This is a genomic window from Paraflavisolibacter caeni, from assembly GCF_025628885.1.
GTDB classification, from domain to species: Bacteria; Bacteroidota; Bacteroidia; order Chitinophagales; family Chitinophagaceae; genus Flavisolibacter; species Flavisolibacter caeni.
In genome coordinates this window covers 1-57,671 of the sequence record NZ_JAOTIF010000014.1, presented here as the reverse complement: position 1 = coordinate 57,671, position 57,671 = coordinate 1, and the positions used below count along the sequence as shown (strand labels likewise).

Sequence of the window (57,671 nt, the reverse complement as noted above, 5' to 3'; positions counted from 1 at the left end):
AATATAATGAATGTGTGACTGAGTGCGATAAGATCGTTAATTCTAATAATTTCGGATTGATTGGTGGCGGACAGGACATTTTTAAAGAGCTGTACTACGACGGCAATTCTAACGAAAGCATTTTTGAGTTGCAGTTTGACGCCCAGAAGTTGAATCCGTTTTACAACATGTTTCTATCCTCTACACGCCGTTGGGGAGCTTCTTCCCAGCTAATGGAGCAAGTTTTTGGTGTGGATGTTGTCAATACTGTGCCTTTGGAAGACTTGAGAGGAAATGGAACATCCCTGCGTGCTACCGACCTGACCATTTGGAAATATATGGGTGCCAATAGTTCGGCTACAACTTTGAGATCATCAGACCAGTCATTTGCACACTGGATATTCTACCGTTATGCTGACATATTGTTGAATAAAGCTGAAGCGATCAACCAGTTGGATCAACCATTGGAAGCATCCCGCCTGGTAAAAATGATTAGGGATCGGGCTCACGCTTTTGACTTCAATGGTACGATGGATTCTACCAGTAAATCAGGAATGGAAGATTTTATATTACAGGAGCGTCAACGCGAATTTGCATTTGAAGGCAAACGCTGGTATGATGTGCTCCGCAATGCAAAGCGTAATAACTATCAGAACCTGGGATACTTGCTGAATATGGTTGCTACCAGCATTCCTGCAGACCGTCAGCAGGCAGCATTTAATAAGGTGAGGGATTATAACAGCCATTACCTGCCAATCTATTTGTACGAAATGCAAACCAATAAACTATTGGTTCAAAATCCATTTTATAAATAATTAATTGCAAGCCATGAATAATAAAGTATTATTTATCCTCTTGGTTTCCATATTTTTTTCAACAAGTATGATGATCACAGGTTGTAAAAAGAGTGAGATCAATCCATATACAACCGGGGATGTGAACATCGTAGGATACCTGGAGAAGAACATTGATTCCTTTTCCCTGTTCAAACAGATTTTAGATCGTACCGGTAATTCAGCCTTTCTGAATGCTTATGGGGCTTATACAATTTTTGCTCCTACCAATTCCGGAGTAAAAACCTGGCTTACGAAAATCAATGCTGCTACAGTGGATGCCGCCGACATGACCAAGCTGCAGGATATGGTGAAGTTCCACCTGCTGGTAGATACCATCACCACTTCTGCTTTTAAAGATGGTAAGTTGCCTGTTCCGACGATGCTAGGACAATTCCTGGTAACCGGAGTGGGCGCCAAAGGAGGTGTCTCTTCTTATTTGGTGAACCGTCAGGCCATGATCTCCAAATCAAACATTAAAGTAGGGAATGGGATCATACATGTGATTGATAACGTGCTGGAACCTTCAACACTTACTATAGCAAAACAACTGGAGGCAAAAGCTGAATACTCCATTTTTGTTCAGGCTATGAAAGAAACTGGATATTATGATTTGTTGAATACAGTGGATGCTGATACTACCAAACGCTGGATGACTGTAATTGCCGAAAGCAACAAAGCATTTGCAGATAGCGGTATCACTTCTTATTCAATGCTTAAAGCTAAATATTCCAAAACCAGCAACCCTTCCAATACAAATGATAGCCTACACATGTATATGGCTTACCACATTTTGTCGGGTATTAAGTTTTTGGGTGATATAATTACCTCACCGTCTCATCAAACCCTGCAACCGCAGGAAGTAGTGAGTGTACAACTAAAGGACCAGGAAGTAGTGCTGAATGAAGTTGAATTCAATGGAGTATTTGAAAAAGGCATTACTGTCAACCGTACCAGCAGCGATAATGCGGCTACGAACGGTGTATGGCACGATGCACAGGCACATTTTACACTCAAATTCCGCAAGCCTACAGCCCTGTTTTGGGAGGTGACTACTTTCTCGGAGATTCTGAAACTGCCTGCCTATTATAAAAAGCAGAACTATACCTGGACCAGGCAGTCTGAGTCTGACCAGCCACTCAAGGATATTGTTTGGGGATGGGGTCCGTTGGCCGGTACCAACACCATTACTTATTACTACAATAGTTCTTCCAGCAATAGTATTACTGGTTATGGTGCTGTCAACTTCGATGCCATTCAAATGCCTATGGGTTTACCAAACAGGCCTATCTGGTGGGAACTAACCACACCTCCTATCATAAAAGGTAAGTATAAAGTATGGATATGCTATATTCAACGTAAGCAATCTTCGGGTTCCAACGAGCTTTGCCAGGTATCAATTAATGGGGACGTGATGCCGAATACAATGAATTTTACTCAAACCCGCCCTTCAGGTACAGATCCCGAACTAGAGGCGATAGGATGGAAACGTTATACAGAGTCAACGAATGCGATTTATGCGGGAAGGTTAGTTGGCGTATATGATTTCAAAACTACTAAACGACAAACCATTCGCTTTACGCCACTTAATGGTACACAGAATGACAACTATCTGGATATGATCCAATTCATTCCAATTGATGATCAATCCCAATACCTGCCTCGTTTTAAAACTGATGGAACTAAAATTTACCAGTAGGGGAAACAGGTATATAAACTTTATAATTGAAAAAACTGAACAAATGCGCATCAAAATAAACCAACTGCTTTTTTTAGTTTGTCTATTCGGCAGCATCATTCTTACTGGTTGCCAGAAATGGGAAGACCACAATGATGTTACCGACCAGGAATTGAAGCAGGACCTGTTTGTACAAATAAAGGGAAATACCAATCTGAGCAAGTTTGCCGAACTGATCACAAAGTCAGGCTACGATAAGGTACTTGCTTCTTCCAGAACATTCACTGTATTTGCGCCTACAAATGCAGCACTTGCGAGCCTGGATGCGGCTATTATTGCTGATTCTGCTAAATTGAGCGCCTTTGTTGGCAATCATATTACGACACAGACCTATTTCACAACGGGGGCTACTACTCAGTTGCGCTTGAAGATGCTTAATGGTAAATACCAGAACATGCTGAACAAGTCAATTGATGTAGCAACAATTGTGGAAGCAGACAAGTATGCAAAGAATGGTGTGGTACAGGTAATAGATAAAATGCTTCCTGTATTGAACAATGGATGGGAAGTAATTCAGACGGATGCATCTATTCCTGCACTGCAGAAGAATTATATGCTGTCCCTGTTTCAAAAAATGTTTGATCCTACCAATGCTGTGCAAATAGGGATCAACCAAACTACAGGAGAGCCAATCTACCAGCCAGGTACAGACTCTGTTACAATAAACAAGTTTTGGCGTAGTGTTTATGACCTGAAGGATGAAAGCAAACAATTTACTTTGTTTGTATTGACAGATGCTGCATGGACAAGTGAATTAAATAAATTCAAGCCTTTTTGCACTACTCTAACCAACAATGCCGATTCCACAACAAACTTTGCAAGCTGGGCCGTTGTGAAAGATCTTGCAATTGAAGGTTTATACAATGCTACCGCTACGACAGATACTGTTTTGTCTAAATTCAACGTAAAAGTGCCTGTAGACAAAGCCGCCATCGTACAAACAATCAAAACCAGCAATGGTGTAATCTACATAATGAATAAAGTGGATGTACAGCCCAGGCATAAGATCCAGCCCATCACCATCGAGGCAGAGAACTACCGAACTACTAGTGTAGACAAACGTGGTAATACTTATTTCCGCGACCGTTTAAACCCTGTTACTGGTAAAATCTTCCGTGATGTGAATGTATACAATCATGGAACTGTATTGTTCAACATCAACTACCGTGTTAATGAAGTGTACAGCGGCGTGAAGTACAAAGCTTACTGGGTAGCATTGAACGACTTCAATGGCGGAACGGCTTTCAACCAAAAGCTTGCTTTTGAAACACCTACTGCCAACACCTTTACCCTGCAAAAGGCAGATGGTTATACAGCGGTAAACGCTAACGTGTACACAGAAGTACTGCTTGGTGAAACTACGCTGCCAGTTTACAAACCTGTGCTGGATGTTTATCTTACTGCTGCCAATAGCGGCGCAGCGGCGGTGAACCCAATTGTTTGTGACTATATCAGGCTGGAACCACAATTCTAAATCTAATTCTTGTTAGCCATTTTATATCAGACTAATGCTTATAACGAGAAAGAATACTGATTTCAATTACATAAATAAATCTTTTCGGATGAAATTGATAATTGCTACAGCGTTTGTATTGGTAACGGGAACGCTGGCTGCCCAAAAGCTACCTGCTGCGGATACGATTGCTGTAAAGCATTCATCCGGTAATGAGTTGCATGTATCAGGTAAGATCATTGATGAAGCCAGTAAGAAACCAGTTGCTGGTGTCAGGGTACAAGTTGAAAATTTTTCGGCTGCTATTACAGACGAGAATGGTAAATACACCCTTAAAGTGCCTTCATACAAATCTACGATCATGGTCAGCGGAGAAGGAATGGATACCAAATACGTGCCACTGAAAGGAAGAAAGAAAGTAGATGTTTCTTTATTGGATGAAACCCATGAATCTATATATGAAACTGTGACGATGCCCGGTGGATTGCAGTCTAAAAAAGACGTAACTGCTGCAATTGGTCAATATAGTGTATCTGGCTGGCAGCAGATCACAGAGGTTCCTGATGCTATGTTGCAGGGCAGAATAGCTGGATTGAATGCCATTCGCCGTACAGGAACTCCAGGTGCGGGAGCGAATCTTTTCCTGCGTGGATTCAATTCATTATATGCAACTAATAAGCCATTGATCATCATCGATAACATGTTATACGATGCAAATGATTATGGTCAAAGTATTATTGCCGGTAATTACACCAATCCATTATCCATGATTGATGTAAAAGACATTGATAATGTAACTGTATTAAAAGATGCTTCCTCTATTTATGGTACTAAAGGAGCTAATGGTGCTATTATCATTACTACACTCAGGGCAAAAGAGCAGGCAACAAAAATTGACTTTGGAGCTTATACTGGTTTTAATGCTGCACCTGACCAATTACCGGTTATGAATGCATCTGATTACCGCACTTATTTAAGTGAAGTGCTGCAAAGTAAAGGTATGAGCAGTAGTGATATCGCGGCCCAACCTTACATGAACGATGATCCGAATAATCCATCTTACTCCACTTATCATTTTAATACAAATTGGCAAAATAAAGTGCTCGCGAATAGCATGACCAACAACATGTTTTTAAAAGTAACAGGTGGCGATAATATTGCTACTTATGGTTTAAGTGTTGGTTATATGAAAAACGAAGGTGTGGTAAAATCTACAGATCTTACACGCTATAATATGCGCTTTAATGCCGACTTCAATTTCTCTAAACGCTTTACAGGTAGCGCCAACATTTCGATGGCTAAAAATGAACAGAGCCTGAAAGACCAGGGAATAGCCGATAAAACTTCTCCAGTTTTCCTGGCACTTACCAAGGCTCCTTTCCTGTACGATCATGTAGTTAATAGCAAAGGTGTAGAAAGTCCCAACCTTTCTGATGTGGATACTCTTGGAGTAAGCAACCCTTCTGCTATAATTGCCAACATGCAGGCGTATAATAAGTATTACAGCTTTTTCGGTTCTTTTATTTTCAAATACGACATCAGCAAGTACCTGAGCGCAAAGACAATGATCGGCATCAACTTCAATAAGATCCGTGAAAATATATTTGTGCCCAGCAAAGGTGTCGCAAAAGATACATTGAGAAATGCGGTAGCAAACAATAGAATGGGTACTCAGGTAAAGAGGTTGTTCTCTTTATATAATGATACCCGTTTGGAATATAACCGCACATTTAGCCTGGAACACACATTGTCTGCACGTTTAGGCGTCCGTTACCAAAACAATGATGCGCAACAACATTATGCTTTAGGTTATAATTCGGCAACTGATGAACTGGTAACGGTTCAAAATGGGTTGGCTGCTCTGCGGCAGGTAGGAGGCGGACTAGGTGAGTGGAACTGGGTAAACTCTTATTTAGGTGCTGATTATGGATTCAGAAGTAAATACTTCTTTTCAGTAAGTGCAGCTATGGACGGTTCTTCGCGTTTTGGCAAACTGGCAAAAGAAGGCATTGAGATCAATGGATATAAATTTGCCGTACTGCCTTCTGTTGGTGCTGCCTGGCTGATCTCCTCAGAAAACTTTATGGCCAATTCCAAGATTAACCTGCTGAAGTTGCGTGCTACTTATAGCATGACTGGTAATGATGATATTGGAAATTACTCAAGCCGTCAGACTTACAGTCAGCAAAACCTGTTGGGTATGCAAGGACTTGTGCGTAATGGCATTGCCAACCCTGCCCTGCAATGGGAAACTGGCAATAAACTCAATGGCGGATTGGATATTGCGTTACTGAATGAGCGGGTTAGCCTGAACCTTGACGGTTATATCTCTAAGACGGAAAACATGCTGGTATATGAAAGCCTGGCTGCTTCGACAGGTTTTGCCACGGTATTAACCAACAACGGCAGTATGAAGAATGCAGGCTTAGAAGCTACTCTGAATGCTCGTGTGATCAATAAACAAAAATTGAAATGGGATATAGGCGTTAATGCCGGCATGTACAAGAATGAAATAGTGGCTGTACCAAATGGACAATTTACAACTGAATATGCAGGAGCTACCATCTTAACTGCTAACGAGCAGCCGGCCAACCAGTTTTATGGGTATACTACTCAGGGTGTGTTTGCTACCAGCGCAGAAGCGGCTACTGCCAATTTACGAAAGAAGAATGCAGATGGTTCTTATAGCGCATTTGGTGCAGGTGATATCAGGTTTGCAGATTTGAACGGGGATCATATAATAGATGAAAATGACCGTTCAGTTATAGGTGATCCAAATCCGGATTTTACTGGTGGCCTTACCAATCGCGTGATCTGGAAAAACTTTGAGTTGAACGCGTTGATCACTTTCAGCCAGGGTAATGATATATACAACTATGTGCGCTATAGACTGGAATCTATGAGCGGAGTGCAAAACCAACTGGAATATGCAAAGAACAGGTGGCGCAGTGAAGGACAGGTGACCAATACACCTAAAGCAACCTGGGGCGATCCACTAGGAAACAGCCGCTTCAGCGACCGCTGGATAGAAGATGGTTCCTATGCACGCTTACGCACCGTTTCCCTGCAATACTATATTTCCGTGAAAAGCAATATTGTAAACAGTGCAACTATTTATGCTACAGGCAATAACCTGCTGACCCTGACAAAATATAAAGGATATGATCCTGAGTTCAATGCCAGCAGCAGTGTATTTGCACAGGGTGTTGACGTAGGAATGGATCCTCAGTTCAAAAGCGTGACATTAGGTGTTCGCATTGGTTTATAATTCAGGTTCATCAACGGATAGAAGGAAAGCCTTGTAGCTTTATGAACCACAAACAAAAAATACATAAAACAATAAACCGGGCTCGGTTATGAGAAAGTTTCTGATAAAAAATGTTTTAGTTGCAGCTATGGCTGTAACAGGTTTGGTCTCCTGTAAAAAGTTGTTGGATGTTGAGCCAAAGGACCAATTGGACGTTTCACAGATGTACCGTAACGTGTATGATGCTGATGCAGCTATCATTGGGATATATGGTAAATTCCAGACTTTAGCAGAACGTTATATCCTGCTCAATGAACTGCGTGCCGATATGCTGGATTATACGGCTAATGCCGACGAGTACCTTCGTCAGTTGAGTACACACACAGTTACTAAAGACAACCCGTATGCTTCTCCTAAGCCCTTTTATGAATTGATCATCAACTGTAATGATGTGCTGAAGCATTTCAACATCATGCGCCAGGAGAACAAACTAAAGGAAGCTGAGTACAATCAGCGTTATTCTGATGTAGCCAGTATGCGTTCATTCCTTTATTTACAATTGGGCATTCACTATGGTAAGGTTCCATACGTTACAGATGCTCTTGAAACAGTGGATGATGTAAAGAATGAATCCAAGTTTCCTAAATTGGAATTCGATGTCCTTTTGGATAGTCTGATCAAAACAATGGAAGCAATACCTTTTAAAGATCAGTACCCAAGCGGAACAACATTGAATATATCCGTTGATGGATACCAGACAAACAAATTTTATATCAATAAAAAAATAGTGTTGGGTGATTTGTATTTGTGGAAAGGAAATTACAGAAAAGCTGCAGAGTATTTTAGGCAGGTGATGGAGACCGCCACAACAGGAACCCCAGGTTCACAATATTACATGCAGTATAAACTAGGCTGGAGCGGTTCCAGAACCAGTCCGGGTTCAGACGACCATTTTGTAAGATATACCAGGATGGGCGATGCTTCAACACTGGCATGGACCAATTCATGGGTAACCATGTTTGAAAGGGCACAGGATAATGGCTTTAATTATGAATGGATATGGGTAATACCTTTCGATAATAAATTTAAGCCAGAGAATCCTTTTGTAAAGCTATTCAGTCCCGTTGGAGGCAGTTATTTGGTGAAGCCTTCACAAGAGGCAATGGACCTCTTTAATAGCCAGACACAGTTAGCAGTTCAGGGTAATGGCTTACCTTATGACGCCAGGGGGAATTACACATGGCGTCATATTGGTAATCAACCGGTGGTAATGAAGTATCTGTATAACTACCTGGACAAGAATACCAGTGCGCCAGTGAATATTTTACAGAAGAATAGCAAATGGTTTTTATTCCGTCAGACACAACTTCTCCTTCATTTTGCAGAAGCTGCAAACAGGGAGGGCCGCTACCTGCTGGCAAGCGCATTTGTGAATAACGGCCTTTCTGGCGCTTATCCAGCCCCGGGAAGCGATGTGACGAATTATCATAATACGCTTTGGGATTCATACCCTTATAATTTCGATGCTAGAAACAGTGGAAGTTCTGGTGTTCCTTATTACCGGTCTGATTGGTACAGGCACCAGGGTATAAGAGCACGTGCCAATGTGGTTAATAATACTTACTCAGCCAGTGATAGTCTGGTTCAAATTGAAAACAGTATAGTTACCGAGTTGGGTCTGGAAAATGGCTATGAAGGCACTCGCTGGCCCGACCTGCTGCGCATTGCTTTAAGAAGAAATGAGCCTTCATTCATTGCTAATAAGGTTTATAATAAGCTGATTAAATCAGGAGCTTCTGCCGGGCTTGCTGAAGCTGCGAAGCAAAAACTACTCAGCAAAGATTACTACCTGCCTTTCAATTGGTAGGCTTCTCCAAAATCTCTTGTGAGAGCAGAGGCTTTGCATTACAAAAAGGCTGTACCTGGTACAGCCTTTTTTATTGAATATGATTGCCAGAGATAGTCAATTTTATTCTGATGTAAACAGCCTTATTTATACCTGTAATGATTATTGATTGTTGTGAATTCTGTTGTTTTTCATAAGCGTCAAACTTACAATTTCGGGATAGTACGGGATAGTTCATCACGTTCGGAAAAGTACTTTTACAATTCCTATCAATAAATTGCTATATGAAGAAATATCTTACTCTTCAATCCTATTTAATTTTTATCTCAGCACAAGCATTCGCATTGCCTGTAAGTAAACGTAATAAGCCATCTACTAGTCGGGGAAGGATAAATTTTTACACTTAAGTGTGTACGTTAACAAGTTCGTAAAATGGTATATCTATAATGTGTAAAGAAAAATGAAATCAATCTTCAGCATTTGTTTATTATTCGCCTCATTGCTTACCATGGCGCAGAAAGAAAGAATTGACAGCAACTTCCATTTGTACCTGCTGATCGGGCAATCCAATATGGCAGGAAGAGGACCTTTAGATTCAGAAAGCAAAAAAGTACACCCTCAAATACTGATGCTTGATTCTCAAAATCACTGGGTGCCTGCCACAGACCCCGTTCATTTTGACAAACCAAAATCGGTGGGAGTTGGTCCTGCAATCAGTTTTGCAAAAGAAATGCTTGGTAAAAGAAAAAACATAAGAATAGGCCTGATACCTTGTGCACTTGGTGGTTCACCAATCAAGGTATGGGAGCCCAATGCTGTTTATTTAAATGTTTTTCACCCCTATGAAGACGTAATAAAACGGGCACGGATAGCCATGAAACAGGGCGTATTAAGGCATACTCTGGCACCAGGGTGAATCGGATAATGACTCATTGCATGCAAAACTTTACCTGGATAAATTAGAAACGTTGATCAACCGGCTTCGCACCGATCTGCAGCAACCGAACCTGCCATTTGTGGCTGGCGAGATCGGTTACTTCAATAGAACCAATTATATCAATGGTGTCATTAACCAGTTGCCCAAACAGGTGCCTAATACAGCAGTGGTTTCCGCAAAAGATTTAACTGACAAAGGCGATAAGCTTCATTTTAGTACGCCATCAGCAAGAGAATTGGGTAAAAGGTATGCTGAAGCCATAAAAAAATTGCATTCAAATGGCAATACCCAGTGCGCAGAAAACAAAAATGAACCATTTAAAGATCCTATAGTTGTATTATGTTTCGACGATGCTGAGATAAGTCATTACACAATTGTCTCCCCTCTTTTAAAGAAATATGATTTTGACGCAACTTTTTTTGTCTGTAAAATGCCCTGGAAATCCCCGGTTGATTCCGTCTATTACATGAAATGGCCACAGATCTTTGAACTCTATAAAATGGGCTTTGAAATCGGTAATCACACTGGGCACCACAAGAACATGACTAAATTGAATCGTGATCAGATGATGCAGGAAATCAGTTATATCGAAACGAAGTGTAGGGAGAATGGCATTCCTAAACCTATTTCATTTGCCTACCCCGGTAATAGAGCAGATTCGTTGTCACAAGTTGTATTAAAAGACATGGGGTTTCGTTATGCCCGTGCTGGAGGGAGTAAATTTTATGAACCAAAACAAGACGGACACTTGGTGATACCCAGTTACACAATGGGCTCTACTGAAAAACTCAGAGAGCGGACAATGTATGCACTGAAAAGTTTACAGCCTGGCCAGATTTTAGTTTTCACCATACATGGCGTTCCCGACATCGCACACCCTGATTATACCACATCTGCGGAAGTTTTTACGGAATATCTGCAATACATAAAAGAACATCATTTTAAGGTGATCGCCATGCGTGATTTGGATAAGTATACAGTTTCTTATTAAAAAGAGTTTTAAATGGCAGTATCGTAATCATCATAGCAAACATTGCCTCCTGTTTCTACAGGAGGCTTTTATAATTTTATCAATTGTTTTGTATTCAATTTTAATGAATACTGATCATGAAATATATACTCTGTTTATATTAGTTTTTGGTTTTTGCTCATTCAGACATCTGTTTTATTGCTCGCAAAAAAGGTATTGTATGAATTTTGCCTGGGTTAAAGCTCAATCCTGATGTGCTTTATGAAAATTGAAAGAGTGAGCATAAAATATATAACCAAATTTTGTTTTAAACTATAGAAACTGGATCTGTAAAATGAAGACACTTAGACGCTTTTTGATCTGTTTTGCATTATTGTCAGCAATGAGCTCATTATATGCTCAAAGACACAAAGCTCCAATCATGGGCTGGAGCAGCTGGAATCACTTCCGCGTACATATTGATGAAAAAATGATCAGGGAACAAGCAGATGCCCTGGTTTCTTCCGGGATGTATGAAGCTGGTTACCGATTCATCAACATCGATGATGGCTACTTCGGTGGCAGGGATTCCTCCGGTAAGCTGTTTGCTGATGTAAAGAAATTCCCCTCCGGCATGAAATCCTTAGCTGATTACATACACAGTAAAGGTCTGAAAGCGGGTATTTATACCGATGCTGGCAGTAATACCTGTGGTTCAATTTATGACAAGGATAAAAATGGTATAGGAGTAGGAATTTATGGACATATCGGGAAAGACTGTAACCAATTCTTTAAACAATGGGGCTATAACTTTTTAAAAGTTGACTGGTGTGGTGGCCAACAAATGAAATTGGATGAACAAACAGAATACTTGAAGATCATTGATACAGTAAAAGCCATTGACCCAAATATATTATTCAATGTCTGCCGCTGGCAATTTCCTGGTACTTGGGCCATTCAAAAGGCTGACTCCTGGAGGATATCTGGAGATATAGAACCCAGGTTTTCTTCCATAATGAAGATCATTGACCTGAATGCCGATCTGTATCAATATGCTTCTGCCGGCCACTACAATGACATGGATATGCTGCAGGTAGGCAGAGGGATGAGCTATGAAGAAGACAAGACTCATTTTTCCATGTGGTGCATGATGAATTCACCACTGCTTGCCGGCAATGACTTACGCAACATGACCCGACAAACGGTAGAGATCCTCACCAATAAAGAAGTCATCGCACTCAATCAGGACAGTGGCTATATGCAGGCAAGAAGAATTCTAAAAGACAATGACATTGAAGTATGGATGAAACAACTTGAAAACAGCAGCAAGAAGAACGCAATTGCAATCCTGAACAGGGGAGAAGAAGAAAAGGTATTTACAATAAGTGCACAAAAATTAGGCATAAGTAACAAAAGCAAGCTTAGAGATTTGTGGTTGCACAAGGACTTGGGTACAATAGGAAAGGTGCAAAAAATCACCATACCCAAACATGGAATAGTTGTATTAAAAATCAATTAAACGATTCTTTATGTTGGAGAAAAAATTAAATCCCTCTATAAAATTTATTGCCTTTTTTGTTTTGTTATTAGGCAACCTGGGACAGTTGTGCGCTCAAAAAGTCAAAACCTCTCCTGTTGTAAATATGAGTTCCAAAAATTCGGATGGTAAAATTTTAAAGATGGTAACTGATCACAAAGGTCCTGTTATCAGTGCTGATCATCCGGATGTTTTGGCAAGTGCCAATCGTTCAGGATTTGAAACTGGGCAGGTGGTGAAGATCAATGATGTGTACCACATGTTTGTAAATGAAATGTTTGAACATCCGCACAGGGATATGCGCATTGCCTATTGGACCAGCAATGATGCCATCAACTGGAAACGACAATCCACCATAGTAAATAGTATCCCGGGCAGGACACCCTCTAATCCACGCTCCGAAGTGTGGGTGACAGGCGTAGTGTTTAATGAAGAAGAAGATGCCTGGAATATTTTTTATGTGGCTTACCGGGCAGGAGACAGCACTAAAGGAGAAATTGCCGGCAATGATTATGAGGGAAGGATATGGCGGGCTAAGTCTGTTGTAAAAGGCCGTGATGGCATTGCAGGCCCCTATGCCGATATGGGCATTATGATGGAACCAGATGAACACTCCCAGCCTTGGGAAGGCCAACAGGCAGTTGCCTGTTTTAATCCTTATAAAGTAGGCAATACATGGTTTTCGATGTATGATGGTCATTACCACACACCTAAAGGCCCATGGCCAACAGGCATTGCTTTCGCTCCCAAGTTAACCGGACCATGGACAAGAATGCCCGAAGGTTTTAACCCAATACCCGTAGCGGATGTATTTATGGAAAATGAGATCGTGTACAAATTAAAAGATGGGCGTTATGTGATGATTTTTGATTCCTTTGGCGATCATGAAATTGGATACAGCATCTCAAATGATGGCCTGAATTGGAGCAGGGAAACCCGGGTGAAAGTACAATCTCCTAAAAACTTGTGGGCCGAGGCAGGCGACCATTACACACGAACACCACTTTGTGCTATTGAAGAAGAAGATGGAACATTTACGGTAATTTATACTGCCATGACTAAAGTCAACAATAAGAACTTTTATGCCATTGGTAAATGCTCTTTAGCCTGGCAATAGCTGAACTCATTGCATTGCCACCTGTGAAGTTTATCATAGAAAATCAACTGTGTCATTAACGCTCCAAAAGGAGTTGTGAATTAAAATTGAGGCTATCAGATCTGAAATCATTTTAAACATGAAAATGAATCGATTCATTGTGCTTTACGCACTTAGTTATTTTACTCTGTCAAATGCTGTTGCAAATAGCAATAGGCTACAAGAACCAATTAGAATAGGAACCCGCTATATCAATGAAAAGCGTTATAATATTGCCGAGCGAGGAGCCATCGGTGACAATAAAACCCTTAACACGAAAGCTATTCAGGCAGTTATCGATGAATGCGCACAAAATGGCGGGGGAATACTCGTCATACCCAAAGGCATATTTGTGAGCGGTTCACTTTTTTTGAAACCTGGAGTAAATATCGAATTGCAGGAAGGAGCAGTGCTCAAGGGGTCGACTAATATTGACGATTATCCGAAACTCAGCACCCGCATTGAAGGTCACTTTGAGCCATGGCGGGCGGCATTAATTAACGGAGATAGGGTTGATCATCTTCGAATAACCGGTTTTGGTACGCTTGACGGTAGCGGCGAGCTCTTTTGGAAAGAGTTCTATAACAGGCGGAATGCTGATAATAAAACCACTAATTTAAACGTAGAACGCCCAAGACTGACCTTTATCCAAAATTCAAAGGATGTCAGGATCAGCGGCATTACCTATTTGAATTCAGGCTTCTGGAATCTGCATCTTTATCGCTGTCAGAATGTGACGGTAGAATACTGCCGTTTCCAGGCACCATCGGGACCTAAACCTTACCACCATGCCCCAAGCTCAGACGGCATCGACGTAGACAGTTCTCTGGACATTGTTATTAGCAATTGTTTCTTTTCTGTAGGCGACGATTGCATTGCACTGAAAGGATCAAAGGGACCTTTTGCCATGCAGGATCAAGACAGTCCTCCGGTAGAAAGGGTGCAGATCAGTGATTGCATATTCGAAGCCGGAGGAGGCATCGTCACCTTCGGAAGTGAAGCAACCATAGTCCGCAACGTAGACGTTAAACGTTGCATCACCCTTGGCCCAACAGTCTTGAGATTGAAACTTCGCCCGGATACTCCTCAACAGTACGAAAATGTAAGTATGAGCGATATTACCATGAAAAATGGAGCGGTGATTTTCAAGGTTTCACCTTGGACTCAGTATTTTGATTTAAAAGGACAGGAGGCGCCAAAGGCTTTGGTTCGTAATATTAAGATCTCCAATGTGCGTGGTACAGGCGGTTCTTTCGGCCAAATTACTGGCCATGATCAAACTGTGATCCGTGATATTTTGGTAGAAAATGTAGATGTACAATTGAAGAGTACAGACTTCCAGGTAGGAAATGTGCAGGAGCTGCGTTTCAGGAAAGTTAAAGTGAACGGTAAAACCATGCCTGTCCCAACTTCAGGAAAGACAGTGGAAAACAGTAAAGAATAAAAAATGATATAAGTGTCAAAGCTACAGTTTCGGGATGGTACGGGACAGTTGAGCATCAGCAGGAAAGTACTTTTATTATTGTATGTAAAGAACCCAAAGTCCAATCACTCGCATTATTAATTCAATTCATTAACTATTACATTAAAAAATGAGACAAACATTAACTACCCTTTGTTGGATAATAGCACTCATCACCAGTGTTGCTGTGCAATCCGTGAATGCACAAAGGGTAAAGTACAACTTTAACCCCGGCTGGAAGCTGTTTGTTGGAGATCCTGCAGACGCCTACAAGCCAGACTTCAATGACGCCTCCTGGAAGGCTATCACCCTGCCTCGGGCTTGGAACGAAGACGATGCCTTTAAAAAAGATATTGTCGATCTTTCTACCGGTATAGCCTGGTATCGTAAGCATTTCAAATTGCCTGCCGCTAGCAAAGGGCAAAAAGTGTTCATTGAGTTCGAAGGCATACGGCAGGCCGGAGAGTTTTACGTAAACGGAAAGCGTATCGGCATGCATGAAAACGGCGTAACAGCTTTTGGTTTCGATATTACAGATTTGGTAAACTTTGGGAATGTAGGCAACGTAATTGCTGCCAGAATAGACAACGACTGGAACTATAAGGAAAAGGCAACCAACACCAAGTATCAATGGGAGGATAAGAACTTCAATGCCAACTACGGTGGCATCTGCAAAAATGTTTTCCTGCACATCACACCAAAAATTTATCAAACACTTCCTCTTTTCACAAATTTGGGTACTACTGGTGTGTACGTTTACGCAGATAATTTCAATATAAAAGGCAAGTTTGCAACCATTCATGCGGAATCCGAAGTAAAGAATGAAAGCAATAAAGTCCAACAGCTTGTTTATGAAGTGTCTGTAAAGGATATGAATGGAACAGTATTAAAAACCTTTACAGCTGACCAGGCAACCATTGCTCCCGGGGAAACCAAAATTGTAAAGGCTGCTGCAGTCGTAAATGGATTGAACTTTTGGAGCTGGGGCTACGGGTATTTGTATGATGTCCAAACAACGCTCAAAGTGGCAGGCAGTGCGGTAGATGTGGTAACTACCAAAACAGGTTTCCGCAGTACCGCTTTCAAAGACGGTATGATCTATCTCAACGACAGGGTGATCATGGTGCATGGCTATGCGCAACGTACTTCCAACGAGTGGCCCGCCATTGGTATGTCCGTTCCCGCCTGGCTGAGTGATTACAGTAATAAACTGATGGTGGAAAGCAATGGCAACCTGGTGAGGTGGATGCACATCACACCCTGGAAACAGGATGTGGAGTCCTGCGACAGGGTAGGATTAATGCAGGCAATGCCTGCAGGTGATGCCGAACATGATGTGACGGGTGTAAGGTGGGATCAACGAAAAGCAGTGATGCGTGATGCAATAATTTATAATAGAAATAATCCAAGCATTATTTTTTACGAGTGCGGCAATGAGTCCATTAGCGAAGCGCATATGCAGGAAATGAAAGCAATTCGTGATCAATACGATCCAAATGGAGGCCGGGCCATAGGCTCCCGTGAAATGCTGGACAGCAAAGTTGCAGAATATGGCGGCGAAATGCTCTACTCCAACAAAAGCGCACATATACCCATGTGGGCAATGGAATATTCCAGGGATGAAGGTCTAAGAAAGTACTGGGACGATTATACGCCTCCTTATCACAAGGATGGAGATGGTCCTGATGAATACAGATCAGCTGCGACCAATACCATCCAGAAGAGACCGGATGCAAAGGTATACAACCGCAATATGGAGTCACATGCTGTAGAAAATGTAAAACGTTGGTATGAGTTCTGGCTGGAAAGACCTGGAACTGGCAAGCGGGTAAGTTCGGGCGGTGTAAATATCGTTTTCTCTGAAACAAACACACACCATCGTGGTGCCGAAAATTATCGTCGCAGCGGCGAAGTAGATGCCTTACGGATCAAAAAACAAAACTTTTATGCCCACCAGGTGATGTGGGATGGCTGGGTAAATCCTGAAAAGCCTCGCATACATATAATAGGCCATTGGAATTATGCTCCGGGTGTCCAAAAGAATATCTACGTGATTTCTTCTGCGGAAAAAGTGGAGTTGAAAGTAAATGGACAATCACTTGGCTATGGTGAGAAAAGCGATGGCTTCTTGTATACCTTTAAAAATGTTGAATGGAAAGCCGGGAACATCATCGCTATAGGTTATGACATAGCAGGCAAACAGGTGTGCACAGCACAGATCAATACTGTAGGTACACCTGTGGCTATTCGATTGACCAACATTAAAAGCCCTAAAGGTTTTATTGCAGATGGTCATGATCTTGCATTAGTGGAAGTGGAAGTAGTTGATGCGCAAGGCAACCGATGCCCGACTGCTTTAAATACGATCAACTTCTCTTTGCAAGGACCTGCAGAATGGCGCGGTGGCATGGCTCAAGGGCCAGATAATTGTATTCTTGCTCAAAGCCTTCCGGTTGAAAATGGCGTGAACAGGATATTGATCCGTTCAACAAGCAAACCTGGCCTCGTTACGCTGAAAGCCTCTGCCGACAGTTTGAAAAGTGCAGCCATATCTATTACAGCGCAGCCTTTTGCTACAGAAAATGGTTTGACTAAAGTATTGCCTTCCACTGCGCTCCCCTATAATTTGGAAAGAGGTCCTACGCCATCTACTCCCTCCTATAACATAATGCGCAGACCTGTGGCGATTGTGAAAGCAACAGCCGGAGCAAACACAGATTCTGCATTTGCCAGCTTTGATGACAATGAGTTGAGTGACTGGGTAAACGATGGACAATTGTCAACGGCATGGATCGAATATGAGCTGGAAAGAGAGGCTACTGTTAATGAGGTCACCTTAAAGCTGAATAACTTCCGTTCCCGTGTTTATCCTTTGATCATAACTGTTGATGGAAAAGAGGCTTTTAATGGAAAGACTGCCACTACCCTTGGTTATTATACCGTTGTCTGCAATCCCCAAAGAGGAAAAAAGGTAAAAATTCAGTTGGCCACCCTTTCCGAAGATCAAGGGGGAAACAAAATGGTGGAGGTAACAGGAAAAAAACTGGACGATGGTGTGGCAAGAGATGACGCGAAGGCTAAAGGAACACTGAGCATCATAGAAGCAGAGATCTATGAGAGCCTCCCTGCTCAAAACCTGTCTGCCGCAGCAAATAGTAGGTAAGTCTACAATAGACTTTTTAATTAGTTATTATTATAAAGGGTTTAAAATGCTAAATTAACTTTAACATCTTAAACCCTAATAAGTCATGAAATGGAAAAATAGCAGAGAGGGAAACCTCTTTGCTATTTTATAAAGCAGCTATCGTTCTCTATGTAATAAAAAAAGAGCAAATGAGATAACCTGAAATGTATCAATCAGCCGTTTTTTTGGTACGATCTGACGGTTCAGGGCGGCCAATTCAGAGTAGCTTCGCCCCTCAACCAATTTACATTTTCAACTATTATTGATTAAGATGCCCCATATGCGTATTGCTTGTACAAAAGTATTTTTGGCTCCCCTCAAGTTGATCTTTCTAGTGAGTATGCTGACTTTATCGCCGCACTCTTTTGCCCAAATCAAATTCAATAACATTCTTTATGGCGTGTCATATTACCACGAATATATGCCCTCTGAGCGCCTCGAAAAAGACGTACAGATGATGCAGGATGCAGGCGTATCTGTAGTTCGCCTGGCAGAATCTTCTTGGAGCGGTTTTGAGCCACAGGAAGGTAAATTTGAATTTGCCTGGATGGATCGAATTATTAACCGGTTGCACAAAGCTGGTGTTAAGGTAATTGTTGGTACACCTACTTACTCCATTCCACCATGGTTATGGAAGAAACATCCTGACATGTTGATTGAATACGCTGATGGTCGGAAACTGGGTTATGGCATTCGCCAAAATGTGGACATTACTAATCCAACATTCCTGGTGTATGCAGAACGGATCGTGCGTAAGATCGCCGAACACTATGCAAAGCACCCGGCCGTCATTGGCTTTCAGGTGGACAACGAAACGTTGACCCGTGGTGCTGCTAATCCAGGCTTTCAGAAAGGCTTTCTTGATTTTGTAAAAGGAAAATTTGGCACCACGCAAACCCTCAACAAGATCTGGGGTTTAAACTACTGGGGCATGGCGATGGACAATTGGGACGAGTTCCCGGATCGCAATTCTGTTACAAACACCGGTTACAAATTGGAATGGGAGCGGTATAAAATGAAGGTGATTGCCGACTACCTCACCTGGCAAACAAAAATTGTGGATGAATACAAACGTCCCGACCAGTTTGTGACGCATTGTTTTATGACCACTCCCGAAATAGACAAATGGGCAACCAGCCGGAGCATGGATATTCTGGGACTCAACAAATATCCTCCAACCCAGGATAAATGTTCAGGAGCCGAATATGCCATGGCTGGTGATTATATCCGTTCGGTAAAAAATAGCAATTACCTGGTCACCGAAACTACAGGGCAAACTACCGGGTGGGATTCAAAAGATCAACATCCGCCCTATGATGGACAATTGCGCCTGAATGTGTATTCTAACATTGGTTCCGGTGCCAATATGGTCGAATACTGGCATTGGCATTCCATTCATTACGGGCAGGAAACCTATTGGAAAGGCATCCTGTCGCACGACTTGGAACCTAACAGGGTGTATGAGGAAATGAAGAAGACTGCACTGGAACTTAAAAAATTTGGTCCACGCCTCGTGAATTTGAAAATAAAGCCCCAGGTAGCCATCCTTTTTAGTTACGATGCCAACCATGCTTTGAACATTATGCCTTACAAAGAGGGAAGTAATGCTTATCGCTCACAAACAGACCAATTACACCGCGTTCTCTATAACAACAGTGTAGCTGTAGACTTTATATCTGCTGATCATGTCAACTTTAAAGATTATAAGCTCGTAATTATTCCGCCACTATATGTCGCTTCTGATTCGCTGTTGAACGCTATAGCCGACTTTGTTAAAAACGGAGGTCAGGTGGTGATGATGTTTAAAAGCGGATTCACTGATCAGAATTCAATGGTACGTCCCGTTGTTGCGCCAGGGCCACTACGTAAGGCTTGCGGATTCTACTACCAGGAGTTTGCCAACATCGATGATCTAAAGCTGAAAGACAATCCATTCGCAGTAGCTGATAAGGATAATACTGTTTCAGATTGGGCTGAATTGATTATCCCCGAAACGGCACATGCTCTGGCCTTTTACGACCATCCATTTTACGGAAAATACCCTGCTATTACCAGCAACAAATTTGGAAAAGGGACTTTAGTCTACGAAGGTTGCCGCCCTTCTGACGCTTTACAGGAAAAGATTTTGGTATCGGCCATGGAACGTGCCGGTATAAAAACCAGCGACCAGGATATCCATTGGCCGCTGATTGCCAAGCAAGGCACTAATGATTATGGGAAAAAGGTTCATTTTTACTATAACTATTCTCCGAAAACAGATTCCGTGACGTACAACAATCCGGACGGTAAAGAACTAACTACAGAACGTAAAGTAAAAAAAGGCGAAAAATTATCGTTAGAACCCTGGGGCGTTCAAATTGTAGAAGAAAACTAATTCGGCATAACAAACCAGGAAAATGAACTGCTTATCTCATTTAGTTTTAAACCACGTATTGTAAAATGTATCGTTACACATTGTTGAAGCCTGGGATTGCCATTCTTTTTATCTGCTCCTTATTTACTTTAGGAGTCCATGCCCAGCAGGTAAAAGAAAATAAGATCTCAATACTGCAAAATAAGCAAAGCGGTTCGTTTCCATTAGTCACGGGTGGAAATGCATCCTCTATATATTTTGATGCAACGGATGCTCCGGTTGTGCGCATTGCCGCCAAAGCATTAAAGGAAGATATCAAACTGGTTACAGGTATTACAGCGGCGCTGGACAGTTCCAATGCCTTACAGCCCTATAGTGTGATCATTGGAACCATTGGAAATAGCAAATTGATTGATCAACTCATCTCCACTAAAAAGTTGAAGGCAGCTCAGATCAAAGGGTCTTGGGAAAGGTTTGCCATCTCTGTAATTGATCAACCTTTCGGCAAGGTGAAGCAGGCACTCATTGTTGCAGGCAGTGACCCTCGCGGTACTGCATTTGGCGTCTTTGAACTTTCCAAAATGATGGGGGTCTCTCCTTTTTACTGGTGGGCTGATATCACCCCTGTGCCTCAAAAGGAACTCTTTATTACAAAAGGTACTATCCTCTCTGCGCCTCCTTCTGTAAAATACAGGGGCATATTCCTGAACGATGAAGACTGGGGTTTGCAACCCTGGGCAGCAAAGACCTTTGAGCCCGAAACAGGCGACATCGGGCCAAAGACCTATGCCAGGATCTTCGAGCTGTTGCTGCGCCTGAAAGCCAATTTGATCTGGCCTGCCATGCATCCCAGCACAAAAGCTTTTTATCACTATGCTGGCAACCCAAAGGTGGCTGCTGACTATGGCATCATTGTAGGCTCTTCACACGCAGAGCCCATGTTGCGTAACAATGTAGGAGAGTGGAATGAAAAAACGATGGGACATTTCAATTACATCACCAACAAGGAAAGGGTTTACAGCTACTGGGAAGACCGGGTAAAACAAAGCAAGGGAAATGATGCCATCTATACTATGGGCATGCGCGGAGTGCACGACAGCCACATGGAAGGGGTTAAGGATGAAAAGGAGGCTGTTCCTTTACTGGAACGCATCATTGCTGACCAGCGTGGATTACTCAGTCAGTATATGGCTAAAGATGTGACATCCATTCCCCAGGCATTTACGGCTTATAAAGAGGTGTTGGACATCTATGACAACGGATTAAAGCTACCTGAAGATATTACCCTTGTTTGGCCAGATGACAACTACGGTTATATCCAGCGCCTGAATAACGAAAAGGAACAAGCCCGTGCAGGTGGTTCTGGTGTTTATTACCATGCTTCTTACTGGGGCCGCCCACATGATTACCTCTGGCTCAGCTCAATGCATCCTTCCTTGATGCGCGAAGAAATGATGAAGGCCTATGAGACAGGTGCCAACAGGTTGTGGGTGCTAAATGTAGGAGACATCAAGCCACTGGAATACAATATAGAGCAGTTCCTGGATATGGCTTATGATGCAACTCCCTTTCGGGACAGCCGGTATGTTCGGGTGCACATGAATCAATGGATCAGCAACATTTTCGGTAAAGAGCAGGCACAGAGGATAGGCCGTATTTTATGGGACTATTATCATTTAGCCTTTGAAAGGAGGCCTGAGTTTATGGGCTGGAGCCAGACTGAGCCTACCACCAAAACCTCCCTTACAGAGTACAATCACTTCTACTATGGTGATGAGGCACAAAGGCGCATTGATCAGTATGAGGCACTGGAAAAAGAGGTGAAAGCCCTCAGAGCAAAAGTGGATGCAAAAAGAGCAGATGCCTTTTACGAGCTGGTATATTATCCTGTAGTAGGGGCTTCTTGGATGAACAAAAAATTCTTGTACCGCGATAAAGCAGCCTTTTATGCAAAACAAAACAGGTGGAGTGCACTGGACTATGCAGCATTGTCTAAGGCGGCTTATGACAGCATTGTTACGGAAACGGAATATTATAATACTAAGCTTGCAAATGGCAAGTGGAAGTACATGATGTCCTTCAAGCCAAGAGACCTGCCTGTTTACCAGACTCCTGTATTCCCTGAAATGGCTATTAGTGGTGGGGAGGGTTGGAGTATCGCCCCGGAGGGGTATGTAAGGAAAGATTCTTCTCTTCTCAAAGAAGCGGCTACTATAACGCTACCCACCTTTGATGATATATACAAACAGAAGTACTTTATAGATATCTTCTTAAATGATAAGAAGCAGGTTGCCTGGGCATCTACCGTCTCCCACCCATGGATCAAACTTTCGCAAAGTAGTGGTGTGCTTTCGCCCGAAACAGGGAAAACGCAAATGCGCCTCTGGGTGGAGGTTGATTGGAATAAGGCCTCTAAAGAAGAACAATTATCTGGCAGTATTGTTTTCAGAGGAGTTGATAAAGAAAGGATCGTAGAAGTACAGGGAAGGAAATTAAGCAAACCGGAGTTGTCCCACTACAAGGGCTTCATTGAAAATAATGGTTATGTTTCCATAAATGCTACAAACTTCACCAGGCAAACAGCAAAGGGTTCCATGCATTGGAAAGTGATCGATGACCTGGGTTATACAGGAAAAACATTACAGGTATTACCATTTAAGACAAAAGAGGTATCCCTGTATACAGATGCAGAATCCATCAAAAAGAACAGTGCTTATGTGGAGTATGATTTTTACACCTTTACCGTTGCAGCTCCTGAAGTAAATGTCTTTACGCTTCCAACGCATCCCCTGAACAACAAATTCAGCATGCGCTATGCCGTATCTGTGGATAATGGTCCGGTGAAGGTTGTCGATTTCCGGACCTTTGGCAGAAGTGAGGAGTGGAAGCAAAATGTCTTAAGCAACAGGGCCGGGCGTAAAATACAACTGCCGTTTCTGGATAAAGGCAATCATACATTAAGAATATACTGCGTAGACCCTGGTGTTACTCTGGATGAAATCCGTATTGATCTGGGTGGACTGAAAAAAGCCTATAGCACGTTGCCGGAAACTAAATCTGAAAATGCATCAAAGACTGCATTTAAAAAAGCCTCCTTATGAAAATCATAATCAAAACTGTATTTGTCATTATACTTTTAATAAACTCTTTGGGTTCCAGTGCCCAAAAGCAAAAAGGGTATAGTGCTATTTATTCTGGGATTCCCCGGTACGATGATCGGGGTAATGTGGTGAGCGCCCATGGTGCCAACATCATCAAAGACAATGGCCGCTATTACCTTTTCGGTGAAAAACATTCAGACACCAGTAACGCCTTTGCCGGTTTCAATTGCTACTCTTCCACTGATTTGTACAACTGGAAATTTGAAAGTCTGGCGCTGCCGGTGCAAGACACCGGTAAGCTTGGTCCCAACCGCGTTGGCGAGAGGGTGAAGGTGATGAAATGTCTTGCAACTGGCGAATACATTATGTATATGCATGTCGACACCCTTGGCTATAAGGATCAATTTGTTGGTTATGCAACGTCAAAGACAATCAGCGGACCTTATAGCTTCCGCGGCCCCCTGCTCTTTGGCGGCAATCCGATTAGGAAATGGGATATGGGTACTTTCCAGGATCACGATGGTGCAGGGTATGTGTTACTCCACGGTGGTGATATTTACAGGCTCAGTGATGATTACAAAAGCATCAGCGAACAGGTACATAAAAGCATGACTTCTGGGTTTGAATCGCCTGCCATCTTCCGAAAGGACAGCCTGTATTACTTCCTGGGCTCGCACCTGACCAGTTGGGAAAGAAATGATAACGATTATTATACAGCCACCTCGCTGAAAGGACCCTGGACCTTCAGAGGCACCTTTGCGCCTAAGGGCACACTGACTTGGAACTCGCAAACCACCTTTGTTTTGCCAATTGAGGGTTCCAAAGACACTACCTTCATGTTTATGGGTGACAGGTGGTCCTTTCCCAAACAGGCATCGGCCGCTACTTACGTGTGGCAGCCGCTGACGGTTTCCGGCACTTTTCTTTCGATTCCAAAATATGTGGAAGCATGGCAAATCAATTCGGCGACTGGCGTTGCTTCACCGGTAACGATAGGTAAAACAACAATGAAGAGTACTGATAAAGGATTGATTAAATATTCCGGCAACTGGAAGCAAGACACCTTATCCGTAATGAGTTCAGATGAAAAAGATGCTTCTTTCTCGTTGAAGTTTAAAGGAACACAAATTGGCTTTTATGCCCTTTCTCGTCCCAATGGTGGCTATGCAAATGTGAGGCTTCAAAACAGCAAAGGAAAAACTGTTGTGTCTTCAATTCTCGATATGTATTGTAAGTACCCGGCGGCAACGCTTAAGTTTCTGAGTCCTGTTCTGGCAAAGGACAACTATACCTTAACCGTGACGGTCATGGGTGAACGCGGTAACTGGTCAGATAAAAGAAAAAGCGATTACGGCAGTACTGGCTATTTTGTGTCCCTCGATAAAATTGTCATCAATGAATAAAATGTCCAAATTGAAAATATGATGAAAACTCAAATAAAATCCTTTTTATTACTATTGTTCTTTCCCTTTGTGCTCTTTGCACAAAGCGCTGTCTCGTCTGATCAACAACTCAATATCTTTACACTTGGCGACAGCAATGGCACCTTTCCCGAAAGCTGGCCTAAGCAACTCAGGGTCACACTGCCAAATGCACAGGTCTTCAACATCAGCAAGTCAGGTAGAACAATCGGCTTTGTCAATAATGGTGACAGTACACTGAATTCGCTCCTGGTGATCGATGAAAACCTGAAAAAGGCAGCAGATTTTACAGGAGACCGTCCCTTTGACTTTATTGTTATCGAACTGGGTACCAACGATGCCAAAGCGGTTTTTGCCGCCCGGCAGAAAGAAGTGCCTGCAAACCTGGAGAAGCTCATTCAAAAAATAAAAAGCTGCAACTATCCGGCTATCAACAAGGCAAAGATCATTATCATCTCTCCACCTCCCTATGGCGTAAAAGCTGAGACAACTGAAAAATATACAGGCGGCGGTAAAAGGGTAGAAGAGATGAGCAAAGCCTTCCAAAAAGTAGCAAAACGGAATCAATGCCTTTTTGTGAATGGATTTAAAACTCCGGGTCTTGATATCAATACGATGGCGGAAGATGGTTTGCACCTGGATGCTACAGCCTCCAGAAAGTTAATAGAACCTGTTGTGCAAATCATTACCAAAGAGGCCTCTTCTTTTAAGAAGAGCGCTCCGGGTGTAAAAATCAATGAAATAAGAGTCAAAGCACCATTTGAGATGCCTGCTATCAAAGTTTCGGACTTTAGCAAGTCCCCGAAGATCAGCATCACCGAGTTGGGTGCCGTTCCTGGAGATAAAGAAAAGACATCACAGGCCATTGCAAAAGCAATCGAAAAAGCCAATGCAATCGGGGGCGGAGTCGTGGTTATACCTGAAGGAGAGTGGCTCACCAAAAAGATCCACCTGAAAAGCAATGTAAACCTTCATTTGAACAAAGGTGCCGTGCTGCTGTTTTCTGAAAATCCGGAAGACTACCTGCCTGCAGTGCACTCTACCTGGGAGGGCATGGAGTGCTATAATTATTCTCCCCTGATCTATGCTTACGAGTGTAAAAACATCGCTATTACCGGTGAAGGTGAGGTGAAAGCCAAAATGGATGTGTGGCAGGTATGGTTTGCACGCCCCAGGGCACACATGGAAAGCATCAAACGCCTGTACAATTTAGCCTGGAATCGCACGCCTGTGGAAGAAAGACAGATGGTAAACGATACAGCCCATCTCCGCCCACAGTTTATCCAGTTCAACCGCAGTGAAAACATTCTTTTGGAAGGCATCACCATAACCAACTCTCCATTTTGGACCATCCATCCTTATTTGTGTAAAAATGTGGTGATCCGAAATGTAAAGGTATACGCTCATGGACATAACAACGATGGCGTAGATCCTGAAATGAGCCAGAATGTACTCATTGAAAATTGCATCTTCGACCAGGGGGATGATGCAATTGCTATTAAATCAGGCAGAAACCCTGAGGGCTGGCGCTTAAAAACCCCATCCAAAAATATTGTGATCCGCAACTTGACGGTGAAGAATGGTCACCAGTTAGTGGCTGTAGGCAGCGAGCTTTCCGGTGGCATTGAGAATGTGTTTGTCGACAGTTGTACGGTAGTGGATGGCGCCAAATTAAACCACCTGCTGTTCATTAAGACCAATGAGCGCATGGGCGGTTATGTCAGGAACATTCATGCCACCAATATCAAGGCCGGTAAGATTGATTTGGGCGTACTGGGCATTGAGACCGATGTGCTGTACCAGTGGAAAACATTGGTGCCGACTTACGAAGTAAGGCTCACACCCATAAAAGATATTTACCTGGAAAATGTAGTGGCAAAAGATGTAAAATTTGTGTCTAGGATATTGGGACAAAAGGATCTACCGGTAGAAAATGTTTCACTTAAAAACATTACCACAGCTTCAGTGCAGGAAAAGAAATATATAAATGAAAATGTGGTAAACTTCAGAAGCAATTGATCTTACAACGGTGTTTCGTAGAGATTTCCTCAAAGAACTATCCACTGTATCAGTAGTAAGTCTTGGTTCGTTTCTCCGAATCTGCAGGTATGGAAATATGTTTACTTATCTAAGCCGGAACTCGATTATTGAAATAATTGTATTTTCGACGGATTGCTTTTTCCATGCGTATCGATCTGAAAATATTCACCTTACTGTTTTTCATGGTTTCTGGAGGCCAGCACTTAACTGCGCAAAAACTTAATTTCGAATATCTGACGGTAAAAAATGGACTGGCACAGAATACAGTATCAAGTATTGTTAAGGACAAGTACGGATATATGTGGTTTGGTACGTATAATGGGCTCTGTCGCTACGATGGATACAAATTCAAGGTTTACAGCACGATTCCCGGCGATACGAATTCAATAGCCAACAACAGAATACATTATATCTACAAGGATAGAAACGGCACTTTATGGATTGCCACTTTCAACTCTTCTATTTGTCGGTACAACTACCAAACAGACAATTTTACACGTTTTACACCTAACCAATTACCAAGCTCCATTCGCGACTCTACCAACCGCCTGCGTAATTTATTGGCTTTTCAAATTGCAGCAAAAGATCTGCAGGAGCATATTGGAGCATTTCAGCTTTCACCAACCAAAGAGCATATCGTATTTGGGACAAAACCCAACAATGTAGGTGGACTTGATGACAATAATGTTTATTGTGTTTACAAGGATAATTGCGGGATCCTTTGGCTTGGCACCGCTACAGGTGGTGTCAACAAATTAGATCTGAATGCCAAACCTTTCCATAGTTTTTCTGTTTCATCAGATAACAAAACCTCGGTAAATGCACCCATCCGCGCAATTTTGGCTGACAGTTCCGGTATTTGGCTGGGTACCCAGGATAATGGATTAGTTTTTATAAACTCAAAAACCAAAGTTGAAAAGCGCTTTATGCCAGGGCCTGCAGGCGAAAGTGTTAGATCAATTTTTAAAGACAGCTATGGTGATATATGGGTTGGGTACCGGACAGGGCTCGACAGGTACGATGTAAGGAGCAATAAATTGATCAATTACTATCATGAAAACACCGGAATTAATTCAAATAACTACCGGTTCTTATCCATAGCCGAAGATCCGGCGGACCGTTCAGTTTGGTTTGGCACTTTCAATGATGTGCTCAAATACAACCGCAAGAACAATACATTTGAAAAACAGGTATTGAACAAATATTTGGGCAAACCAAGTGCTGTTTGCTTGTTCTTTGATTCAAAAAATAACTTATGGATTGGAACTGAATATTTAGGTGTTATCCAAATAAAGCGCGATCCAAAAACCCATGCTTGGACAGATACAGTCAGTTATAATGGTGATGGCGTTAATCCCAAATTACCCGATGAGCGTGTTTATTCCATCACCGAAGACCGTCTGGGGAATATCTGGATTGGTACGGCAAATGGACTTTGCCGCATAGACCCCCGATCTGGCAAAGTCAAATTATATACAAAGCAGGATGGGCTTGCAGATCAATATATTGCGAAGCTATTGCCTGATCAACAGGGCAATATCTGGATCAGTCACAAAAAAGGCTTGTCAAAACTTACGGTTAGAACAGGCGTCATTCGAAATTATGCTGTTCAGGAAAGTATCCAGGGTTACGATTTTATGGAAGGCTCTGGATGCATCGATAAAACCACGGGTGATCTATATTTTGGTAATATGGAAGGTTTTGTTTCATTCCATCCCGGTGAGATCGCTGACAACCCCTTTCTCCCGGTCGTAGTTTTAACAGAGTTTCAGGTGCTGAACAAACCTGTTGGTGTCGGGCAGATGATAAATGGGAGGGTAGTATTATCCGCACCTATAAACATGACAAAGAAAATTACGCTTACCTATGAGGATCGTAGTTTTTCCATTGAATTTGCAGCACTCCACTATTCAAATCCGGAAAAAAACCAATACGCCTACATGCTGGAGGGGCAGGACAAAGATTGGATACAAACGGATGCATCAAGACGAATAGCTTCCTATTCGAACCTGCCAGCGGGTAAATACATCTTCAAAGTGAAAGCATCCAACAGTGACGGCGTTTGGAACCCTGCTCCAGCCACGCTTGAAATAATCGTGCTGCCACCCTGGTGGAGAACATGGTGGGCCTATTTGTGCTACACCTTTTTATTAATACTGGCCGGCTATCTGGTATACAGGCTGATTCTTGCCCGCCAAAAGTATAACCAGCAGATACTCACCGAAAGATTAAAAGCCGAAAAAGTGCGTGAACTGGACGAGCTTAAATCCCGGTTTTTCACCAATGTCTCTCATGAATTCCGCACACCATTAACATTGATCATTGATCCCCTGGAGTCACTTTTAGCCGGAAAACTATCCACTGAAAAAGTGAGGGATTATTATGCAATCATGCACCGCAACGCCCGCCGGCTGCTGGGCTTGATCAACCAGTTCCTTGATTTCAGGAAGCTGGAATCAGGCAACATGCCTCTTCATATAACCAGGCAGGATATTGTTGCATTTGTTCGTAATATCATGGCGGCCTTTGAGTTCCAGGCACAGCAACAGGATATAAATTTTACATTTCAAACAGATATCGAGGCGCTGGAATTTGGATTTGATGCGGATGTCGTAGACAAAATACTATACAATCTACTTTCCAACGCATTTAAATTTACTAGTGTGGGTGGCCGCATTACGGTGTCTTTGGCCGCTGCTTCAGAAAATCCGGGCCAGGTTGTATTATCGGTAAGGGATAATGGAGTAGGTATTCCAGCCAACTTGATCGGTCAGATTTTTGAACCCTTTTATCAGGTAGCAAGTAAGGAACATAACAATAGCGGTGGCACAGGAGTTGGCTTGGCATTAACCAAGGAACTTGTAACGCTGCATAAGGGTATCATTACAGTAAATAGTGGACCTAACATCGAAACCTGCTTTACTGTTATGCTAAGTAATCTCGCAGATGAAAACACCGGACTGTTTCAAAAAGCAGGGACGTCCGGCTTTCAAATGAGCGATAGTTCTGAGGAGTTTACTCCATTAGTTCAGGAGCAGGAAACCAATGCTGATCCAACCGTGGTGCTGGTGGTGGAGGATAATGCTGATGTGAGGAACTACCTTAAAATGAACTTAATCGCTGATTATCTGGTTATTGAAGCCCAAAACGGATCCGAGGGTTTCGAAAAAGCCATTGAAACCATACCCGACCTTGTCATCAGCGACATCATGATGCCGGGACTCAATGGGCTTGAACTTTGCCAAAAGTTGAAAACTGACGAAAAAACCAGTCACATACCAGTAATCCTGTTAACAGCACGGCAGTCAGACCAATCCCAGATGGAAGGTTACGAAACCGGGGCTGATGCCTATATCGGCAAGCCTTTCAGCTCAGCCTTGCTATTGGTTCGCATTAAAAACCTCATTGAGTCGCGCAAAAAGCTTCGGCAATTGTTCAATCAGTCTACCGGATTTAATACCCGTCTGGTGGGTACCAATGCTGCCGATAAAGCTTTTTTAAGCAAAGCAACCGGCATGATAGAATCGAATATGTCAAACAAAGACCTTAGTGTGGAATGGTTGGCCAGTCAGTTATTTTTAAGCCGGACGCAACTCTATCGTAAAATCAAAGCGCTGACAAACCAGTCAGTCCACGAATTTGTAACTACGATCCGGTTAAACAAAGCTGCGGAACTACTGCTTGAAGGTCAGTCTTCAGTTTCAGAAATTGCCTTTATAGTAGGTTATTCCGATTCCACAAGTTTCAGCCGGATGTTCCAGAAACAATTTGGACTGACACCAAAAAAGTTCAGCCAGCAGGGTAAAAGCGACCTTTTCTAAAAAGACACACTCCTTTTGATAAGCCCGTATTTAAGTATGGATTGCCTATTGCTGATTATAAAATGCCTATAATCAACCTGTTGCAAAAATAGTACAATAAAAAAATGTATCAATCTGCTGTTTTTTTGGTACGATTTGCCAGTCTCTGACAGATAATTCACAGTAGCTTCGTCCCTCAACCTATTGATATTCTACACTATTATTATATAATGTATTGCCCATTTATAATCTAACCATTTTATCAAATGTTACAGAGAAAGCTTCGCCGGGATAGTGAATTCTATATTACCGTTAATTACAAAAGACGTAACCAATGTTATAAGGTAAAGCATCAATCTTTAAATGATGAAGAAGAAATATTCAACATTATTTCTAATAATAGAACAGTCGTGGTAACGTCTAAACGGCCACAGTTTTGTACGCAGGTCATAATGGACTACAAACAGGTCTATACGTATGATGATCATGAGATTACCAATAAATGCCTTATGAATAGGATTATAGAAGCTATAGACAAACATGCGGGGATGGGCGCGGGCAAAAGATGAGATGGATAGTAGATTCAAATCAGCATAGTTCAGGATAGTCCCGGTGTGATATTTAAATAACTTGGCAAATGCTTAGGCACATTGAATGCTTGCCAATACAATTAAAAGTTATGGGCCAAAAACAAAAGATACTTGCCATTGGATATTTGCTACTCAGTCTTATAATAATACCATCAGCAAACGCACAAATCGGTAAACGTTTCCCTTCCGAGAAAAAAGTCATCAAAGACCCGGTCACAGGTACGATGCTCACCTTCCTTACCAGCACACCTGCAGGTGATTCAAAGATATATCCCACCCATAATCAGTGGACATCAGATGGACAGTGGCTGATCTACCGCACAGGGAGGGTACCCGGAGAAGCAATGGCGGTAAACGAGCAAACAGGAGAGATGGTACAGGTAACAGAAGGCGGTTACAGTGGAATGCTCAACATAGCAAGAAATTCCATGAAACTCTACTTCATGCGCTCTACGGATACTTCCTTAAGGAGACGAGGGGATACAGTCGCTGCAAGGGATCGATCTGTGGCACCCGTGCAGATCATAGAAGTTGATCTCGCCAAAGTTTTTGCCGACAGCAAAGCGGGCAAAATGAAACCAGCTTCAGAATACCAGCGCGTCTGCGGTACTACACCGCCTGAACTGGGTGCTGGTGGTGATATGGCCTTGGATGGTGCGGAAGAATGGGCATATTTTCGGATTAGTAAGGAGGAGGCTGCCAGGCATCTGCCAGCAAGTACCAAAATCGAAGGCAACTTTGGACCGCGCAACATGGGAGCAGGCCCATCCGGCATCGCTGCTATGAACATAAAAACCGGGGAGGTCAAACATGTTATCTCTGTTCCTTTTCAAGTGGGACACATTCAGACCAATCCTTGGGTGCCTGGAGAAATTGTCTTTTGCTGGGAAACAGGCGGCAAGTCGCCTCAGCGTACCTGGACGGTAATGTCCGACGGCACTGGCCTGCGCCCCTTGTATCCTGAATCAGAATATGAATGGGTCACGCATGAAGCAGTGATCACTCGCGACGAAGTGGCAATGGCGATTATGGGACACCGGAAGATTCCGGGCACTGACAAGCAGGTAGCTCTTGGTACATCTGTTTATGGTGCAAATCCAGGCCAGGAAGCTGCCTGGGGGCCTTCAGGAACCCGCGAGAAACCCACAGGGTTGGCTATTGTAAACCTGAGAACAAGAGAAATGACCATTGCAGGACAAACACCCAGTGGCAGTGGTCTATGGCACGTGCATGGTTCTCCGGATGGCAGGTTTGCCGTTGGTGATGATTTTTCACGCAGTGTATACTTGATCGACCGGCACACAAGAGAAATGATCATGTTGACTACAGGTCATAAGGAAACGGCTGCAGATCATACGCATCCGACTTTCAGCCCCGATGGTACAAAAATTCAAATACAATCAGCCATGCTGTCCAAAGACGGTAGGTCTATGAATATTTGCATCATTCCTGTGCCGGAAAACTGGCTTAAGAGAAAATACAGCAAATAAATATTCTGGTATTATTTCTCGCCTTTCGGTTGTCATTCATCTTTATTTGCTACCAATTGAAATTATGTGATTAAAAGATGATGAATATCACAAGGTTTCTGACTTTACGCAAACGTTTGCGTAAAAAAATATACCGATGCAGGACGGTGCAGGATAGTTCGTGTATACTAAATAGATAGTTTAGTCTTTTATTAACAAACTGTTTGCTGTATGATAATTCTTCGACTGCTTCGGGGGCTAGGTATGCCCTGTTTCTTTCTCCTTTTTTCCCTTTATGGTTTTGCACAAAGTTTTCCTGTGAGCGGTAAAATCACCGGCGCTGATGGACAACCGTTGGCTGGCGTTTCCATCCAGGTAAAAGGTTCTAACGCCGGCACAACGACCAAAGCTGATGGAACGTTTACCATCACAGTGCCTTCTGCTCAATCCATTTTAGTGTTTAGCTCTATTGGTTACACCAGCCAGGAAGCTTCTGTAAATGGTAAATCTGCAATCGCCATTGCGCTCAAATCTGCAGATAATAATCTGCAGGATGTAGTTGTTGTAGGTTATGGCACACGTAAGAAAAGTGACGTAACAGGCGCTGTTTCTTCTATTTCAGGCGAAAAGCTGCGCACAGTACAAACCACCAACCTCACGCAATCGCTACAAGGCCGTATAGCAGGTGTGGAAGCTACCCCAAGTGGTTTCCGTCCTGGTACAGGAAGCTCTATCCGCCTGAGGGGTAACCGTTCATTAAGCGCCAGCAATGAACCATTGTATGTGGTAGATGGCTTTCCTGTCAGCTATACCATTGATGATATGAACCCTGCCGATATTGAATCTGTGGACATCCTGAAAGACGCATCAGCAACAGCCATTTATGGTGTTCGTGGCGCCAACGGCGTTGTTCAGATCACTACAAAAAAAGGCAAGGCTGGTAAAATATCAGTAAACTACCAGGGCAGCCAGTCCATCGAAAGCATCATCAGGCCTATACAGGTGTTTGATGCATCCCAACTGGTAGATGCCCAAAGACAGGCATTCTTTGCAGATTCATTGTATACACGCGATATTAAAAAGAGGTCCGCGACCAATTCATTATATTATTATCCTGACGCTCTATCCGATATGGCCTTGTTCAGAAATAGGTTCGGCAGCGAAGAGCAGTGGAATTCTATTAAAGATGCTTATACCTGGGAGGTTTATGACCCGGTAAATAAGATTTACCGCGCAAAGAAAAGAGCAACAACTCCTGAAGAAAAGGCACTTTTGCAAAACCTCCAGTTCATGGGTGGCATGAGAACAGATAGCATTGATATTTACGATCCATCCAGGATCAAAAGCTATGACTGGTTGGATAATGTAGGGATCAGGAATGGCAGCACCACAAACCATAGCATTAGTGTGACAGGTGGTTCCGACAGGATCAAATCTTCTTTCAGTGCAGGATACTTTAATCAGAAAGGGATTGAATATGGTCAGGATTATACCAGGTATTCCATTGGTGCTTCAAACGACTTTAAGGCTGCCAGGTACCTCACCTTTGGCATCAGTGTAAACTATACAAATGCAACTACCAACACCAGCACCAGTTCTTATGGTAATGCTATTGGTATGATCCCGATGGTAACACCTTATGATTCTGCCGGCAACTGGGTGCTCATTCCCAACAAAGACGACCAGATCAGGAGCGCCATCAATGATCACAATACCGTGTTTGACGAAACAAAGACAAACAGGATATTCGGAAACGTTTATGGAGAGCTGACACTCTTTAAAGGATTGAAATACCGCACCATGTTTGGTTTGGATACCCGTAATTCAAGACAGGGCAAATTTGATGGCTCCCAGTCATCCATCCAATTGGGTAGCCCCGCCAAAGCATCACGTACCATTATTAACGCTTCTTCTTGGGTCTACGACAACATCCTGACATACAATACTACGATCAAGTCCAACCACACGATCAATGTTACCCTGCTCCAGGAATTGCAAAACCTGAACCGCACAGATACACTGATCATGTCGGCCAATAACCTGATCTTCGAATCTCAAAAATGGTACTCCTTAAACAGGAATACAGATGCATTAGTTACAGGTTCAGGTTCTTATGCCGCTGCCCGATATATGTCTTACATGGGCCGTGTGGAATATGGTTTCAGAAATAAATACCTGCTGACAGTCAGCAACCGTTACGACAACTCCTCTGTATTGTCTGAAGGAAACAAAGGTGCCTGGTTCCCATCTGCTTCTGTGGCCTGGCAAATTGATCGCGAAAACTTCTTCAGAAGCCAATCCGTACTCAATTCTGCTAAGTTGAGAATGGGTATTGGTAAAGTAGGTAATGCTTCTATTCCTCCTTACCAGACCGGTGGTCCTCTAGCCTTTACCAACTATAACTGGGGCAATGGACAGGCCGCCATTGGTTCTGCTCCTTTAACCTTTAAAACACCAGACCTGGGCTGGGAGAAAACAACTACTACAAACGTAGGAATTGATTTCGGCCTGCTTAAAAACAGGATCAACGGTGTGATTGACCTGTATAAATCAACTACTACCGACCAGTTGCAGCAAAGGTCAATTCCAACTGCCAACGGTGTGGGATACTTATTCTTTAACCTCGGTAAAGTAGAGAACAAGGGTATAGAAGTTACCCTGAATACACAAAACATTGTTTCAAGAGACTTCCGTTGGTCTACAGATTTCGTGTTCACTAAAAACAAAGAGAAGATCGTAGACATTGATGGCAGCGGCAACAGTAACTATGCCAACCTTTGGTTGATAGACCAGCCCCTCCAGGTATATTGGGGTTATAAACAAGAAGGCATCTTCCAATACAGTGACACTGCAAAAGGTGGCGCACTGGCCGACTACTATTGGAAAAAATCCGGTAATAAAGGCAATGTCAACTACCTGCCAGGCAGAATTAAGATATTTGATGCCAATGGTGATACAGCAATGAGTCCGGCAGACAGAATTGTTTTAGGCTCGCACAATCCTGACTTTACGGCAAGTATTGGCAACACACTGAGCTATAAAAACTTTGACCTGAACTTCCTGATTCATTTCCACGTAGGTGGTTTATATAGGGTGCCCCGTCCAAGCCTCGTAGGCCGCTACCAGACCTTTGAGGTGAATTACTGGACGCCATCCAACCCAAGCAATGAATACCAGCAGCCAACATCAACCAGTGATATTCCTTTCGGTTGGGAAGCAATTACTTATACCAAGGCTACTTATGCCAAAGTGAAGAATATTACACTGTCTTACCGTGTGCCCCAACAGTTAACTGGCAAGGCAAACATCAACAACCTGTCGTTCTATATCAGTGCAGTGAATCCCATCCTGATCCATGGTTATTCAACTTACGATCCGGAAACAGTGCCTTACAAGGAGTTCCCTGGTTCTACTACCAACAACACAGGGCCTACATCTTATAGCTACAGAAGTTATGTGATAGGCGCAAAGCTTGATCTGTAATGTTAACATTGATTCGTGTATTTGAAAAAAACTAAAAGAATGAAAAAGAACTTTCGAAATATAATTTGGATGGGTATCGGTGCTTTTGCGCTTACCGTAACCTCTTGCAAGAAATTCATCAAAGAAGAACTGGTAACGACACTTACCGAGGATTATTATAAAACTGATGCCGGTCTTGAAGACCTGGTAAAGTCTGCCTACACGCCTTTGCAATGGAAGTTCAGTGAGGAGCAGTCTTACGCCATGCACAACTTTGGCGTGGATGAATTCAGGGAAGGCGACCAGTTCAATAACGTTCGCTACAACGACTACGATGCCAACCTGAATGCGAATGATGCCTTTGTCAATGGCCTTTGGACAAATAATTATGCCGGTATCAGGCGGTGCAACCAGGGTATTGAAATGATAGCCAGTTATAATAATCCGGCATCAAAAGTACTGGGTACACAGGCGCAAAAAGACCTGCGCATAGCCGAACTCAAAGCCCTGAGAGGTTTATATTACTTCCAGATGGTGCAACAATTCGGGGGTGTTCCCCTGATCACATCAGTGCCCAGCGAGCCGCAATATGAGTTTCCAAGGGCTTCTGTGGCAGAAGTGTATCAGCAGGTCATCGGCGACTTGAAAAACGCAGGCCCAGTTTTACCTTGGAAATATGACGCTGCCAACAGGGGTAGGGCCACACGGGCTATGGCTTATCATTTCTTGGCCAAGGCTTATTTAACAAGAGGCAGTGCTGTTACAGACCAACGCGGACAAAAGCCTACCGATATGGACAGCGTGATTGTGTTTGCAGATTCAGTGATCACCAGGAGCGGCCATGCATTGGAAGCTGACTATGGAAGTTTATTCAATGCTGCTTATCCGGACGGCAGAATAGCCCCCTTGGGTGAGGTTGGTGCAGCGCCGTTGAGCAGCAAAGCAAAGATCGATGCCAACAATGCCAGCAACGAAATCATCTATGCGGCTCAATTCACTTCCAACCTGAGCCTGGCTTCATCTGCAGGAAACAACCAGACACACCTTTACTATGGTACGCAATATGATGCCGGTATGCCGGGTATGGCAAGGGATTTCTTCAATGGAAGGCCTTTCCGCAGGATGCGTCCTACTGATTATACCATTGATATCTATGATAAGATCAATGACTCCCGCTTCTTCAAAACCTTCCAGACTGTCTTCTATCGCAATGTTGCAGTTACAGCTAATGAAACTTTTCCCAAGTTTACTGCAGCAGATGCACCTAATCCAAGTTTGGTGGGTAAGCCAAGGGTAATGCCTGGCGATACAGCAGCCATCTTTATTGTGAACCCTGTTGACAAGCCATTGCTGACTTCCAACATTGCCAAAATGCGTTATTATGCTGTGTATGCGCGCTACAAGCAAACTACAGCCGGCGGTGCAGTATCAACAGATTTCTCACCCAATAAGTTCCTGGCGATGATCAAGTTCAATGATCCTATCAGGCTTACCTCTATCAATAACGAAGCCCGCGGTATCCGCAATGGTACGCTGGCTCGTCTGGCTGAGACCTATCTGATGATCGCGGAAGCTTATGGCAGAAAGGGTGATTATACCAAGGCATTGGAATATGTGAATGTGTTGAGAAGAAGAGCTGCTTATAAAGCAGGCGAAGCAAGAAGCCCGCAGATCTGGCAATTTATAGGCGGTCCCAGCACGTTAGACAATACTGAAACTAATAACTTGGCTACAATGACCCTGTTTACTACGAGTGCAGCAAGCGAGAACTACCCGGCTAGCGCTACCAGCACATCTTCGAGGTTCATTCATTTCATGCTCAATGAAAGAACCAGGGAGCTTTGTGGTGAATTTTACCGCTGGGAAGACCTGGTGCGGACAGAAACCTTCTATGAAAGAACAAAACAGTTCAACCCCGACATCAGCGGATCATTCTCTCAATTCCATAAGCTGAGGCCAATTCCTTACCTGCAAATGATTGCGCAAACAAAAAATGGCAAACCCATGTCTGCATCCGATATGGCCGCCTACCAAAATCCTGGTTATTAATTCAATAAGCATAATTTCTAAAGGGCAGTCCTCCGGGCTGCCCTTTCTTTTTCTTCCCCGTAGTATCTGTCATCTGACCAAAATCATACAAGCTCTTGATTTTACGCAAACGTTTGCGTAAAAAGTTGGCCTAAAGCAGGATGGTACAGGATAATCGGGCTAGGTGAATCATGTAGCTTGCCTACTGAAAAACACTTAATTGTAGGCTGTATGAAAAAAAACGCAGTGCTGCGAAGCTTGGGCTTCGCCTCCCTTCTCTTATTCTCTTTTGGCGCTTTCGCCCAAAATTTCCCGGTTACAGGTAAAATCACAGGTGCAGACGGACAACCTTTAGCAGGTGTAACTGTAAAGGTGAAAGGTTCAAACCTCGCTGCCCAAACAAGCGCAGATGGCTCCTTCCAGATCAATGTGCCTTCTCCCGATGCCGTTTTAGTGGTAAGCTATGTCGGTTTTGCCGAACAACAGGTGCAGGTCGCAAATAAAAAACAGCTTGCTGTTTCCATGGTGCCCCAACAAAACTCCTTGGAGAACGTAGTTGTGGTGGGCTATGGTACTCAGAAAAAAAAGAACGTCACGGGTGCGGTAGCTTCCTTGAACGCCGATAACTTGAACGAGCGGCCTGTTTCCCGTGTAGACCAGGCCTTGGTCGGTCAGTTGGCTGGTGTACAGGTAAAGCAAACCAGTGGTGCTTTAGGAAAAGGCATGAGTGTTCAGGTAAGAGGTTCCGGCTCCGTTACAGCCGGCAATGAGCCTTTATATGTGATTGATGGCTTTCCCTTGGCGCAGGCCGCTCCTAATGGATCAGGTAGCTTCGCTAACGGCAATCCCCTCGATAACATCAACCCGAACGATATTGAATCAATCCAGGTATTAAAAGATGCCTCTGCTGCAGCTATCTATGGCTCCCGCGCCGCCAATGGCGTTGTGATCATAAACACCAAAAAAGGTAAAAGTGGTAAAGCAAAGATTAACCTCAACTCTTACGTTGGTTTTTCGGAGGCAAACCGCAAACTCGATATGTTGTCTGCTGATGAATGGGTAGACAGGGCAACTGAAATGATCAATGCCCAGTGGGTAGCTTCCGGACCCGGAAGGACGGCTAGCCAGACAAACGAAGAGCGCCGTGTGATTTTAGGCCTTGCTCCAGGGGGTGTCAATACTTCTTACATGACTGATGACCGCTGGGCTCAGCCAGGCCATCCTGGTTTGCGCTACATCGACTGGCAAAACGAAGCCTTCAGAAAAGGCTTGGTGCAAAATCACCAAATATCCGCCAGTGGTGGAAATGAATTCGTAAAATATTATGTCTCCGGAAACTTTGCCGACCAGGAAGGTATGATTAAAGGCATGGACTACAGATCATATTCTGCACGGGCAAATGTTGAAGTCAATGCCAGCAAAAAGTTAAAGCTTGGTTTAAACCTTTCACCTACCTATTCTATTACCAATGATCCGGGTATAGAAGGTAAAGACAACATCCTGCACCAATTGGTGAGTATGACACCTGTCCAGGAAGATTCTATGGGCTTGTATCCAAACGTCGGCAACAATGGCCAGTATAAATGGAGCACCTCACCCAATAGCCCGATAGGTAAACTGGAACAAACCATAGGTGAGACCAAACGCTTCCGCACACTGACTTCTTTGTTTGGTGAATACCAGATCATTAAAGGCCTTGCTTTAAAGAGCACCATTAACTTCGATAATACAGATAACACTTCAAAAGGTTACGTTCCTTACACCATTTCTGGTCAGCTTCCTGCAAGGCAGGCTGCTAATTACCTTTCTCTAGCCTCAGGTTCGTACAGCACTTACAGAAGACAGACATTCGTTAATGAGAACACGCTGTCTTATAATAAAGTATATAATGATATCCACGATGTTTCCTTTTTGGCAGGTGCTGCTTATAACTCCGATAAATTTGATCGTTCACAAATGAACTCTCAAAATGGTTTCGGCAATAGCGTTGTGAACACTTTGAACGCCGCAGCTGCCATTACTGGGAATACAACAGAAACAAAGAATGTCCTGCTTTCATATTTTGGCAGAATTCAATACGGCTTCAATGATAAATACTTGTTCTCTGCAAGTATTAGAAGAGACGGTTCTTCCCGTTTTGGTGACAATACAAAATGGGGTTGGTTCCCTTCAGCATCTGCTGCCTGGAGAATAGCTGAGGAAGATTTTATGAAAGGAATTCCTCAGATCAGTGACCTTAAATTGAGAGCAAGCTGGGGTAAATCTGGTAACTACAACGTGGGTGATTACAGTGCCCAAGCCCTGTTAGCTGCATCTAATTATACATTCAATAATGCTGTAGCTTTTGGCCAGGCTCCTGCAAGCGTAGTGAATCCTGACTTAAGCTGGGAAAAATCAGAGTCTTTTGATGTCGGTCTGGACATCGGTATTTTGAGAAACCGCGTTACAGCATCTTTGGACTACTACAATAAATTAAATACAGATTTACTGTTGAATGTGCCTATTCCTGGTCTCACTGGTTTTAATTCTATGTTGAGCAACGTAGGGGAAGTAAGGAACCAGGGCTGGGAAATAGAATTGACTTCTCGCAACCTCGTGGGTAAATTCCAATGGAATACAAGCGTAAACTTTAGCCATAATTCCAATAAAGTATTGGCATTAGGTGAAGGCCAGGATCAAATTCTGATTCCATCTCTGTTCGATATTTCGCATAGCATCTTGAAAGTTGGGGAACCCATGAACAGCATTTATGTGGTGCGTCAGGATGGCATCTTGACTCAGGACGATATTAGTAAAGGCGCTGCCCTTTACGGTTCACAAACAGTGGGAGATCCTAAATATGTTGACGCAAACGGTGATGGCGTAATTGATGCTAATGACCGTGTGATCGTAGGTCATCCTAATCCGAACTATGTATGGGGTGTTACCAACAACCTGCGCTATAAAGGTTTCGATCTGAGTGTTTTGGTGCAAGGCCAGTCGGGGGGATCTATTTACTCGCTTTTCGGTCGTGCATTAGGAAGAACTGGCCAGGGCTTTACGGATAATGCTTTAGGCTTCTTCAGAGACAGATGGCGTTCAGAAGCAGACCCCGGTGCTGGTAAAGTGGGTAAAGCTTATTCAACCTTTGGCCGTATTAAAAATACAGACTGGTTATATCCTTCCGATTACGTGCGTGTACGCAATATTACACTCGGATACGATTTGGGTCAGCTGTTTAAGGGTAAAGCAGTTTCTGGAGCTCGCATCTATGCAACTGCCGAAAACTTCTTTGGCTCTGATAAATACAAAGGAGGCTTTAACCCTGAAGCTACCAATACTGACTTAAGCGGTAGCGGACTTTATCCTGAAGCTGGTGATTATGGTGGACTTCCTCTGCCAAAATCCTTGATCCTTGGTGTAAACTTAACCTTCTAACCTTTAAAGTTGAAAAGTGAATGAGTGACAATTCACCAACTCGTGACTAGTGAACTCATGAACTCAAAAAACATCACAATGAAAAAAGTATTTCTTCCAATTATAGCAGCAACCGTTCTGTTTTCTTCTTGTAAAAAGGAATTAGACCAGGTGCCCATTTCATCAGTTGCTACCGGTAACTTCTACAAAACACAAAATGATTTTATACAGGCCACCAACGCTGTTTACAACAACCTTCGTGGTTATCCCGACAGGCAGTTGAACTTGTCTGAAACAAGATCAGATAATTTATATGCAGTATCAGATGGTGGTGTTCGCGATTGGGAAGGTATCAATAGTTTTCATAAAACCATCGCCAGTAATCCATATGTAATCGAAGCATATAACTCGAATATTAATGGAGTATTCAAAGCAAATGAATTACTGCAACAATTGAAGGATAATGGCAGTAGTATTGTAACTGATGCTGCCTTAAGAACACGCATGGAGGCTGAAGCAAGATTCCTGAGAGCCTTTTATTACTTCGACCTGGTAAGATGGTTTGGTAAAGTGCCGGTTGTTGATCATCCGGTTTCATCTTCTGAAGCCTTGACCATTCCTAGAAGTCCGGTAAGTGAAGTGTATAAGTTGATTATGGACGACCTGGTTTTTGCTGCTGGTAATTTACCAGCTGTTAATGCAGCTGCTGATAAAGGCAAACCTACCAAATGGTCAGCTAAAGGTATTTTAGCCCTGGTGCATATGACCCGCTCTGGTCCTACCTATGGTATCGAAGGTCCGGGCTTGGGCTTGAACGAATGGAATGAGGCATATACATTGTTGAATGAAATAATTGCAAGCAACCGCTTTTCATTCCTTCCAAAATACATGGATATTTTCTCATACACGAATGAGAACAATGCAGAAGTAGTATTTGATATCCAATATATCAACGGTGCAACTCCTGTCTTGGGTTCAACATTCCCATGGGTACTGGTTCCCGACACATGGTTTCAATCTTTGGGTAAACCAACACAAGGCGGCTTAACGATTCGTCCTATTTCCTCTGACCTGGTGAATTCTTATGAAGCCGGCGATAGCCGTGATGATTCTATTATAGTAAGAAGTTACGTATACAACGGCGTAACAGAAAACCGCCCTTTCTTCAAGAAATACGTGGATCTCACCAAAGTGCCCACCAATAACAGGATTGACTGGCCAATCAACTTTATCGTACAACGCTATACCGATATATTAATGTTGAAAGCAGAATGTATCCTGCATGGTGCTCCTGGCACACAAGCAGATGTTGATGCTATTGTGAACCAGGTGCGTGCAAGAGCTGGTTTAACTACTCAGTTATCCGGTGTTACCCTGCCTCAACTCATGGAAGAAAGAAGAAAGGAATTTGCAGCTGAAGGTTCTCGTTGGCACGACCTGGTGAGAAGTGGTTTGGTAGAAACTGTAATTCCAGCCTGGATTGCCAAAGACGATGTACAAAAAGTAATGAAGCCTTTCGAGAAAAACTTCATCATCTACCCAATTCCCCAAGCCGAGTTGGATGTCAAAAAAGGATTGTACGAACAAAACCCTGGATATTAAATAAGACTTTCGCATATTTAGTTTCGTTGGCAGCCTGTCATTATCTAATGACAGGCTTTTTTTATCGATTTAATTACTCAAACTGGCTCTAAAAGCGGCCATTTCACCGCTAAATTTTAACTAGGCAGGATAGTGCAGGATGCTTGGGACCTACTAGTTTCTACTTTTGACCCCCTATTCTTTCACAATAAACTTGCTTTATGAGAGTTAATGTACTCGTGCGAAGCTTACATCTTGTAGTGCTATCTTTTCTCTTCTCATTTCATGTTTTTGCTCAAGGTATTCAGGTAAAAGGTAGGGTTGTTGGTGCTGAAGGCCAACCACTGACCAATGTTACTGTGCAGGTAAAAGGCTCCAATATCAGGGCCCTGAGCGACAATGAAGGTATGTATCAGATCAATGTACCTTCTCCGAATTCCGTATTGGTTTTTTCTTACGTTGGATTCAATAACCAGGAAACTGCTGTTAACAACAGAACCTTGGTTAATGTATCCATGACTCCTCAGAACAACGCTTTGGAAAGTGTGGTTGTAGTAGGTTATGGTACTGCCAGAAAAAAAGATGTTACCGGTTCCATAGCCACTTTTAATGCCAAAGGGATTGAAGAAAAACCCGTAACTCGTATAGACCAGGCAATGGTCGGACAAATGGCCGGTGTGCAGGTGCGCCAGCAAACTGGTATGCCTGGTCAGGGTATGAGCATTATCGTTCGTGGTTCTGGTTCCATTTCTGCTGGTAATGAACCTCTGTATGTAATTGACGGTTTTCCTTTGGATGTGGCCAGTCAGAACTCAAGCGGTGGTTTTACAGGCAACCCGCTCAATAACCTGAGTCCTAACGACATTGAAAGTATTCAGGTGCTCAAAGATGCGGCTGCTGGTGCCATTTATGGTTCTCGCGCTGCTAATGGTGTAGTACTCATCACCACAAAAAAAGGCCAGGTGGGCAAGGCTAAAATCGGAGTAAATGCAAATACTGGTTTTAGTAAAGTGGCTAAGAAGCTGGATGTACTCAGTCCTGAAGAGTGGATCGCGCAGGCTACTGAACTGGCTAATTATAAATGGATCACTTCCGTTACCGATGGCTCAAGAACAGCTAGTCAAACTACCGCTGAAAGAAGAGCTATTTTGGGTTTGGCCGCAAATGCTTACAACTACAACTATATGGTAGATGACCGTTGGTCAATGCCTGGGCACCCGGGTTTGCTGTATGTGGACTGGCAGGATTCTGCTTTTCGTACAGCTCCTTTTCAGAACTATGAAGTTTCTGCTTCTGGCGGTACCGAAGCTGTGAAATATTATGCTTCTGTAAACTATCTGGATCAAAAAGGTGTACTGTTGAATTCTGGTTATAAAAATTACGCCGGTCGTGCCAACATTGAAGTAAATGCTTCTAAAAGACTGAAACTGGGATTGAACCTGGCTCCTTCTTATTCTGAAACAAATGCGCCTGCTGCAGAAGGTAAAGACGCTCAGTTAATGAAGCTGTTCAACATGACTCCAATAGTAGAAGATACAGCTGGAATGAATACCGGTGCGGGAAAGAACGCAGTGTATGGCTGGGCATCTTCTTCATTAAGTCCTGTTGCTTTTTTAAATAATACACTGAACTTAACGAAGACCACCCGGAACCTGTATAGCTTTTTTACAGAATTACAGGCTGCAAAAGGCCTTACAGTAAAGAACACACTGAACTATGATGAGGCAACTGCTAATAAGAAAACTTATAACTCAGATTTTATAGGTGGTAATATTACCAATTACCTGACAGCTCCTGGTAAAAGTGCTTCTGGTTCTTATAGCGGTTTCAAAAAGCAAAACTTTGTAACTGAAAATACAGTAAACTACAGCACAACCCTTGCTGCAAAGCACAACGTGAACGTACTGGGTGGTATGTCTTATAGCTGGGCTCATATTGAAAACTATACCATGAGCACTGCCGGCGGTTTTGCTGACAACTCTGTGATCACATTGAACAATGCCATGGCGAGTACGGCTGGCGTAACCATCACTGGTAATACAACAGAAAGCAACAGCACAATGTTGTCCTACTTTGGTCGTGTACAATATAGCTATGATGGTAAATACCTGTTTTCTTCCTCTCTGCGTCGGGATGCTTCTTCACGCTTTGGTGCCAGAAGCCGTTGGGGAACTTTCCCTTCATTATCCTTGGGATGGAGAATTTCAGAAGAACCTTTCATGAAGTCAATTGACTTTATCAATGACCTTAAGCTGAGAGCAAGCTATGGTAAGAGCGGTAACAACAATATTGGTGACTACCCGATCTCTACGATGAGTGCTTCCAATTACAGCTTCGGTGGATCAGCTAGTACTACGCTGGCCTCTGGTAAAGTTGTGGGTGGAATTGTAACAGACAAATTACACTGGGAAACATCTAATACATATGGTGTAGGTTTTGACCTGGCTGTTTTAAAAAGCAGGGTGAATGTAACCGTTGATGCCTATCAAAAGAAAAATACAGACCTCCTGTTGAAGATCCCGGTTTTGGCAGCTTCAGGTGCTACTTCTCTTCTGATGAACATTGGTTCTGTGAAAAACGAAGGAGTGGAACTGAGCTTGAATACTATGAATATCATGAGCCACGGTTTCCAATGGACAACAAATGCAAACATTTCCTTCAATCAAAACAAAGTAGTGGGTCTGGGACCAGATGGAGCTGATATTCAGATAGCTTCTAACTACAGTGGCTTCAGTCCTTTCCTCTTGCAAATAGGTACACCTTTATATAGCTTCAACTTGATCCAGACTGATGGTATCCTGACTGCAGCTGATATTGCGGATGCTAAAGTGGCTAAACTGTCAGGCCAGACTGTGGGTGATGCCAAATACGTTGATCAGAACGGAGATGGATTGATCAATGCAAATGACCGTGTAAATGCCGGTCAGCCAACTCCTAAATATACTTGGGGTTTAACCAACAACTTCAAATACAAAGGTTTTGATTTGAGTGTTCAGGTATATGGCCAAATGGGTGGGAAGATATATTCATTCCTCGGACGCGCTATTGACAACCCTGCAAACGGAAAAAACACAACCTTAGGTGTTTGGCGCAACCGCTGGACTGCTGAAAATCAGGATTACAATGCTTCTCGTGGAAAGATCGGTATAGGTTATACGATTCCACAGTTCACTACCGATTGGTTGTATTCTTCCGACTTCTGGAGAGTTCAAAACATTACCTTGGGCTACAACCTGAAAGAAGTAATCAAAACTGGCTTCCTGAGTTCTGCAAGAGTGTATGCTTCTGCTCTGAACTGGTTTGGAAAGGATAAATATGATGGAGGTGTGAACCCTGAAGCTCAGAATACCAATGTAAGTGGCGACAGTGGCTTCCCTCTGCCTGGTGATTACGGCGCAATGCCACTGAATAAGACCATAACCTTTGGTATCAACTTGTCTTTATAGTGTTCTAACCTAAAAAAATGATGTGATGAAAAAGCTTACATATATAACCTCTCTTATAATACTTACAACATTAGGCTCTTGCACGAAAGAGCTTGACCAGCTGCCTGTTTCTAGTACGTCAACAGAAAACTTCTTTTCTAACACAAATGATTTTCAATTGGCAGTAAATGGTGTGTACAGTAAATTGAAATCTTACGCCACACAAGCCATGTGGATGAATGAAATGAGGTCTGATAACGTTTCGCCTGTATCTGATGGTAACCGCGACTGGCAGGGGATTAACGACTTCTCGCCTAATATTACAACAACAGCTTTTATCGCTGGTGCATGGAACAATGACTTCAATGGTATTTATAATGCCAATGTCGTTTTAGATAAATTGTCAACCAATGGTTCTGTGATTACTGATGCTACATTACGGAAACGTTTTGAAGCAGAAGTACGCTTTCTAAGGGCCTTTTACTATTTAGACTTGGTTCGTTTATATGGTAAAGCTCCTGTCATCGACAAGCCATTAATGGCTGATCAGGTAGCTAGCATTCCTAGAAGTTCTGTTGCAGATGTCTATAGTTTTATCATCAAGGATTTAGAATATGCAATTGCGAATCTTCCTGCTTCTTATACTGGCGTAGATATTGGAAGGGCAACTTCTGGAGCTGCTAAAGGGATTTTGGGATTGGTATACCTTACAAAGTCTGGTCCTACTTACAGTGTTGATGGTCCAGGTTTGAACAGTAATGAATATGGTAAAGCACTTTCTTTATTCAATGAAATCATTGCAAGCAACCAATACCAGTTCCTTGCAAAGTATACCGACATATTTTCATATACCAATGAAAATAACAAGGAGGTACTCTTTGATATTCAGTTCATGACAACAAACAACGGCGCTGAGTTCCCAAGCCAGTTAGTGCCCGATACTTATTGGGCTGGATTGGGTTTATCGAATTACGGCAATGGTTATGGTTCTGCAAGTTACAACGTAACAAAAGATCTGATGCAATCTTACCGCACAAGCGCGGGCACAGGTAAAGTGGATATTCGTGATACATTCTCAATTCAACATTCTTTTGCACTAAGCACAGCTGCCAATGCACAAATAGATACAACCCGTCCTTTTATTAAGAAATATATAAACATTGCTAAAAAAGGTACCAAACGTGACGACTGGCCGATCAACTTCATCGCACTCCGCTATACCGACATCCTGATGATGAAAGCTGAATGTATGCTCCATGGCGCTGGCGGCACACAAGCAGATGTGGATGCTATTGTAAACCAGGTGCGTGCAAGAGCTGGCCTTTCTTCCGTATCAAACGTTGACTTGCCTGCGCTGATGGAAGAAAGAAGAAGAGAATTTATCGGTGAAGGTTTGCGCTGGAATGACTTGGTGCGTGAAGGCATGGCAGTAACAACAATGAACAATTGGATCAACTCTGATAAAATGACTACCATCAATAAGGTGATTCCTCAATACGTGATCTATCCTATTCCTCAGGTTGAAATACAAACCAAACCCGGTTTGTATACTCAGAATGAAGGATATAATTGATAGGTTGAATTATTGACACCAAGATTGCTAAAAACTAGCTTAATTAGAGGAGGCTATATCAAAGTATGATATAGCCTCTTTTTATTGTCCCAAAACATTTCGGCAATGAACCAAACTCAGCTATTATTTGCTGAGTTTCACCCTTTTTTATATAAGGAATATAATAATTATGCAGCACAATACATGAAAAAAATGTCTATATAAATTGCTAAATTTAGACACTTTTTCACCCTTAACCATGCTATATGAAGAACACCTTTACTCAAGGCCTTTGCCTTGTCTTGCTCCTTTTTCTATTCACCCTTTCAAGTTTCGCTCAAAGTTTCCCCGTCACAGGTAAGGTGGTAGATGCGAATGGTCAGCCACTGGCAGGGGTAACCGTACAGGTAAAAGGTTCCGCAACCAGCGTTGTAAGTGGTCCGGATGGAACCTTTCAGATCAGCGCACCCTCGGCCAATGCTACACTGGTATTTAGCTATGTAGGATTTGGTACACACGAAGAAGCCGTAAACAACAGGGGACAACTCAATATTTCTATGGCACCCCAGGCCAATTCTTTACAGGATGTCGTCGTAGTCGGTTATGGTACCAAGCGCAGGGGCGACGTTACCGGTGCCATTGCAACAGTAAATGCTGAAAAGATCAAAGCAGTACCTGTAACAAATGTTACCCAGGCCCTGCAAGGTAGGGTAGCTGGCGTGGATGCTAGTATGTCTTCCTTTCGCCCCGGTGGTGGCGCTACCATTCGCATTCGGGGTAACCGTTCTTTAGGAGCTACTAATGAGCCCTTATTTGTTGTAGATGGCATTCCCCAGAGCTACAATATCGATGACATAAACCCCCTGGACATCGAATCCATGGATGTATTGAAGGATGCCTCTGCAACTGCCATCTATGGTGTGCGCGGTGCCAATGGAGTAATCCAAATCACAACCAAAAAAGGCAAGTCCGGGAGAATTTCAGTGGAATATAATGGCAGCTATTCCATTGACAAACTTTTGGAACCTGTAAAGGTTTTTAACGGTCCTGAATGGGCCCAGTATCGGAGGGATGCTTTTATCGCTTCCAGGAGTTATAATCCCACAAGAAATAGCCAGTCTCCAATTGGCCTGTATTTTCCGGACCCATTATCAGACTCTGCATTGTTTTATCAGGATTTGAATATGTGGGAATCAGTAGCAATGGGATATACTTGGATCGATAAATCCAGGTTTATCGCGGCAAAAAGACCAACAACTGAAGAAGAGAAAACCCTGCTGCGTAACCTGAAGCTTGCCGTGCTGGATAGTGTGGCCATTTATGATCCTTCGAAGGTGCGCACCACCGACTGGCAGGATTTAGCTTTACAAACAGGCCACACCAATAGCCACCAGATCTCCATTACCGGCGGTTCTGAAAAATTCAGGGCAGCGTTCTCCGGTTCCTATTTCGATCAGAAAGGTATTGAGCCCGGACAGGATTACCTCCGCTACACATTCAATCAAAGCTCAGACTTCAGGCCAATTAAGATCATCAATATTGGAAGTAATCTGAATTATACCTGGGCGATTCAAAATCTCGGGGCTTCCGTATATGGTAACTCTGTTGGACAAATACCTTTGGCCTTGCCATACGACTCTGCCGGCAACCTGATATTATTCCCGGGTAATGACGCACAGATCGTCAATCCGCTCAACGATCCCAATTCCATAATTGATGAAAATAAGATCAGCCGGTTAATAGGTAGCATTTTCGCCGAAATCCAATTGTACAAGGGATTGAAATACAGGGCTGCATTCGGAGTCGACATTGCTAATGTTCGCCGTGGCACCTTTAACGGAGCCATATCTTCTGTGCGCCAGGGCAACCCTGCCAATGCAAGTTACTCTATACGAAATGGCTTCACCTGGATACTGGACAATATAGTGAACTATGACACCAAAATTGGCGATAAGCATGCCTTGTCGTTTACCTTGTTGAATGAACTGCAAAAGATACAGGCAGATACAAGCACTACCTCTGCCGAAAACCTGACATACGAAAGCCAAAAATGGTACTCCCTGCAAAACAATAACCTGGCCTCGGTTACAGGAACAGGCAGTTTTGCCCAATATCAACTATTATCTTATATGGGTAGGGCAAACTATACCCTGATGGACAAATACATCTTTACATTAAGTATTCGTAATGATAACTCCTCCGTTTTCCCTGAAGGTCATGCCGGCTTGTGGTTTCCTTCTGGAGCTTTTGCCTGGCGGGTAGATGCAGAGCCTTTTATGAATAATGTTCCCCTATTTAATTCTTTGAAGTTGAGGTTGGGTTATGGTTCGGTTGGTAATTCTGCGATCGCTCCTTACCAAACTGCCGGTACATTAAATAGGAGTTTATACAACTGGGCAGATAATCCGGCAGGTGGCTATGCGCCGGGTACACTTCCTTTACCTGACCTGACCTGGGAACGCACCAATGCTTTGAATGCCGGTGTGGATTTTGGTATGATGAAAAACCGCATCACAGGTACCATTGACGTCTATCAATCTAAAACAATAGACCAGATCCAAAGTCGGTCCATTCCTGCAGCTTCTGGTTTCACTTCCGTACTGGTCAACTTGGGTGAGGTAAAAAACAAGGGTATTGAAATTAGTTTGTCAACGGTGAATATCAACCAGCCAAACGGATTCAGATGGGTTACCGATTTCATGTTCTCTAAAAACAAGGAAGAGATCAAAACGTTATTTGGAGAAAATGATCAGGATAATATAGGTAACCAGTGGTTCCTGGGCTGGCCGATCCGCACTTATTATGATTACCAGGAACAAGGCGTTTTTCAGTATGCTGACACTTTAAGAGGTGGAATTCTAGCTGATTATTACTGGTTGAAAGCTGGAAACAAGTCAAATGCGCTTTTACAACCAGGTAAGCTTAGAGTTGAGGATAGGAATGGAGATACACTGATTACCGAAGCCGATAAAACACAATTAGGCTCCCAGGTTCCCAATTGGATAGGCAGTTTCAACAGTACACTCTCGTATAAAAATTTTGACCTGGGTATTTATGTCTATGTAAGGAACGGGTCTCTGGTGCGCATATTAAGGCCGCAAACCAATGGCCGCCAGGTGGGGCCTTTTGTGAATTATTGGACACCAACCAACCCAACCAATGAATATAGCCAGTTGAACAACACAATAGATGTGCAGACTTACTGGCAATCAAAAAGTTTTAGCAGTGGGTCTTTTGTACGGGTGCGCAGTATTTCTCTGACATATCGCTTGCCGAAAGATTTCCTGGGTAAGTATAAGATAGGTTCAGCCAGTGTCTATTTTAATGCACTGAATCCCTTCTTGTGGGCCAAAGTGGATGACGTGGACCCTGAAACATTACCTTATGTTTCTTCTTATCCTTCCAGTAGTAATGCAGGTGGTGGACCTACCTCATATAGTTACAGAAGCTATGTGTTCGGTCTCAGGATAGGATTGCAATAACCTTTCACAATTCACCATTGACCATTCACGTCTCACGTCCTCAAAAACCCTTTAACATGAAAAAAGACATCCTTTATATACTGACCTCTTTAATCGTTTTGTCCCAGGCCGCTTGTAAGAAATTCATCGAAGAAGATCTGGTGAGCACTTTAACGTATGAATATTACACTACCGACCAGGGATTGGAGGACTTGGTAAGATCAGCCTATACCCCGCTTCGGTTCAAATATGAAAGTGAGCAATCTTATGCGCTCTGGAATTTTGGTACAGACGAATTTATTCTTGGTGACCAGTTCAACTTCAGTTATTACAACACGTACATCCCTCAATTAGGTCCTGCGGATGGTTTTATCAACAGCTTGTGGGTGAACAACTACGATGGTATCAACCGTTGCAATTTAGGGATAGAACGCATTCCTCCCTATTCCAATTTGGCTTCCAAAACTTTAGGTACCGAGGCGCAGAAGACCCAGCGGGTAGCCGAATTGCGCTTTCTGCGTGGCTATTACTATTTTCAGCTGGTGCAGCAATTTGGTGGTGTTCCCATCGTATTAAGTTCCAGCAGCCAGGTGCGTACCGACTTTCCCCGCGCTTCTGTTCCGGATGTTTATAATGTGATTATTAGCGACCTAAGGTATGCTGCTGAAAACTTAGCAGTCACTACATCAGATCTGGGAAGGGCTACAAGAGGCGCTGCCAATCACTTTTTGGCAAAAGCATATCTTACCCGTGGCAGTGCTGTTACAGATCAAAGAGGACAAAAGCCAACAGATATTGATAGTGCTATTTATTATGCCGACCTGGTAATTAATTCTAAAACCTATTCGCTGGAGCCAGATTATGCCAATCTTTGGAATGGCGTATATCCTACCCAAACCGTTCCTCCTTTAGGCGAGAATGGTAGCGCTCCTAGAGGCGATTATTCAAAGTTTCAGACAGCTCAGGCAAGTAAGGAGATCATATTGGCTGCTCAATTCAATACGAACTTAAACCTGATTGGTACTCAGGGAAATCAAACACATTTGTATTTCATCATGCAGTATGATAACGGTATTCCTGGTTTGGTAAGAACAGTGGATAACTTTAACGGGCGTCCTTTTCGACGTCTGGGTCCATCTGATTATGCCATAGACCTCTACGATAGGAAAAATGATTCAAGATTTTACAAAAGCTTTAGAACCGTATATTATTCCAATACCAATTCCGGCACACCAGTTTTTACTGCTGCCGATGCGCCCAACCCATCTCTTGTCGGAAAATTGAAATTTGGAATTGGCGATACAGCAGCCCTGTTTATTGTAAATAAAAAGTCTAATCCAATTCCTGCCGCAGATATTGCCAAATACCGGTATAAGGTTTTTGCCCGCTATATTTTGTCACCCACTGGAAGTATTCTGACGGGATATTCGAATAATAAATACCTGACTTTAGTGAAACACTTGGACCCCGTAAGAGTGACGAATAACTTTAATGAACAAAGAGGTGTGCGCGCAGGCATTTTGGCCCGTTTTGCAGAAACCTACCTGATTGCGGCCGAAGCCTATGGACGGAAAGGTGATTATGCCAAAGCTTTGGAATACGTAAACATCATTCGTCTGCGGGCAGCTTACCATCAGGGAGAAACGAAAAATCCGCAGTATTGGATGTTTGAAGGCGGCACGCAAGGTGATGTAGCAAGCACTTTCCCTGAAATGATGGCAACCGATGCCCTTTTTACTACCAATGCCCCTAGTGAGCTCTATCCGCCAACTGTCACCAGTACTGCCGATCGTTTTATCCATTTCATGCTCAATGAAAAAACACGGGAGCTTTGTGGCGAATTTTACCGCTGGGAAGACCTGGTGCGGACAGAAACGCTGTACGATAGAACAAAACTCTATAACAAAGACGCTACCAGCATTCAGCCCTTCCATAAGCTAAGGCCAATACCGCAAACACAGGTCGACTTAACCACAGAAGGAGGGCAACCATTAACACCTGAACAAAAGAAAAATTACCAAAACCCAGGATATTAAAAAGGAAATTTAAGATTTTGAAATTTAGGATTAAATGTATCTTTCACAGCTATTAGTTGACCAACAGCCAGGCTGTGGTCTGATCTTGATCTCGAATTTTAAAATCAGTGATGAACCGTAGAGACTTTATATCCCAGCTTTCCATATTTACAGCAGGAGCCTGCTGCACTCATGGGCAAGCAGGCTCCTTTGTTTTAAATGACGAATCCTCTTTTGCCAAACGCCTGCATCCTGTCGGCCGTGCCTTGGAAATGGAAGGCTATTATGTTTGGTGCAACAGTCCCATTGAAGGCGATGATGGAAAGATTCATGTCTTCTTTTCCCGTTGGGATGACAAAAAAGGAATGAGCGGATGGATCAACGGTTCTGAAATCGCCCATGCTGTAGCCGATAAACCCGAAGGTCCCTACCAGTTTGTGGAAACGGTCCTCGCCCCCCGGCCGGGTTATTTTGACGCCACTACCTGCCACAATCCTCTGATTAAAAAAGTGGATGGCAAATATTGCCTGTTCTATATGGGCAATTCCAACGGAAAGACCAATACAAAACGCATTGGCCTGGCTACATCTGATTCCCTCTACGGACCTTGGAAGCGACCCGACAAGCCTTTGCTGGAAGCCGGACCAGAAGGTGCATGGGACGATCATTGCACCACCAACCCCGCTTTCATCAAGCATCCCAATGGTCAGTACTGGCTCTATTACAAGTCTTGGAATACGAAGGAATACGAAACACAAACCGGTCCCATCAGGGGCAATCGTAAGTATGGATTGGCCATAGCAGAGAACCTCGAGGGGCCTTATGTAAAATATGAGGGCAATCCTGTGATAGACTTTTCCGGTAAAGGACAAAACCGTCAGTTTGAAGATGCCTTCGTTTGGCGTGAAAAAGGAAAGTTTAAAATGATCGCCCGGGATATGGGCGTGTATAATCATGAAGTCGGCCTCATCATGGACTCCAAAGATGGCAAGCACTGGAATGAACCCCTGATAGCTTATTACAGTGCCGATCATTATAATATCCAGCAACCCCCTCCGGCTCCCTACCTCAAAAGATACGGACGCTTCGAGCGCCCCCAGATCTTATTCTTAAAAGGCAAACCGGCCTACCTGTTCACCACCTCTCAGGGTGGCAAATACATGACCGCCTCCTCCTTCATCTTCAAAATTTTCTAACCCCCTTGTACGCCGGAAAGTCCCGCCAGCTCAGCAATACAGCTCACGCTAATGCTATTTTTTAACTATTAAATATCACAAACTCTTATTTATGATGGTTTCTTCCTGATTTTAATCATCTTTGCACCCGTTTAAAAATGTTTGCTTTGAAGTTTTTTAGGATAAAGCAGAAATTTCACTGCCGACAGGGAGAATAGCATAAACGGATTATTGAACGGAAATGAATCCGGCAGTCGTTTAAAGTGGAAAGAGCTCATTACTGCTGTAATATTTCTTCTCCTGTACCGTATCCTGATTACGTTTATTGCTTGCCTTACGGTAAACTCATACGAGGTTCGTCCTTGTATCAATATTTTTAATATGTATAATAAAATGCTGCAAGTAACAGTTGCCAGCTCGAAAAGTAAATTATGACAACAACTCTGCACCGATTTCACATCCCGGTAATGGGATTGGCCTATACGGTTGATTCCCCTGTAAAAGTGGCGCGGTTTGGCATAGCCTCAACCATTTCTATCATCGAAGATGGGCTGATTGAAATGATGCGCAGGTATTATTATCCCAAAATTGGCGAAACCTACGTTCCCATCACGCCCAAAGAGGATGACTGCCGTGCAAAACGGATTACCGACTATCTGAACCTGGTCAACCGTATGGTAAACGAGCAGGTTGAAAAGCTGAAAACCGCAGCTTTCGAAGCTGGCTCCGAAATAGTACAATACTTTGAAATGCTGCCCGAAGACAGCAAACTCAAACAACTGTACGTCCACTTCATCGGGCTCCAGGATAAAGAAGAAAAGGAAAAGGTCGAAGCCCTGCTGCGTGCTGAGATCAAAGCCGGCGCCATTGACGTCAACATCATGACCAAAGTGGACAAGAATAACTTGGATAAAGCCGGAAACGTTATCGAGGAAGGCTCCGACGCTTTGGCTTCCCTGAAAGGCTATGCGAAAAGCAACCTCTCAAATTCTTCCCTTATCTTTTCCGCTGGTATGAACCCACGCCTGTACAACTACCTGGAAAAATTCACGGAGTTTGACGCAAAGGGTTTGGGTCAGTTCGATAAAAAGATCGTCATTAAAGTAAGTGATTACCGCTCCGCCTTGATCCAGGGAAAATACCTGGCTAAAAAAGGATTTTGGGTAAGTGAGTTCCGCATCGAATCTGGTCTCAACTGCGGTGGCCACGCTTTTGCTACCGATGGTTACCTCCTCGGTCCCATCATGGAAGAATTCAAGAACAAAAAAGAAGAGCTTTCCGCTGCCTTGTTCCAACTCTACAACGCTGCTGTAAAAGCAAAAGGTGGAGAAGGCTTCAGCGAGCCGCACCCGATCAAGATCACCGTACAAGGTGGTATCGGTACGTTCGAAGAAGACGATTTCCTGAAGCGTTACTATAATGTCGACGCTACAGGCTGGGGCACCCCCTTCTTGCTGGTTCCCGAAGCAACAACGGTTGACCAGAATACCTTGCAATTGTTATCAAAAGCAGGTCAGGATGATATCTTCTTAAGTAAGAACTCTCCATTAGGCGTGCGCTTCCATTACCTGAAAGGCACCTCTTCCGACCTGGAAAAAGCATACCGCATTTCAAAAGGAAAACCGGGAAGTCCTTGCACAGAAAAGCAACTGGTATCCAATACGGAGTTTACAAAAGAACCAATTTGTACCGCTTCGCTCAAATACCAAAGGCTGAAAATGGAGCAGTTAAAATCCTTGAACCTGCCCGAGGCTGAATATAATAAGCAGTTAAAAGCCTTATTGGATAAAGAGTGCCTGTGCGTAGGGCTGAGCAATGCGGCTTCTAAAAAATATGAAGTTCCTTTCCTGAAAAATCAGGATGGCGTTACGATATGCCCTGGGCCCAACATTGCCTACTTTACCAAAATTGCTTCCCTGGCAGAAATGGTTGGGCATATTTATGGCCGCACAGACCTGCTTGGGCAGGTAGAGCGTCCGAACCTCTTCATCAATGAACTGGTTTTATACATCAATTACCTTGTAGAACTGGTCGAAGAAGAAGGCGTACCAGAGCCAGGTAGCAAAAGAGCTAAATACTTTACAGACTTCTACAAAAATCTGCAGGAAGGTGTTAGCTATTATCGTCAGTTAGCAGCTTCATCTGAGTTGGCTCCAAATACAGCAGAAAAGATGAACATCAACCTGGACGAAGCCGAAGCAGAATTGAAAAAGTTCTATAGTACTACCTTAGAAAAAAAAGAAGCAGCCCTCGCTTAATATCGGGGCTCTTCTGATAGATTCTTATAAACAAACAAGCAAAACCCGGTCCCATAACCGGGTTTTGTATTTCTTCCAATATTTCGCATATTCAAACCTCAATACTCCCGACGTTTTATATTTTACACTTCTACCCCGACCTTATAGGGACCTTATAGAGATGTTATAGAGATTCTGTGTTAAAAGTCAAGAGATTTTTACTTTAATTTTGTGTTTTAGGCGGCTGTATGCCAGCCTGTTTAGG

At 43.2% G+C, this 57,671-nt stretch carries 28 protein-coding genes (1 of these 28 running past the window's edge); all 28 read left to right on the top strand.

Annotation, left to right across the window (positions count from 1 at the left end; genetic code table 11):
* Positions 1 to 794 carry the 3' portion of a RagB/SusD family nutrient uptake outer membrane protein gene (locus OCK74_RS16155; RefSeq protein WP_279298095.1) on the top strand. Its footprint begins 706 nt before the window's first position, so the window shows 794 of its 1,500 coding nt (coding positions 707-1,500); the start codon falls outside the window, past its left edge; it ends in the stop codon at positions 792 to 794.
* A gap of 13 nt (positions 795 to 807) precedes the next feature.
* The gene (locus OCK74_RS16150) at positions 808 to 2,511 is read left to right on the top strand and encodes a fasciclin domain-containing protein (RefSeq protein ID WP_279298094.1); all 1,704 of its coding nucleotides are present in this window, start codon (positions 808 to 810) and stop codon (positions 2,509 to 2,511) included.
* 43 nt (positions 2,512 to 2,554) lie between these two features.
* On the top strand, positions 2,555 to 4,024 hold the full coding sequence (locus OCK74_RS16145; RefSeq protein ID WP_279298093.1) for a fasciclin domain-containing protein: 1,470 nt from the start codon (positions 2,555 to 2,557) through the stop codon (positions 4,022 to 4,024).
* Between the two features lie 88 nt (positions 4,025 to 4,112).
* Complete coding sequence (locus OCK74_RS16140; protein WP_279298092.1) at positions 4,113 to 7,271, top strand: SusC/RagA family TonB-linked outer membrane protein; 3,159 nt, start codon at positions 4,113 to 4,115, stop codon at positions 7,269 to 7,271.
* Between the two features lie 88 nt (positions 7,272 to 7,359).
* On the top strand, positions 7,360 to 9,117 hold the full coding sequence (locus tag OCK74_RS16135) for a RagB/SusD family nutrient uptake outer membrane protein (RefSeq protein ID WP_279298091.1): 1,758 nt from the start codon (positions 7,360 to 7,362) through the stop codon (positions 9,115 to 9,117).
* Between the two features lie 439 nt (positions 9,118 to 9,556).
* Positions 9,557 to 10,012 (top strand): sialate O-acetylesterase, encoded by a 456-nt coding sequence (locus tag OCK74_RS16130; protein WP_279298090.1) that lies wholly within the window; start codon positions 9,557 to 9,559, stop codon positions 10,010 to 10,012.
* Between the two features lie 16 nt (positions 10,013 to 10,028).
* Complete coding sequence (locus OCK74_RS16125) at positions 10,029 to 11,024, top strand: polysaccharide deacetylase family protein (RefSeq protein ID WP_279298089.1); 996 nt, start codon at positions 10,029 to 10,031, stop codon at positions 11,022 to 11,024.
* A 313-nt stretch (positions 11,025 to 11,337) separates the two neighbouring features.
* Entirely contained in the window at positions 11,338 to 12,501 is a 1,164-nt protein-coding gene (locus OCK74_RS16120) for a glycoside hydrolase family 27 protein (RefSeq protein WP_279298088.1), read from the top strand.
* A 10-nt stretch (positions 12,502 to 12,511) separates the two neighbouring features.
* Positions 12,512 to 13,636, top strand: coding sequence for a glycoside hydrolase family protein (locus tag OCK74_RS16115; RefSeq protein WP_279298087.1), 1,125 nt, complete (start codon positions 12,512 to 12,514; stop codon positions 13,634 to 13,636).
* Positions 13,637 to 13,760: 124 nt separating this feature from the next.
* Entirely contained in the window at positions 13,761 to 15,098 is a 1,338-nt protein-coding gene (locus OCK74_RS16110; RefSeq protein ID WP_279298086.1) for a glycoside hydrolase family 28 protein, read from the top strand.
* A 148-nt stretch (positions 15,099 to 15,246) separates the two neighbouring features.
* Entirely contained in the window at positions 15,247 to 18,279 is a 3,033-nt protein-coding gene (locus OCK74_RS16105) for a glycoside hydrolase family 2 protein (protein ID WP_279298085.1), read from the top strand.
* A 301-nt stretch (positions 18,280 to 18,580) separates the two neighbouring features.
* Positions 18,581 to 20,674, top strand: coding sequence for a beta-galactosidase (locus OCK74_RS16100; RefSeq protein ID WP_279298084.1), 2,094 nt, complete (start codon positions 18,581 to 18,583; stop codon positions 20,672 to 20,674).
* A 65-nt stretch (positions 20,675 to 20,739) separates the two neighbouring features.
* Complete coding sequence (locus OCK74_RS16095) at positions 20,740 to 23,754, top strand: glycosyl hydrolase 115 family protein (protein ID WP_279298083.1); 3,015 nt, start codon at positions 20,740 to 20,742, stop codon at positions 23,752 to 23,754.
* Positions 23,751 to 25,157: a family 43 glycosylhydrolase gene (locus tag OCK74_RS16090; protein WP_279298082.1), complete on the top strand. Its 1,407-nt coding sequence runs from the start codon at positions 23,751 to 23,753 to the stop codon at positions 25,155 to 25,157. Before OCK74_RS16095 ends, OCK74_RS16090 begins: the two co-directional genes overlap by 4 nt.
* A gap of 18 nt (positions 25,158 to 25,175) precedes the next feature.
* Entirely contained in the window at positions 25,176 to 27,194 is a 2,019-nt protein-coding gene (locus tag OCK74_RS16085; protein ID WP_279298081.1) for a glycosyl hydrolase family 28 protein, read from the top strand.
* 203 nt (positions 27,195 to 27,397) lie between these two features.
* A complete protein-coding gene (locus OCK74_RS16080) occupies positions 27,398 to 31,036 on the top strand; it encodes a hybrid sensor histidine kinase/response regulator transcription factor (protein WP_279298080.1) in 3,639 nt (1,212 codons plus the stop codon).
* Between the two features lie 245 nt (positions 31,037 to 31,281).
* Positions 31,282 to 31,584 carry a hypothetical protein gene (locus tag OCK74_RS16075; RefSeq protein ID WP_279298079.1) on the top strand — a complete coding sequence of 101 codons (303 nt, stop codon included), beginning with the start codon at positions 31,282 to 31,284 and terminating at the stop codon, positions 31,582 to 31,584.
* Between the two features lie 110 nt (positions 31,585 to 31,694).
* Positions 31,695 to 33,095 (top strand): TolB-like translocation protein, encoded by a 1,401-nt coding sequence (locus tag OCK74_RS16070; RefSeq protein ID WP_279298078.1) that lies wholly within the window; start codon positions 31,695 to 31,697, stop codon positions 33,093 to 33,095.
* 210 nt (positions 33,096 to 33,305) lie between these two features.
* A complete protein-coding gene (locus OCK74_RS16065) occupies positions 33,306 to 36,557 on the top strand; it encodes a SusC/RagA family TonB-linked outer membrane protein (protein ID WP_279298077.1) in 3,252 nt (1,083 codons plus the stop codon).
* 39 nt (positions 36,558 to 36,596) lie between these two features.
* A complete protein-coding gene (locus OCK74_RS16060; protein ID WP_279298076.1) occupies positions 36,597 to 38,585 on the top strand; it encodes a RagB/SusD family nutrient uptake outer membrane protein in 1,989 nt (662 codons plus the stop codon).
* Between the two features lie 210 nt (positions 38,586 to 38,795).
* Entirely contained in the window at positions 38,796 to 41,981 is a 3,186-nt protein-coding gene (locus tag OCK74_RS16055; protein ID WP_279298075.1) for a SusC/RagA family TonB-linked outer membrane protein, read from the top strand.
* Positions 41,982 to 42,059: 78 nt separating this feature from the next.
* Positions 42,060 to 43,562: a RagB/SusD family nutrient uptake outer membrane protein gene (locus tag OCK74_RS16050; protein WP_279298074.1), complete on the top strand. Its 1,503-nt coding sequence runs from the start codon at positions 42,060 to 42,062 to the stop codon at positions 43,560 to 43,562.
* Positions 43,563 to 43,762: 200 nt separating this feature from the next.
* Entirely contained in the window at positions 43,763 to 46,987 is a 3,225-nt protein-coding gene (locus OCK74_RS16045; protein WP_279298073.1) for a SusC/RagA family TonB-linked outer membrane protein, read from the top strand.
* Between the two features lie 25 nt (positions 46,988 to 47,012).
* Complete coding sequence (locus OCK74_RS16040) at positions 47,013 to 48,539, top strand: RagB/SusD family nutrient uptake outer membrane protein (protein ID WP_279298072.1); 1,527 nt, start codon at positions 47,013 to 47,015, stop codon at positions 48,537 to 48,539.
* 245 nt (positions 48,540 to 48,784) lie between these two features.
* Positions 48,785 to 52,000: a SusC/RagA family TonB-linked outer membrane protein gene (locus tag OCK74_RS16035; protein WP_279298071.1), complete on the top strand. Its 3,216-nt coding sequence runs from the start codon at positions 48,785 to 48,787 to the stop codon at positions 51,998 to 52,000.
* A 56-nt stretch (positions 52,001 to 52,056) separates the two neighbouring features.
* On the top strand, positions 52,057 to 54,015 hold the full coding sequence (locus OCK74_RS16030; RefSeq protein ID WP_279298070.1) for a RagB/SusD family nutrient uptake outer membrane protein: 1,959 nt from the start codon (positions 52,057 to 52,059) through the stop codon (positions 54,013 to 54,015).
* A gap of 110 nt (positions 54,016 to 54,125) precedes the next feature.
* The gene (locus tag OCK74_RS16025; protein ID WP_279298069.1) at positions 54,126 to 55,190 is read left to right on the top strand and encodes a glycoside hydrolase family protein; all 1,065 of its coding nucleotides are present in this window, start codon (positions 54,126 to 54,128) and stop codon (positions 55,188 to 55,190) included.
* Positions 55,191 to 55,600: 410 nt separating this feature from the next.
* The gene (locus tag OCK74_RS16020; RefSeq protein WP_279298068.1) at positions 55,601 to 57,427 is read left to right on the top strand and encodes a hypothetical protein; all 1,827 of its coding nucleotides are present in this window, start codon (positions 55,601 to 55,603) and stop codon (positions 57,425 to 57,427) included.
* The last annotated feature ends 244 nt before the right edge of the window (positions 57,428 to 57,671 follow it).

What these genes read in the sequence shown, in the direction of transcription:
- OCK74_RS16140 (WP_279298092.1), top strand. Translation starts at nt 4,113, where the DNA reads ATGAAATTGATAATTGCTACAGCGTTTGTATTGGTAACGGGAACGCTG.
- OCK74_RS16060 (WP_279298076.1), top strand. Translation starts at nt 36,597, where the DNA reads ATGAAAAAGAACTTTCGAAATATAATTTGGATGGGTATCGGTGCTTTT.
- OCK74_RS16115 (WP_279298087.1), top strand. Translation starts at nt 12,512, where the DNA reads ATGTTGGAGAAAAAATTAAATCCCTCTATAAAATTTATTGCCTTTTTT.
- OCK74_RS16145 (WP_279298093.1), top strand. Translation starts at nt 2,555, where the DNA reads ATGCGCATCAAAATAAACCAACTGCTTTTTTTAGTTTGTCTATTCGGC.
- OCK74_RS16150 (WP_279298094.1), top strand. Translation starts at nt 808, where the DNA reads ATGAATAATAAAGTATTATTTATCCTCTTGGTTTCCATATTTTTTTCA.
- OCK74_RS16020 (WP_279298068.1), top strand. Translation starts at nt 55,601, where the DNA reads ATGACAACAACTCTGCACCGATTTCACATCCCGGTAATGGGATTGGCC.
- OCK74_RS16100 (WP_279298084.1), top strand. Translation starts at nt 18,581, where the DNA reads ATGCGTATTGCTTGTACAAAAGTATTTTTGGCTCCCCTCAAGTTGATC.
- OCK74_RS16035 (WP_279298071.1), top strand. Translation starts at nt 48,785, where the DNA reads ATGAAGAACACCTTTACTCAAGGCCTTTGCCTTGTCTTGCTCCTTTTT.
- OCK74_RS16095 (WP_279298083.1), top strand. Translation starts at nt 20,740, where the DNA reads ATGTATCGTTACACATTGTTGAAGCCTGGGATTGCCATTCTTTTTATC.
- OCK74_RS16055 (WP_279298075.1), top strand. Translation starts at nt 38,796, where the DNA reads ATGAAAAAAAACGCAGTGCTGCGAAGCTTGGGCTTCGCCTCCCTTCTC.
- OCK74_RS16135 (WP_279298091.1), top strand. Translation starts at nt 7,360, where the DNA reads ATGAGAAAGTTTCTGATAAAAAATGTTTTAGTTGCAGCTATGGCTGTA.
- OCK74_RS16090 (WP_279298082.1), top strand. Translation starts at nt 23,751, where the DNA reads ATGAAAATCATAATCAAAACTGTATTTGTCATTATACTTTTAATAAAC.
- OCK74_RS16050 (WP_279298074.1), top strand. Translation starts at nt 42,060, where the DNA reads ATGAAAAAAGTATTTCTTCCAATTATAGCAGCAACCGTTCTGTTTTCT.
- OCK74_RS16070 (WP_279298078.1), top strand. Translation starts at nt 31,695, where the DNA reads ATGGGCCAAAAACAAAAGATACTTGCCATTGGATATTTGCTACTCAGT.
- OCK74_RS16120 (WP_279298088.1), top strand. Translation starts at nt 11,338, where the DNA reads ATGAAGACACTTAGACGCTTTTTGATCTGTTTTGCATTATTGTCAGCA.
- OCK74_RS16025 (WP_279298069.1), top strand. Translation starts at nt 54,126, where the DNA reads ATGAACCGTAGAGACTTTATATCCCAGCTTTCCATATTTACAGCAGGA.
- OCK74_RS16110 (WP_279298086.1), top strand. Translation starts at nt 13,761, where the DNA reads ATGAATCGATTCATTGTGCTTTACGCACTTAGTTATTTTACTCTGTCA.
- OCK74_RS16045 (WP_279298073.1), top strand. Translation starts at nt 43,763, where the DNA reads ATGAGAGTTAATGTACTCGTGCGAAGCTTACATCTTGTAGTGCTATCT.
- OCK74_RS16040 (WP_279298072.1), top strand. Translation starts at nt 47,013, where the DNA reads ATGAAAAAGCTTACATATATAACCTCTCTTATAATACTTACAACATTA.
- OCK74_RS16075 (WP_279298079.1), top strand. Translation starts at nt 31,282, where the DNA reads ATGTTACAGAGAAAGCTTCGCCGGGATAGTGAATTCTATATTACCGTT.
- OCK74_RS16085 (WP_279298081.1), top strand. Translation starts at nt 25,176, where the DNA reads ATGATGAAAACTCAAATAAAATCCTTTTTATTACTATTGTTCTTTCCC.
- OCK74_RS16080 (WP_279298080.1), top strand. Translation starts at nt 27,398, where the DNA reads ATGGTTTCTGGAGGCCAGCACTTAACTGCGCAAAAACTTAATTTCGAA.
- OCK74_RS16065 (WP_279298077.1), top strand. Translation starts at nt 33,306, where the DNA reads ATGATAATTCTTCGACTGCTTCGGGGGCTAGGTATGCCCTGTTTCTTT.
- OCK74_RS16105 (WP_279298085.1), top strand. Translation starts at nt 15,247, where the DNA reads ATGAGACAAACATTAACTACCCTTTGTTGGATAATAGCACTCATCACC.
- OCK74_RS16130 (WP_279298090.1), top strand. Translation starts at nt 9,557, where the DNA reads ATGAAATCAATCTTCAGCATTTGTTTATTATTCGCCTCATTGCTTACC.
- OCK74_RS16030 (WP_279298070.1), top strand. Translation starts at nt 52,057, where the DNA reads ATGAAAAAAGACATCCTTTATATACTGACCTCTTTAATCGTTTTGTCC.